This is a genomic window from Pseudomonas sp. SJZ103 (assembly GCF_007828335.1).
Lineage (GTDB): Bacteria > Pseudomonadota > Gammaproteobacteria > Pseudomonadales > Pseudomonadaceae > Aquipseudomonas.
In genome coordinates, this window is sequence record NZ_VIUN01000002.1 from 173,014 (window position 1) to 229,823 (window position 56,810).

Genomic DNA, 56,810 nt, shown 5'->3' on the forward strand with positions numbered 1-56,810 from the left:
AGAAATATCCGACAATCATAAGCGATTAATCACGCGCTTAACGCCACGAGAGCACATAAAAATTATTGACAAGCAAAAAGTACCTCCTTACGGTTCAATGGCATCGCAATTGTGCGGAGCGACACTAAAAGGAACTATATATGAAACGCGTATTTATAGAGCCGACCCTCAAAAATCAATCGAATGACGCCTACACCAACCCTCATTTCACCATCAAGATGGTTACTGTTCCTACCTACACGGGAAGGCCACTTCGGCGCATTTTATCGAATTGATAAAGATGTAAATATCACACACTTAGGTCGAGTAATTGACGACCCCGGGGATAGATTTGCATTTTTATATGGGCTGGCTGACCCAACGTTTAATTTAGGAGCGGGCCAAATTCGCTTGAGCGATGCGGGGAAGCTCATGGCGCTGGCTGCCTATGGAAAAAATGGCCAACTCGATGAAGAAGGCAAAGCCATTATCGCTACGTTGCTCAATAAAAACTCAAACTTCAGAAAAATAAATAAACACCAGGTTCAAAGTAGCGCTTATTTCAACGTGGGACTTGACGCGCCCCGTTTCGCATCACTTGCCTACCACTTTTCAAACGCGATATTTAAAATTTTTCACGATTTTGCAAAAACCATAGTTGTTGATGATGCCCCCTTATTAATTGTCGGAGGGTGTGGATTAAATTGCGACTGGAATTCAAAGTGGATAGAAACACGGCTTTTCTCTGATGTGTTTATTCCCCCGTGCACAAACGACAGCGGTTCCTCTATAGGCACAGCCATTGATGCGATGTTATACACCAGAGGGCTTGCCAAGGTCACGTGGTCGCCCTATGCGGGGGAGCTCTCACATGACGACCTCGAAGGCACTGATTACTTTGTTAAAGAGCCCTATTATCCACGGCGCGTAGCAGAATTGCTTAATGCTGGTTACATATTGGGCTGGGTACAAGGCCGGTATGAGGTGGGCCCGAGAGCACTCGGCAACCGTTCGATATTAGCGGCACCGTATCCTAGAGAAAATCTTGCGAAATTAAACGCTATTAAAAATAGAGAAGGGTTTCGACCTATCGCACCGGTATGCTTGGAAGAATGCCTTGCCGATTATTTTTACCCCGTTCACCCGTCGCCCTATATGCTGGAATTCCGCACTGTGGTATCAAACGCCATACCGGCTGTGACGCATATTGATAACTCCGCTCGTCCTCAGTCAGTTAATAACTTTCAGAACCCTAGAATGCATGAGTTACTAAACGCGTGTCGGGACGTGTCAGGAGTAGGTGTACTCTGCAACACCTCACTGAATTTTAATGGCCGTGGGTTTATAAATAAACTAAGTGACCTCCACCGTTTTGCGAATGAGCACGGACTTGACGGATTCGTATTTGAGAATAGTCTTTTTTTAAAGAGTGTAGACCACAATAATGAAAAACCCACATAAACTCATTTGCGTGCAAGCACTATCCAGTCTGTCATTATGGCTGGATATCTTTCTAGTATTTACTGTACCCGTCTATAGGTGGCAGGCCTCGCCCTCATCAATAGCGATGCTGGCCTTTTGTTTAGGCGCGCCTATGCTATTTCTTGGACCCGTAGTAGGAACGCTCATAGATCGACAGGACGTTAGAAAAACATTGCTTGTGGGGGCGATGCTCCGTATAGCTTCCACTATTGGCCTCGCATTTTCGCCAAACTTTAATGTGTTTTTAGGGCTGCTTGTTTTAAAGAGCATTTCAAACCTTATTTACTTTCCCTCAATCACCGTTGCGGTACAGCAGTTGATCAGCACCGACGAACGCAAGTCTTTCTTTAGTTCTGTGAGCTTGTTAGATCAATCTTCGAAAATTCTTGCTCCTTTACTGGCAGGTTTGCTAACCGTGATATTGTTACCTAATAATATTTTCTTCCTATCGGCGGCCTCGGTATTTTTTAGCCTTCCAATTCTGGTGTCTCTCTGCGCAGCAATCCAACCGAAACTTGAATGCGCACCTTCGAAGGTTATTTCGTTATATCGGGATATATTAAGGGGTTTTCCTATATTTAAACTACTTCCCTTCCAACTCCGCGTTGGCTTTTTATATTCTTTACTGACCTCATTAGCCCTGGGAGTTTACGACCCGCATCTCGCTTCCTTTTTAGCGCATGAAGGTTTGCCGCCCGTTGTTTTTTCAATGATCATTTCTGCAACCGCTGCGGGCGCCGTAGGGGCGGCACTGTTGGTAAAATTTAAACTTAAGACTGTCGATGAGGTGGTAATCCGAACATACGCCTTAATTATTTTTTCGATTGCATTATTGGTAACTGCAACACTCACACGTTTACAAATACCCGGCAGGCAATTTCTTTATCCCGTAGTTTGGTTTATCAACGGATTTGGCTATGAGCTATTAATAATTTCTTCAAGCATAATTCTTCAACAATTGTGCCCTTCTGAAAATATTGGAAGGGTATCTACATCCTTTAGAAGTGTCCAAATCCTCTGCATTATCATCGGACCGATTTTAGGAACGGCGTTAATAACTGCTGGTGATCGAGCAACACCTTTTGTTATGGCAGCCTGCGCTGCTTTTTTCACCGCTTCAATGTCAACTGCGGTTTATTTCCTTTACTATCGAAAACCTGTCTACGCCCCTTGAGCCTCACACGCAGACCCACAGCTGGTTGGGTATGACATTTAAATTAACTCAATAAAAATCCTGCCCACAAAAAAGCCCGCATCGCTGCGGGCTTCTTAATTAACGCGTTAGGCTTAGTTGACCTTAGCGTTCAACTCACCCTTCAAATACCGCTGGTACATCGCTTCCAACGAAACCGGCTTGATCTTCGAAGCATTGCCCGCAGTACCGAAGGCTTCATAACGTGCGATACATACGTCACGCATCGCAGTCACGGTAGCGCCGAAGAATTTACGTGGGTCGAATTCGCTCGGGTTGGTGGCCATCAGGCGACGCATCGCGCCGGTGGACGCCAGGCGCAGGTCGGTGTCGATGTTGACCTTGCGCACGCCGTACTTGATGCCTTCGACGATTTCTTCAACCGGTACGCCGTAGGTTTCTTTGATGTCGCCGCCGTACTGGTTGATGATCGCCAGCCATTCTTGCGGTACCGAGGAAGAGCCGTGCATCACCAGGTGGGTGTTAGGGATGCGCTTGTGGATTTCCTTGATGCGGTCGATGGCCAGTACGTCGCCGGTCGGTGGCTTGGTGAACTTGTAGGCGCCGTGGCTGGTGCCGATGGCGATTGCCAGGGCGTCCACTTGGGTCTTCTTGACGAAGTCGGCAGCTTCTTCCGGGTCGGTCAGCATCTGACTGTGATCCAGCACGCCTTCGGCGCCGATGCCGTCTTCTTCACCGGCCATGCCGGTTTCCAGGGAACCCAGGCAACCCAGTTCGCCTTCAACCGAAACGCCGCAGGCATGGGCCATGGCCACGGTTTGTTGGGTTACGCGCACGTTGTACTCGTAGTCGGTCGGGGTCTTGCCGTCTTCACCGAGGGAGCCGTCCATCATTACCGAGCTGAAACCCAGTTGAATGGAGCGCTGGCACACGTCAGGGCTGGTGCCGTGGTCCTGGTGCATGCACACCGGGATATGTGGGAATTCTTCGATCGCAGCGAGGATCAGGTGACGCAGGAAAGGAGCACCGGCGTATTTGCGCGCACCGGCCGAAGCCTGGACGATCACTGGGGAGTCGGTCTTGTCAGCGGCTTCCATGATGGCGCGCATCTGCTCAAGGTTGTTGACGTTAAAGGCTGGGACGCCGTAGCCGAACTCGGCTGCGTGGTCCAGCATTTGACGCATGCTGATAAGTGCCATTGTGTTGTCTCTCCCGGTCGAGGGTCGTTAATCGTGCAAGCCTGCCGTAGCGGCGGCTGCTATTCAAGTTATTGCAGGTCAGGCTTTGCATGCCTGGCGTGCTGAATCGTTATTGCTGATGTGGGAGGGGGGCTTGCCCCCGATGACAGCCTGTCAGTGATGACTCTGTTGGCTGATCCACCGCTATCGGGGGCAAGCCCCCTCCCACACATTTTGGTCTCATCGATGGTGAGGCCGCGTTCTATTTACTGGGCCTTGCAGCCGCGCCCGATCAAATCGTCGGTGGCAACCCAGTAAACCAGGCCTTCCTCACCTTTTGTGTGAAACGCCAACTGGTCGTTGCTGTACAGCACGCCCGAAGCCGCCACATCCTGTTTGAGGCGATAAACCTGGTCGGAACCGCCGAGGCGTACATCCACCTCACTGCGGGCCTGGTTGGCGAAGCGCCAGTTGACCTCGGCCTTGCTGTCGCAGGTCCAGGTGGTCCACTTACCTTCCGGCTCTGCCTTGTTGAACATGTTCATGCTGCTGCAACCGGCCAATAGGGCCAGGGCTGCCAGGGCGAAAACGCCTTTCATAGCCAATCCTCGCAGCGGGGCCAAAGGCCGCCGATGCCGTCGGTTAGTTGATCAGACCCGTCAAGGGCAACCCTGTTCCTGACCGTTGGGCGCAGAGTCATATCTCTCCAGCCGTTCGTTGCCGATACGCTTGTTGATCACCGGCATGGTCTCGGCTTGCCAGTCAGCCTGGTAGCAGGTTTTTTTCTGCTCCGAGGCAGGTTTCCCTGCCGGCGGGGCTGCGCTTGGCGTGCTGCCGCAGCCGGCCAACAGGCCCGCTGCGATCACCATTGCCAACGACTTGATCATGGGAATGCTCCTTTTCCGGATCACGAGCCTTAGCCTTTGGCTCGGGTTTCCAGCACTTCAACGGCTGGCAGGACTTTGCCTTCGACGAATTCGAGGAATGCGCCGCCACCGGTGGAAATGTAGGAGATCTGGTCAGCAACGCCATATTTATCGATAGCTGCCAGGGTATCGCCGCCGCCAGCGATGGAGAATGCCGAGCTTTCTGCGATGGCCTTGGCCAACACTTTGGTGCCATTGCCGAACTGGTCGAACTCGAACACGCCGACCGGGCCATTCCACAGGATGGTCTGGGAGGCTTTCAACAATTCAGCGAAGTTGGCTGCGGTTTGCGGGCCGATGTCGAGGATCATGTCGTCGGCGGCCACGTCGGCGATGAGCTTGACGGTGGCCTCGGCTGTTTCAGCGAATTCCTTGGCCACCACCACGTCCACCGGCAGCGGCACGCTGACCTTGGCGGCAATGGCGCGGGCGGTATCGAGCAGGTCCGGCTCGTACAGGGACTTGCCCACCGGGTGGCCTGCTGCAGCCAGGAAGGTGTTTGCAATGCCGCCGCCGACGATCAACTGGTTGCAGATCTGGCTCAGGCTGTTGAGCACGTCCAACTTGGTGGACACCTTGGAGCCGGCAACGATGGCAGCCATCGGTTGGGCCGGAGCGCCCAGGGCTTTGCCCAGTGCATCCAGTTCAGCCGCCAGCAATGGGCCGGCAGCCGCCACCTTGGCGAACTTGGCCACGCCGTGGGTCGAACCCTCGGCACGGTGGGCAGTGCCGAAAGCGTCCATCACAAACACGTCGCACAGGGCGGCGTATTGCTGGGCCAGTTCGTCGCTGTTCTTTTTCTCGCCTTTGTTGAAGCGCACGTTTTCAAACAGCACGATGTCGCCAGACTTAACGTCAACGCCGTCCAGGTAGTCAGCCACCAACGGCACGTCACGGCCCAGGGCCTTGCTCAGGTAGTCGGCTACCGGCTTGAGGCTGTTTTCGGCGGAGAACTCACCTTCGGTCGGGCGACCCAGGTGGGAGCAGACCATCACGGCCGCGCCTTTTTCCAGGGCCAGCTTGATGGTCGGCAGCGAGGCCAGGATTCGCGCATCGCTGGTGACAACACCGTCCTTGACGGGGACGTTGAGGTCTTCGCGGATCAGTACGCGCTTACCTTGCAGATCGAGGTCGGTCATCTTCAACACGGTCATGGGTGGCAGTTCCTGAATTACTGTTGAGGTTGTTTAGAGGCGATATGCAGATAATGTTCCGCAACGTCGAGCATTCGGTTGGCAAAGCCCCATTCGTTGTCGAACCAGGCCAGGATGTTCACCAGCCTCGGGCCGGAAACGCGGGTCTGGCTGGCATCGACAATTGCCGAATGCGGGTCATGGTTGAAATCACAACTGGCGTGGGGCAACTCGGTGTAGGCCAGCAAGCCTTTGAGCGGGCCGCTGGTGGCGGCGTCGCGCAGGATCCGGTTGACCTCCACGGCATCGGTGTCACTGACGGTTTGCATGGTGATGTCCAGGCAGGACACGTTCACCGTCGGCACCCGTACGGCTTTGGCCTGGATTCGCCCGGCAAGTTCCGGCAGCAGGCGTTCAATGCCGCGGGCAAGGCCTGTGGACACCGGAATCACCGACTGGAACGCCGAGCGTGTGCGGCGCAGGTCTTCATGGTGATAGGCGTCGATCACCGGTTGGTCATTCATTGCCGAGTGGATGGTGGTGATCGACACGTAGTCCAGGCCGATCGCCTGATCCAGCAGGCGCAACAGCGGCACGCTGCAATTGGTGGTGCAGGAGGCGTTGGACACCAGCAGCTCATTGCCGGTCAGGCAATCCTGGTTGATGCCGAAGACGATGGTGGCGTCGACATCCGCCTCGCTGGCCATCGGCTGGGAAAACAGCACACGCGGAGCGCCGGCGTCGAGGAAACGCTGGCCATCGGCACGGGTGTTGTAGGCACCGGAGCATTCCAACACCAGGTCGACGCCGAGCGCCGCCCAGTCGATGCCCTCGGGGGTGGCACTGCGCAATACTTTCACGCAGTCGCCGTTGATATGCAGACAATCGCCTTCGACCCGCACTTCGCCGGGGAAACGGCCGTGGGTGGAGTCAAAGCGTGTCAGGTATTCGATGCTGGCCATGTCGGCCAGATCGTTGATCGCGACAATTTCAAACCCGGCTGCCGCCCCTCGCTCGAACAGAGCACGCAAGACGCAACGACCAATGCGGCCGTAGCCGTTGAGTGCAACTTTGTAGGGACGCGGTTGGGGCATGGGGTTCTCGATCAAGGTTAGTTCGGTGTTGAATGCAGTATCGCCATCGCGGGCAAGCCCGCTCCCACAGTAGACCGAGATCCAAATGTGGGAGCGGGCTTGCCCGCGATAGCGCCAGTACAGACAACGCAGACTGACTTAGTCTTCCAGCAGCTCTTCAGCCTGACCCAGGATGTTTTCCAGGGTGAAACCGAACTCTTCGAACAACGCTGGCGCCGGCGCCGACTCACCGTAGGTGGTCATGCCGATCACGCGGCCTTCCAGGCCCACGTACTTGTACCAGTAGTCGGCGTGAGCCGCTTCGATGGCGATACGCGCGCTGACCTGCAACGGCAGCACCGATTGCTTGTAGCCGGCGTCCTGGGCTTCGAACACGCTGGTGCACGGCATGGACACAACGCGCACGTTACGGCCTTGGGCAGTCAGCTTGTCGTACGCCTGAACGGTCAGGCCCACTTCGGAACCGGTGGAGATCAGGATCAGCTCCGGCTCGCCGATGCAGTCCTTGAGCACGTAGCCGCCACGGCTGATGTCGGCGATCTGCGCGTCGGTACGCACCTGGTGTTGCAGGTTCTGACGGGAGAAGATCAGCGCCGAAGGACCGTCCTTGCGCTCGATCGCATGCTTCCAGGCCACCGCCGATTCCACCGCGTCGGCTGGGCGCCAGCAATCCAGGTTCGGCGTGGTACGCAGGCTGGTCAGTTGCTCGACCGGCTGGTGCGTCGGGCCGTCTTCGCCGAGGCCGATGGAGTCGTGGGTGTACACATGGATCACACGCTTCTTCATCAGCGCGGCCATACGCACGGCATTACGTGCGTACTCCATGAACATCAGGAACGTCGCGCCGTAAGGCACCAGGCCGCCGTGCAGGGACACGCCGTTCATGATGGCGCTCATGCCGAATTCGCGCACGCCGTAGTACATGTAGTTGCCGCTGGCGTCTTCGGCCGAGACACCTTTGCAGCCCTTCCACAGGGTCAGGTTGGAACCGGCCAGGTCAGCCGAACCGCCGAGGAACTCAGGCAGCAGCGGGCCAAAGGCGTTCAGGGTGTTCTGGCTGGCTTTACGGCTGGCGATGGTCTCGCCCTTGGCCGCGACTTCGGCGATGTAGGCCGAGGCTTTTTCCGAGAAGTCGGCAGGCAGATCACCGGCCAGGCGGCGCACCAGCTCATTGGCCAATTCAGGGAACTCAGCGGAGTAGGCAGCGAAGCGCTGGTCCCACTCGGCTTCGGTGGCCAGGCCTTTTTCCTTGGCATCCCATTCGGCGTAGATGTCGGCCGGGATTTCGAACGGGCCGTGGTTCCACTTCAGCGCTTCGCGGGTCAGGGCGATTTCCGCGTCACCCAGTGGGGCGCCGTGGCAGTCTTCTTTACCTTGCTTGTTCGGCGAGCCGAAGCCGATGGTGGTCTTGCAGCAGATCAGGGTCGGCTGCGCGCTCTTGCGGGCGGTGTCGATGGCGGTCTTGATTTCTTCCGGATCGTGGCCGTCGACATTGCGGATTACCTGCCAGTTGTAGGCTTCGAAACGCTTAGGGGTGTCGTCGGTGAACCAGCCTTCGACTTCGCCGTCGATGGAGATACCGTTGTCATCGTAGAAGGCGATCAGCTTGCCCAGGCCCAGGGTGCCGGCCAGGGAAGCAACTTCGTGGGAAATGCCTTCCATCATGCAGCCATCACCCAGGAACACGTAGGTGTGGTGATCGACGATGTCGTGGCCAGGGCGGTTGAATTGCGCGCCCAGGACTTTTTCTGCCAGCGCGAAACCTACGGCGTTGGCCAGGCCTTGGCCCAGGGGGCCGGTGGTGGTCTCCACGCCTGGGGTGTAGCCGAATTCAGGGTGACCCGGAGTGCGGCTGTGCAGCTGGCGGAAGCTCTTGAGGTCATCAATGGTGACGTCGTAGCCGGTCAGGTGCAGCAGCGAGTAGATCAGCATCGAGCCGTGGCCGTTGGACAGCACGAAGCGGTCACGGTCGGCGAACGACGGGTTGCTCGGGTTGTGCTTCAGGTAATCACGCCAAAGTACCTCGGCGATATCCGCCATGCCCATCGGGGCACCGGGATGGCCGCTGTTGGCTTTTTGCACGGCATCCATGCTGAGGGCACGAATGGCGTTGGCACGCTCACGACGGCTGGGCATCGCTGTTCTCCTGAGGATTTTGAAGAGTGAATGATTAAAAGAAACGGAAAAAAGGACCGGCATTTTCCCTCAGCCACCGCCTGCGGGCAATGACAGATAGTCACTTGCAGGTGTTTTTCCTGTGCTTTGGGCGGCAATCGCTTGCAGAAACCTTTAACCGCTTCGTCTAAAGGTTATAGCGGCTGCTTATAACCGCCACTTATCGACCAATATCAAAACTTTTTGATATTGACCTTGCGAGGATACCCACCCGTCACTAGACTGCTGGTCTTATGAACCTACCCGTGCCCACCCTGCGTCCTGACGACGGCGAAGACCTGGCAGCCTTGTGCAAGGCCGCTGGCGACCCATTGCGTCTGAACGTACTGCGCGCACTGACCAACGATTCATTCGGCGTGCTGGAACTGGCACAGATCTTCGCCATCGGCCAGTCCGGCATGAGCCACCATCTGAAGGTGCTGTCCCAGGCCGACCTGGTCGCCACCCGCCGCGAAGGCAATGCGATTTTCTACCGCCGCGCCCTGCCCCACACCGACCTGCTCGGCGGCAAGCTGCACGCCGCCTTACTTGAGGAAGTGGACAGCCTGAGCCTGCCAAATGACGTGCAGTCACGCATCGGCCAGGTCCACGGGCAACGGGCCGCCGCGAGCCAGGACTTTTTCGCACGGGTTGCCGACAAATTTCGCGCCCAACAGGACCTGATCGCAGGCCTGACCCAATACCGCGACAGCGTACTGGCGCTGCTGGACAAGCTGAGCTTCAGTGAAGGGGCCACGGCACTGGAAGTGGGGCCTGGGGATGGCGGTTTCCTGCCGGAACTGGCGCGCCGCTTTCAGCAAGTCACCGCACTGGACAACAGCCCGGCGATGCTCGAACTGGCGCGCCAGCTCTGTGAGCGCGAGGCGTTGGGCAATGTCAGCCTGCAGTTGGCAGACGCTCTGAGCAGCACAACGATCAAGGCCGATTGCGTGGTGCTGAACATGGTCTTGCACCATTTCGCAGCCCCCGCCGACGCTTTAAAGCAAATGGCCGGGTTGCTGCAACCCGGCGGTAGCCTGTTGGTTACGGATTTATGCAGCCACAACCAGAATTGGGCCAGGGAGGCCTGCGGTGATCTCTGGTTGGGTTTTGAACAGGACGATCTGGCCCGTTGGGCCACCGCTGCGGGACTCGTTCCCGGGGAAAGCCTCTATGTAGGTTTACGTAATGGTTTCCAGATCCAGGTCCGCCACTTTCAGCGACCGACTGGCGACACTCACCATCGGTAAATATCAGGAAAACATCGAGATGAGCGAATACTCCCTTTTCACCTCCGAGTCCGTGTCTGAAGGGCATCCGGACAAAATCGCCGACCAGATTTCTGATGCGGTGCTGGACGCCATCATTGCTGAAGACAAGTTCGCCCGTGTGGCGTGCGAGACTCTGGTGAAAACCGGTGTAGCGATCATCGCTGGCGAAGTGACCACTACCGCCTGGGTTGACCTGGAGCAGATCGTCCGTGATGTGATCACCGACATTGGCTACAACAGCTCCGACGTCGGCTTCGACGGCGCGACCTGCGGCGTGATGAACATCATCGGCAAGCAGTCGCCCGACATCAACCAGGGCGTCGACCGTGCCAAGCCGGAAGACCAGGGCGCCGGCGACCAAGGCCTGATGTTCGGCTACGCCAGCAACGAAACCGAGGTGCTGATGCCGGCACCGATCACCTTCTCGCACCAGCTGGTGCAGCGTCAGGCCGAAGCGCGTAAATCCGGCCTGCTGCCTTGGCTGCGCCCGGATGCCAAGTCCCAGGTGACCTGCCGCTACGAAGGCGGAAAAGTGGTCGGTATCGACGCCGTTGTACTGTCGACCCAGCACAACCCGGACGTTTCCTACGCCGACCTGCGCGAAGGCGTAATGGAGCTGATCGTCAAGCACGTGCTGCCGGCCGAACTGCTGAGCAAGGACACCCAGTTCCACATCAATCCCACCGGCCAGTTCATCATTGGCGGCCCGGTAGGTGACTGCGGCCTGACCGGTCGCAAGATCATCGTCGACAGCTACGGCGGCATGGCCCGTCACGGCGGTGGCGCGTTCTCCGGTAAAGACCCATCCAAGGTTGACCGTTCGGCCGCTTATGCCGGTCGCTACGTGGCCAAGAACATCGTAGCTGCCGGCCTCGCCGAGCGTTGCGAGATTCAGGTGTCCTACGCCATCGGCGTGGCCCAGCCTACGTCGATCTCGCTGAATACCTTCGGCACCGGCAAGATCAGCGATGACAAGATCGTCAAGCTGGTGCGCGAGATCTTCGACCTGCGCCCTTACGCGATCACCACCATGCTCGACCTGCTGCACCCGATGTACCAGGAAACCGCAGCCTACGGCCACTTCGGTCGTACCCCTGCGCAGAAGACCGTCGGTGACGACACCTTCACCACCTTCACCTGGGAAAAAACCGACCGCGCCAACGACCTGCGCACTGCCGCCGGCCTGTAAACGCTCACGGTACATAAAGCCTCGCCGGGTTTGCCCGGCGGGGCTTTTTATTGCGGGACTCTCTTCACATTTTTTGGATCCAATGCTTGCAGGCGAAATAATGGCCCTCTAGAATCCGCGCCCTCTCGGGCCTCTACCTTATTTGGATATTGCCCTGCGCCAGCCCGGGATTCATAAGTGCGCAGGCAATCGAACATTGAGGTTTTTCATGCGCATCTCCCCGCTCGCCCCTGCCGCCCTTCTGATCAGCCTGTTCGCCCTGTCGGCCCACGCCGCCGACCTGAGCGCACTGAGTGGCGCCCTGGGCTCCCAGTTGGGTGTCAGCAACGCTGGCGACTGCCAAAAGCAATCCGCAGACCTGCAAACCAAGATCGATGCGGCCGAAGCCAGCAACGACAGCTTGAAAGTGAAGGCCTTCAAAGCGGCGCAAGACCAGATCAACAAAGGTTGTGACAAACTCTCTGAAGCCCAGGCCAAAGCCGACGCCAAGCAGCAAACCCAGGAAGCCAAGGCTGATAAGCCTGATGCCGTGAAAGCACTGGGCGGTCTGTTCAAGTAAGCCGAAACACCCGGTAAAAAGCCCCGCATCGTCGGGGCTTTTTTGTGGGTGAAGGGATCATTTAGGCTGGGCGCCCCTTTCGAGCAAGGATGCTCATGATGCGTTTATTGATTGCTCTTCTACTCAGCGCCCTACCCTTTTCGGCCTGGGCTGAAAACTGCCCCGATGAGGCCCGGACCCAGGTCGACACCCTGGCCGAACAAATCCGCCTGTGGGACGACAATTACCACCGCCTCGGCCAATCCGCCGTCAGCGATGAACTCTACGACCAGGCCCGCCAGCGTCTGGCCCACTGGCGCCAGTGTTTCTCACAAGCCACCACCCAACCTGACAACCCACTGGCCAGCGCCCGGGGCACCTTGCCGCATCCGGTCGCCCATACAGGCCTGAAAAAACTGCTGGATGAACAAGCCGTCGGCGCCTGGCTGAACACACGACAAGACGTGTGGATTCAACCCAAGGTCGACGGCGTGGCGGTGACCCTGGTGTATCGCCAGGGCCAATTGAAGCAGTTGATCAGCCGAGGCGATGGCGCACTCGGCCAGGACTGGTCAGCCTCCGCGCGCAAGATCCCCGCCATTGTCCAGCAACTGCCGGAACCCATCGATCTGGTGCTGCAAGGCGAGCTCTACTGGCGCCTTGACGAGCATGTGCAATCGGCTCGTGGCGGGCTCAACACGCGCAGCAAGGTGGCTGGAATGATGAACCGCCGGCAGTTGAGCGACACCGACGCCGCCGGCATCGGCCTGTTTGTCTGGGCCTGGCCGAACGGCCCCGCTGCCTTTGCCGAACGCCTGGCCACCCTGGCACGCTGGGGGTTCACCGACAGCCAGCGCTATAGCCAGCCAGTCCAGAACATCGCCGAAGCCGGGCACTGGCGCACTTATTGGTACAACCACCCACTGCCCTTCGCCAGCGACGGGGTGGTGCTGCACCAGGCATTACGCGCACCTGCCGAGCGCTGGCAGGTCAGCGCGCCTTATTGGGCGGTCGCCTGGAAGTACCCCGCCTCCAAAGCCCTGGCTCTGGTGCGCCAGGTGCAGTTCAAGATCGGCCGCACCGGACGCATCACCCCCATTCTGGAACTGGAGCCTGTGCGCCTGGACGACCGCCGGATCAGCCGGGTCAACGCTGGCTCCTTGAAGCGCTGGCAGGCCTTGGATATTCGCCCGGGCGACCAAGTGTCCGTGAGCCTGGCGGGCCAAGTGATCCCTCGGCTGGACCAAGTGATCCTGCGCAATACCACCAGGGTCGAGCTGCCAGTGCCCGATCCTCGGGACTTTCACGCGTTGAGTTGCTGGCAGCTGGACCCCGGCTGCGAAGAACAGCTGCTCGCACGCCTTACCTGGCTGAGCGGCAACCAGGGCCTGGCATTGCCGCACATAGGCCGCGAGACGTGGAACATATTGATCCAGGCCGGTCTAATCGCAGGCTTTCTCGATTGGTTAACCCTGGATGCGGCAGAGCTTGCTAACATTGATGGCTTCGGTGAGCGCAGCCGCACGCGGCTGCTCCACAGCCTTCACAGCGCTCGGCAACGCCCCTTTGCACAATGGCTCAAGGCCTTGGGTGTACCGCCTGCGGCACGTAACAACCTGGAAGGCGACTGGCAGACGCTGGTCGCCAGAGACACCCAGGCCTGGCTGGCCATCGATGGCATCGGCCCGGGCCGCGCGGCGCAACTGAGCGCTTTTTTTCGCGACCCACACGTACAGACCCTGGCTGAAACATTACGCGTGGCCGGAATAGACGGTTTTTGAACCCAACCCAGCCACCTTTGAATCACAGCAGAATTCACCCTGCTATTTGCGCACCTGGAGCTCCACATGAAATTCCTCGCCCCTTTCGCCCTGTTGACCGTCGCAAGCTTCATGGCCACGCCACTGCTGGCCGCCGAAGAAGCCACCCCACTCACCGGCTGTGCCGCCAAACGCCAGGCCATCAGCACCCAGATCGAACAGGCCAAGGCCCACGGCAACAGCGACCAGCAAGCCGGCCTGGAAAAAGCCCTGAGCGAAGTCACCGCCAACTGCACGGATGCCTCCTTGAGGAAGGAGCGCGAAAACAAGGTACTCGACGCCAAGCACGAGGTCAGCCGCCGTCAGGCCGACCTCGACAAGGCGATGAAAAAAGGCGACGCGGACAAGATCAACAAGCGTAAGGACAAACTCGCCGAGTCACGCAAGGAACTGCAAGACGCCGTGGAAGAACTCGACCAGTAAAACCGGTCAGTGATCCCGAAATTGTTTATGGCAGGCACTGCAGGCATCTTCGACTTTCTGTACGGCAGGCGAAAGGTTGCTGGCCTTGTAGGGCTGCACCTGGCTGGCGATCACCAACTCACCGGTGGCCGCTTCCAGGTCGCGAGCCAGTTGCTGAAACTGCGCCTGCTTTTGCCACACGTCGTCCTTGGCACTGGTGTGATCCTCTTCGCGTACGCTCGGAAAGTGTTTCCACGGTTCATGGGACAGCGCATCGAGCTTGACCGCGCCTTCGGCGAATTTCGCGCCATCGAAGGGGATGCGCCCACGCAGCATGCCGCCCAGGTCTTCGCCGGTCTTGAGCATCTGCTTGAAGATCGCCTTGCGCTGGCCCAGGGGCGAATTCGGGTCGACACCGCCGCAGGCGGACAGCGTCAGGCAGGCCAACAGCACAAATGTAATTTTTTTAAAAGTCATGGTGGCTCAGGGTCACGGGAAACGGCGGCCAGTATCCTCGCCCCGCCCGTAAAGACCAATAGCCCTATTAATAATAAGGATTGCCCACAGGCGCTGCGGCGCAGGCAATCGCTTCAGGAACTGTTTGCATGAATTTCACATTGAAACACTGGAGCCGCCGCCTGGCGTGGGCTCTGCCGATAATTGCACTGCTGGCAGGCTGTGACGCGGGCAAAGACGCCGGCAAAGATGAAACTGTTAAACCCCACGCCGTGGCCACCTACGTGAATGCCCCTTGGGAGGCTTTGCCGAGCGTGTCCGACTCCGACTTGCTGGCCGGTTTTGAATCCTGGCGCAGCGCCTGCCAACGCCTCAAGGCAGACCCGGTATGGGGCGCGACCTGTGCCGCAGCAGCCAGCGTGCCCGGCGATGCCGTAGCGGTGCGCGGGTTTCTCAAAGAGCGCCTGGATGTGTTCGGCCTGCGTTCGGCTGATAACACCCCCAACGGCTTGATCACCGGCTACTACGAACCGGTATACCCCGGTAGCCTGACCAAGACCGCCGCCGCTCATGTGCCCGTGTATGGCGTGCCGGATGACCTGATCATCGTCAATCTGGAAAGCATCTACCCGGAACTCAAGGGCAAGCGCCTACGCGGCCGCCTCGAAGGCCGCGTGCTCAAGCCCTATGACGATGCCAGCGCGATCAACGGCCAAGGCTCCACCGCCAAGCCGATTGCCTGGCTGACCAACCCGATGGACCTGCAATTTCTGCAGATCCAGGGCTCGGGCCGCATTCAACTCAAGGACGGGCGCCAGCTGCGCGTCGGTTATGGCGACCAAAACGGCTACCCCTACCGCCCTATCGGCCGTTGGCTGGTGGAGCAAGGCGAGTTGAAGAAAGAAGACGTGACCATGGGCGCCATCAGCGCTTGGGCCAAGGCGCACCCGGAACGCATCCCGGAACTGCTGGCGAGCAACCCCAGCTACGTGTTTTTCAGCGCACGCCCCGACAGTAATGAAGGTCCACGCGGTTCGCTGAATGTGCCGTTGACGGCCGGTTACAGCGTGGCGGTGGATCGCAAGGTGATTCCGCTGGGCAGCCTGTTGTGGCTGTCGACTACCAAGCCCGACGGCTCGCCATTGGCACGCCCCGTCGCCGCGCAGGACACCGGCGGTGCAATCACCGGTGAAGTGCGCGCGGATTTGTTCTGGGGCACGGGTGATGCTGCCGGAGAGTTGGCGGGAAACATGAAGCAGCAAGGGCAGATCTGGATGCTGTGGCCCAAGGGCGCGGCATTGCCGCAGGTGCCGGATGCACCTACCGGAACCTGACATTCGCCGAAAACACCCCGTAGGAGCGAGCTTGCTCGCGAAAAACGTCAACGATAACGCAGCGCTTTCTGGCAGCCCGCGTCGTCTGTTCATTCTTCGCGAGCAAGCTCGCTCCTACATAAATCGGGTCAGATCGAGACGAAGAAGAAACTCGCAATCAACGCCATGCCCACCGCCCACACCAGCGAACGCAACATCGCCCAGTCGGCCAGGTAGCAAATGATGTACAGCAGGCGGCTGGTGATAAACAGCACGGCCAGCACATTGATGGTCACCAGTTCGGCCGTGCCGGCCAAATGGGCGATAATCACCGCCGCCGCAAACGCTGGCGTCACTTCAAAGCTGTTGAGCTGCGCACTGTGGGCCCGCTTGGCAAACCCGTCGAGTGTATCCAGGAAAGCACGCGGGTCGTGGTTCTGTCGTAGCCCGAACTTGCCGCCACTGAACTTGGCCACCCCCGTACACAGGTAAGGCAGAAAAATCGCGATCAACACACACCAGAAAGCAGCCGTCATCACTCATTCCTTTTGTAGTTTTATAAAGCGATTAGAGTTCTAGCACTAAAAACCTAATATCGCACCTAACCGCTATGAGCCGCGCGACACCGAAAGGTTCTACCGCACTTTCGCCCAAGACCTTGCAACCTCAAGCCGCCACTGCGGTCCATCCCCCCACTAACACTCCACCACCCACCGTCCAAGGACCCCGGATGCTTGAACTTGTCGCCGCCTTCATTTGCCTCACCACCCTGCTCACCTACGTGAACTTCCGTTTTATCGGCTTGCCGCCCACCATCGGTGTCATGGTCACGGCCCTGCTGTTTTCCCTGATCCTGCAAGGCCTGAGCCTGCTCGGCTACCCAGGCCTGGAGGAGCGCATCCAGCAACTGATCGGCCAGATCGACTTCGGCGACCTGCTGATGAACTGGATGCTGTCATTCCTGCTGTTCGCGGGCGCCTTGCATGTCAACTTGAACGACCTGCGCAGCTACCGCTGGCCCATCGGCCTGCTGGCAACCTTCGGCGTGTTGATCGCCACCGTGGTGATCGGCAGCCTGGCCTATTACATCTTCGCCCTGTTTGGCTGGCACGTGAGCTTCCTTTACTGCCTGCTGTTCGGCGCACTGATCTCGCCCACCGACCCCATTGCGGTGCTGGGCGTGCTGCGAACCGCCAATGCGTCGAAACCGCTGAAGACCACGATTGTGGGCGAGAGCCTGTTCAACGACGGCACGGCGGTGGTGGTGTTTACCGTATTGCTGGGTATCGCGCAGTTGGGCGAGACGCCGACCGTGGGCGCCACGGCCATGCTGTTCGCCCATGAGGCAATTGGCGGCGTGGTCTTCGGCGGGCTGATCGGCTACTTGGTGTACCTGATGATCAAGAGCATCGAACAGCACCAGATCGAAGTGATGCTGACCCTCGCCCTGGTGATCGGCGGCTCGGCGATGGCCACCGAACTGCACGTCTCCGCACCGATCGCGATGGTGGTGGCGGGGCTGATCATCGGCAACCTGGGGCGCAAGCTGGCGATGAACGACATGACCCGGCGCTACCTGGACGGCTTCTGGGAACTGCTCGATGACATGCTCAACGCGCTGCTCTTTGCGCTGATCGGCATGGAGCTGCTGCTGTTGCCGTTCAACTGGCTGCACGTGTTCGCGGCCAGTTTGCTGGCGGTGGCGATCCTGCTGTCTCGCCTACTGACCGTGGCCCCGGCGATCCTGTTGCTGCGCCGCTGGCGCACGGTGCCGCGCGGCACCATCCGTATCCTGACCTGGGGCGGTTTGCGCGGCGGGGTTTCAGTGGCACTGGCGCTGGCCCTGCCACTGGGTCCGGAGCGCGATCTGCTGCTGAGCATCACCTACATCGTGGTGCTGTCGTCGATCCTGGTGCAGGGCTTGACCATTGGCCGAGTCGTAAAGCGCATAGCCGAGCCTCAGTGAAGCTGTGAGCAATTACGTCGCTACATCACACGTTTGCCTAAGGGCGCACTGCGATTGCCCAGGTGTTCAAGCAAGTGCCGCATCGCCAGTGGGCGCCGCGGCGTCGAGCTATGCATGACGACCAGATCCCGCGCATAGCGCGGCGCGTCGTCGACCGGCAAGACACACAGGCCATTGCGAGACATCCCTGCCCACTGCGGCACCAGTGATACACCCATGCCTTGGGCGACCAGTATGACGATGGTTTCCAAGGCATCCAGCTCACACAACACCTGCGGATCAAAGGACTGTTCATCGAGAAAACGCTGGGCAATCTGCCCACCCCACGAACGAGCGTCATAGCGGATGAATGGCCGCTCGCGCAGCAATGCTTCTAACGTTTGCGTGCCAAACCCAGCGGGGGCAATCAGTATCAGAGGTTCAGCCCGCAACAAGGTCGTCGCCAAAGCCTTGGGTGGCTGAAAGGGTGGCCTGACAAGAATCGCCGCGTCCAGTTCCTGGGCCAGCAATCTCTCATAGAGGCTTCTGGAGTCACCCGGTGTGATCTTCAGTCTCAGCCCTGGTGCCGAAAGCGCCAGTCGCTCAATCGCCCCCGGCAAGACCCCGGTCAATGCCGTCGAAATGGCACCGATCTTGATCTCTCCCGATAAGCCATCTTGGCTCAGGTCCTCCTGCAACTCGCGCGCCTGTTCAATGACCGCATGAATTTTTGGCAGCAACAGCAGGCACTGGTCTGAGGGCCATGCGGCATGCGCAGTGCGCATAAGCAGCGTGCACCCCAGTGTTCGCTCAAGCGTCTTGACCCGTTGGCTGATCGCCGCTGCGGTACGGTTTTCACGTCGCGCGGCCGCAGCAATGGAGCCGGTTTCAATGACGGCGACCAGACTTCTCAGGAATCGAACATCCATAAGTTTTCCTTTCGCTCAGACCAAGGCGAACCCGTTTTACCCGGGTACACGACCTGTTTAATTTGAGGGTTCTCCCACACAGAGATGCCCCCCATGAACAGACCTTTCCACGCTGCATATCATGTTTATGACCTAAATCAGGCGCGCATTTTTTATCGAGATGTTTTGGGCTGCACGGAAGGCCGTAGCAGCGAGAGCTGGATCGACTTCGATTTTTTCGGGAACCAGCTTTCACTGCACTTGGGCACGCCGTTTCCCACCACACGTACCGGGCTGGTCGGTGAGCATCATGTCCTGATGCCGCATCTCGGCGTGGTGTTACCGCTTGAGGAATGGCTGACGCTTGCCGAACGCCTTACCCACCTGGGTACATGTTTCGAGATTCCGCCAGTGATCCGATTCGCTGGCGAGCCAGGCGAGCAACGCACGATGTTTTTTCTTGACCCCAGCGGCAACCCCATCGAGGTGAAAGGGTTCAAGGACTTCGCCGCGCTGTTCGCTCAATAAATCCCTGAAATCTACAACAATAAGGGGCACCTACATGACCACCAAAAAACCAACCAGCCTTGTGACTCGCATCATGATCGGTCTGGCCGCCGGGATAATCGTCGGCATCCTTCTCAACCAGTTTCCCGAACACAAGACGTGGTTCATTGACAATCTGCTGCAACCGGCAGGCGACTTGTTTATCAAGCTGATGAAGATGATCGTCGTACCTTTGGTCTTTGCTTGCATGACCGTCGGCATTGCCGGGATGGGAAATCCTGCCGCCTTGGGACGCGTTGGCGTGAAGACCTTCGTTTACTTCTTCACGATCACCAGTATTGCAATCGTCTTTGGTCTGATCGTTGGAAACGTCGTCGAGCCCGGCTCAGGTGCCGAATTTGGCAGCACGTTGCAGACGCCAGTAACAGAACTGGCCGCCAACGGCAAAACGCAGAATCTGGGGCAAACGCTATTGGCGATCGTGCCGGATAACATCGTCTTGGCCATGTCGCAGGGCAAGCTGCTCTCCGTGCTGTTTTTCGCCATCCTGTTCGGCTGCGCCTTGTCTATGCTGCCCGAGCAGCGCAAGGCCCCCCTGATCAGTGTGATGCAGGGCATCTCCGACACCATGTTCAAAGTCACCCATCTGGTCATGCATTACTCGCCGATCGGCATTTTCGGGCTGATCGCAGTTACCGTCGCCAGCTTTGGCCTCAGTGCCTTGCTGCCGCTGGCCAAACTGATCGGCACAACTTATGTCGCAGTGCTGTTATTTGCATTGTGCGTATTGGGCGCAGTTGCACGATTGGCGGGGGTCGGCTTCTTCCACTTGGTGCGGGAGATACGCAGTGAATTGTTGCTGGCCTACAGCAGCGCCGCGTCAGCAACAGTAATGCCTCAATTGATCGAAAAAATGGAGCGCTACGGCGCTCCGCGCCCTATTACCAGCATGGTTATCCCGCTGGGCTACTCGTTCAACCTGGATGGCGCATCGCTTTTTGCTGCGTTGGGCACGTTGTTCATCGCCCAGGCATATGGCATCGACCTGAGTCTGGCGGATCAGGGGATGCTGGTATTGATCATGGTGTTGACGTCAAAGGGCGCGGCGGGCGTGCCGGGTTTCATGTTTATCATCCTTACCGCGACCTTGACTGCGGCGGGTCTGCCCGTGGAAGGAGTGGCGATCATTGCAGGCGTGTATCGCCTGATGGATATGCCGGTCACAGCGTTGAATGTGCTGGGCAACGCGCTGGCGCCATTGGTGATTGCCCGGTGGGAGGGTCAACTCAAGGCACCTGACCGCACAATTGCCGCCGATTCTGCCAGCACGTCGCTCAAAGCCTGAAAGTCCTGATCCAGGTGCCCCGCAAAGAACGCGTTTGAGTCTTTGCGGGGCAATATCAAGCCTTTTTCTTACTCTGAGAAAGCTGCCCCCGTGCGCCGGAGTGAGTTGCAGAAGGTGCCTTGGTTTCGCTACGAATCTGCGCATGGCTGATCAGCGCAAAGATGAAGCTGCCACCGATGATGTTGCCGGCCAGTGTGGGGCCGGCAAACACGAGCCAGAAGTCTTTCCACGGCAGCTCACCGGCAAACACCAGGTATGACACTTCCGCCGAACCCACCACGATATGGGTGAAATCCCCCAGGGCCATCAGGTAGGTGATCAGAATGATGATCCACATCTTGGCGCTTTCCATCGAAGGGATCATCCACACCATGGTGGCGATCATCCAGCCGGAGACGATGCCCTTGGCGAACATCTGGCCGGCGTCGTTTTCCATGATCTTGCGCCCGATGTCCAGGAAGGCCATGTCGGTCTTGGTGTCGAAGATCGGCAGGTGCAGCATCACATACGCCACCAACAGCGTGCCGCACAGGTTGCCCACCAGTACCACACTCCAGAGCCTTATCAGCCGCCCGGCATTCGCCAGTGTAGGCTTGCTCATCACCGGCAACACGGCGGTCAGGGTGTTTTCGGTGAACAGTTGCTGACGCGCCAGGATCACCGCGAGGAAGCCTGCGCAGTAGCCGAAGCTGGCGATCACCTTGAACGCTTCGCCGTCCGGCAGGCGTGAATTGAGCAGCCCCATGGCCATCAACGACAGGCCCATGGTCAAGCCTGCGGCCAGGGCCGACCACCACAAGGCGGCGACGCTGCGCTCCAACTCCTGGTCGCCCTGGGTACGGATGATTTCGTGGAGCACCGCGGCGCGGGGTGGCTGGTTCTTGTCCACGTCCTGTTGCTCTTCCTGCGACAGGTTGGGGGTCTTGCCGTCTTCGTGGGTAGCCATGATGTTCCAGAGTCCGAGGGGTGCCTGTAGCTACGACATGCTGGCGCGGTAGCTGTTCAGTGACCAGACAACTAAACCGGCATGCGCCAAGCCTTGGCCATCTCCACAGTGGTGGAACTGGAAGGCGTGCTCCAGGGTTTGTTGCGCGCCTGGTATTTTTCGCTGAGGTCATCGAGCACACGGTTGAACGCGAGTGGCGAAGTGGCCTCGGCCAAGTCTCGGGCTGCGCGCTGTAACAGTTCAACATTCGACGCCGGCTGGCCTGGTCGGAACAACGATGGGTAGATGACCTCCCGCGTAAAGCTCTCGGCACTCACCGCGATATCGCGCCGCTTCATTTCAGCGACAGCGCAGGTCATGACCCTGGAAGAGGGTGAAGCATCGCCGGCCCCCCGTTTGGCAGCCACTTGCAGCAACGCCTGGAAATTATGCTGGTCAGGGTCATTCAAGCGCCGTCCCAACCATTCGATCTTCTCGGGACTGCGGGCAAGTGCATCCAGATTACGAACTGCCGACGACAGCTTCGGTGTGAACAGCAAGCCATCATGGGACTTCTCGACCGCAGCAATCGCACGGTCCAGGGCGTGCAACACCTGCTTCGCTTCTTCTCGAAACATCAGCACACTGGTAGCGGCCGTGTCTTTCTGCAATGCCGGCTGCACACTGGCCAGTGTTTTATCATCCATCGCCAGCACCGCTTCATCCAGCGTACCGAACGAGTGAGACTCACGCGTCGTGGCACGACGCTGCAGATGCCCCTCCACCGCTTCACGCGCCCTCTCCTGCAGGTGCTGCTTGTACTCATCCTTCATGGTGAAGTTGACCGTACCGTTGAGCAGGCCGCGAAAATCGCCTTTTTCGGTATTAAGTGGCAACGCCAGCGTCTGGTCGGCAAATGCTTCGAGCCTTTTATCCTGGTAAGCCTCGGCGGCCGAGTGGGGTGTTCCCGTGATGCAGTCGACCAGGCTGCTGAAAAAACCGCCACGTTGGGCTGGCGCCCCGACGGGGTCTGACTCGAACTTGATGATCAGCGACTCAGACTTGCTCAGGGGGCTTTCGGAAAACAAACGGTCCACCACGCCTGACGCTGGTGTATTGAGCAGCAGGCCACCATCCTGAAAGGCCGTGGTTTCAGATGCCCTCTGGAAGCCATGCCCTTGTTCCACAGGGCTTTTGAACAGTACGGGCAACGAACCCGAAATACGCGCGGCGCGGGCGATATCCATGTCCGGAGTCAAACTGCTGTTGAACACTACCAACTGTGGGCGCCCACCAAACATGCCAGTACCCGTGATATTGAGTTGCTTGACCGCTGGAATATTGCGACTTAACACCTCAAGGTCGGCAAACGTGGGCGCGCCACCTGCACTGAGCTTGTCAGCAATGCACATGACTTCGGCGGGACGGGTTTCTCTGGGAGTGTCGGCAATACGACCAAGAAGCGCCTTGCGCGACTCGTCGCGGATCATTTCCTCCAGCGGAACGGCAGCGGTTTTCAGACGTGGCAGCAGGGTCATCAGCAACTGGGAAATGTTGCCGGCCAGGCCCGGCAAGCGCCCCACATGCTTGCCAAGCGTCGAACTGGCTTCCTGCAACCAGGCCGTCACAGGGTCTTTGCTGTTCAGCAGACTGGGCAGATTGATGTTGTCCGACAGCCCATCGAATGCTGCCGCCCCCATGCCACTGGCAACCAAAGCTGCGGAAATCGCGCCGGCGGAGGAACCGGAGATCACCCGAATGCCTTCCAGTGTCCCTGCGTCTTCAAGTGCCTGCACGCCTCCCGAGAAAGCGACGCCCTTGGCCCCACCACCACTGAGCACCAAATGCGTGACGGGCGGCGGCGATAACACCACCTCCACCCGCCCTTGAGGATCGCGAAGGAGGGTCAGATTGCGCTCGCCGCCACTATCCACCAACAACGTCTTCGCCGTGTGATCGGCGCTGACTCCGGCATTTCCATGCAAATGAGACTGAACAGGAGTGACCGGATTGAGCACTTTCATGCACTGACTCTCTCTGCGGGGGTGTAATCCTGAGTGACGAGAGAGCCTGGAAAAGATCCACCCGGAACAACCTGGCAACAGAAATCAAACCGGTGGCATGTAATTATTCGCGCATGTCATCTTCCTGGAACTGGTCCTTTACATACTTGATCTCGGTACGGCCGTGGGGCGCGGGCAAGCCGTCTTCGCCGAGGTTGACGAAGACCATCTTCTCTACAGTCAGGATGCTTTTACGGGTGATCTTGTTGCGCACTTCACAGGTGAGGGTGATGGAGGTGCGGCCAAATTCGGTGGCAGTGATCCCGAGTTCGATGATGTCGCCCTGGCGCGAGGCGCTGACAAAGTTGATTTCGGAAATGTATTTGGTCACCACGCGCTGGTTGCCCAGTTGGACGATGGCGTAGATGGCCGCTTCTTCGTCGATCCAGCGCAGTAGGCTGCCGCCGAACAGGGTGCCGTTGGGGTTGAGGTCTTCAGGTTTTACCCATTTGCGGGTGTGGAAGTTCATGGTCACTCCAAAGCGTCTTGCCAAATGATGGGCAACATCATGGCAGAGCCTGCCCCCAAGCTCTATGCGCCGTTGCCTATCAACCCCATGCGCGATCTGCATGCCGCCGACAGAAAGGCTTGGGAAGTATCGCGTACACGGCTATAATCGCCACCGCTTCAAAACGGTCATCTTCAGTTGATACCGTTTCTCCCGCCACCTGTCCGAGGGGCGCTGCAGCAGGTTCAACCTGTCAGGCTCGGATGGGGCGTTGTCCGGCCTGGTTGCCCTGGCCTGATACTAAACGCACAACGGCGCCCATTCGCACACTACGAATGGAGGCTCTTCATGAGCGCTGTAATTACGCCTGCAGATTTCAACGACTACAAAGTCGCCGACATGTCCCTCGCCGCCTGGGGCCGTCGCGAAACCTTTATCGCCGAATCCGAAATGCCAGCCTTGATGGGCCTGCGTCGCAAGTACGCCGCCGAGCAACCGCTCAAGGGCGCTAAGATCCTCGGCTGCATCCACATGACCATCCAGACTGCCGTACTGATCGAAACCCTGGTGGCCCTGGGCGCCGAAGTGCGTTGGTCGTCCTGCAACATCTTCTCGACCCAAGACCAGGCCGCTGCCGCCATCGCCGCCGCTGGTATCCCGGTATTCGCCTGGAAAGGCGAGACCGAAGAAGAGTACGAGTGGTGCCTGGAGCAAACCATCCTGAAAGATGGCGCGCCTTGGGATGCCAACATGATCCTCGACGACGGCGGCGACCTGACCGAGCTGCTGCACAAGAAGTACCCGCAGATCCTCGACCGCGTCCACGGCGTGACCGAAGAGACCACCACCGGCGTGCACCGCCTGCTGGACATGCTGGCCAAGGGCGAGCTGAAAATCCCGGCCATCAACGTCAACGACTCCGTGACCAAGAGCAAGAACGACAACAAGTACGGCTGCCGTCACAGCCTGAACGATGCCATCAAGCGCGGCACCGACCACCTGCTGTCGGGCAAGCAAGCCCTGGTGATCGGCTACGGCGACGTGGGCAAGGGTTCGTCCCAGTCCCTGCGCCAGGAAGGCATGATCGTTAAAGTCTCCGAAGTCGACCCGATCTGCGCCATGCAAGCCTGCATGGACGGTTTCGAAGTGGTTTCGCCGTTCATCGATGGCGTCAATGACGGCACCGAAGCAAGCATCGACAAGGCCCTGCTGGGCAAGATCGACCTGATCGTGACCACCACCGGTAACGTCAACGTCTGCGATGCCAATATGCTCAAGGCCCTGAAAAAGCGTGCCGTGGTGTGCAACATCGGTCACTTCGACAACGAGATCGACACCGCTTTCATGCGCAAGAACTGGGCATGGGAAGAAGTGAAGCCGCAGGTACACAAGGTTCACCGTACCGGCGCTGGCGCTTTCGACCCGCAGAACGACGACTACCTGATCCTGCTGGCTGAAGGCCGCCTGGTTAACCTGGGCAACGCTACAGGCCACCCAAGCCGCATCATGGACGGCTCGTTCGCCAATCAGGTACTGGCCCAGATCTTCCTGTTCGGCCAGAAATACGCCGACCTGTCGCCAGCCCAGAAAGCCGAGCGCCTGACCGTGGAAGTACTACCGAAGAAACTCGACGAAGAAGTGGCCCTGGAAATGGTCCGCGGCTTCGGCGGCGTGGTGACTCAGCTGACCAAGACCCAGGCCGACTACATCGGCGTGACCGTCGAAGGTCCGTTCAAGCCGCACGCTTATCGCTACTAAGTAATCAGCCCAACCTGCTCTACCTGTAGGAGCGAGCCTGCTCGCGAAAAACTCAAGGACACCGCGTACATCCTGTTTCTACGCGTTATCGTTGACGTTCTTCGCGAGCAAGCTCGCGCCTACAGTGCAGATGGGTTGCACAGTCGGCTTCTGAGTTTCAAAGGGTATGACCATGTCCCAAGACCGTCGCTACAGCTTCGAGTTCTTCCCCACCAAGACCGATGCTGGGCATGAAAAACTGATGGCGACTGCCAAGCAGTTGGCCACTTACAACCCCGACTTCTTCTCCTGCACCTACGGCGCGGGCGGTTCGACGCGCGATCGTACGATCAACACCGTGTTGCAACTTGAAAGCGAAGTCAAAATTCCCGCCGCTCCGCATTTGTCCTGCGTGGGCGACAGCAAGGCCGATCTGCGCGGCCTGCTCACCCAATACAAGGCCGCCGGCATCAAGCGCATCGTTGCCCTGCGTGGCGACTTGCCGTCCGGCATGGGCATGGCCAGCGGTGAGCTGCGCCACGCCAATGACCTGGTGAGCTTCATTCGCGAAGAAAGCGGCGATCACTTCCATATCGAAGTGGCCGCTTACCCGGAGATGCACCCCCAGGCGCGCAATTTCGAAGACGATCTGCAGAATTTCGTACGCAAGGCCAACGCCGGCGCCGACAGCGCGATCACCCAGTACTTCTTCAACGCCGACAGCTATTTCTACTTCGTCGAGCGTGTACAGGCCATGGGTGTGAACATCCCGATCGTGCCGGGCATCATGCCGATCACCAACTACAGCAAGCTGGCGCGCTTCTCTGACGCCTGCGGTGCAGAGATCCCACGCTGGGTGCGCAAGCAACTGGAAGCCTATGGCGATGACGTTAAGAGCATCCAGGCGTTCGGCGAGCAGGTGATCAGCAATATGTGTGAAAAATTGTTGCAAGGTGGCGCGCCAGGCCTGCACTTCTATACCCTGAACCAGGCTGAACCAAGCCTCGCGATCTGGAACAACCTTAAACTGCCACGCTAGGCTGGTTTAATCGCTGTACCCGGCCCTCGTTATTACGGGGGTTTTTTTCGTCTATATATCTCCGGAAAGGAAGCCTGCAGTACATGAATACAGCGTCCCCGACTCTCCGCCCGCAACTGGTGTACTTGGTATTCGGCGCCGAGACCTATCATCAGGAAGCCGTATTCAGCATCGCCAGTGCCCTGGCCCAACTGGGCGGCCCCCAGGACATGCCATTGGACATCCAGGTGTTCAGCGACAACCCGGCCCCCTATCGCGGCTTGCCGGTACAGGTTCACACGCTGGACGACGCCACGCGCAGACGCTGGAGCGAGCCCCACGGCTACCACTTCCGCACCAAACATGTGCTGTTGCGCCAGGTGCTGGAAACAGCGGAGCGCGCGCTGTTGATCGACACCGACACTTTTTTCCACGACTCGCCCATGGCGCTGTTCGAACGCGTCGCGCCCGGTACCGTGCTGTGCAATGCCTTCCAGGCCAAGTACGGCGACAACCGCGAAAGCGTGCTGTATGAAACCATGGCCAAGCACCTCGCAGACAAAGGCCTGGCCGACGACGACATGTGGCTGCTCAACTCCGGCGTCATGGGCCTGGCCCGGCAAGACGCGCACATCCTTGATCGCTCGATCGAGTTGATGGACGAACTGTTCCCGATGGCCCGGGGCGCCTACACCCTGGAAGAATTCTGCCTGTCAGTGGCCGTGTACCGCACGCTCAACGTGCGCCAGTGTCCCGACCTGATCCACCATTACTGGAGCCGCAAGCAGCTGTTCCGCGCCAAGGTAAAGGCTTGGATCACCAAGCACGCCGCAGACCCCATCTGCGCCAAGGCCCTGGCCGACACCCGCAATGTGTCTGCCCACCTGCCTCGTCCGCCGCGCCTGCAGCGCTTGATGTACAAGCTGATCACCTTGGCCTTGCCCAAACGCAAGCAGCAGTTCATCCGCGAAATCCTCTACGGCTGCTACGAGCACGAAAATGAATTCGACCAGGCCTGTGGCCCGGTCTGGTGGGACAAGGCCCTGCAGAATCAGGAAGAGCGGCAAAAATGCCCGGTCGACGCGCACCAGCTCGAACATTGGTTCGCCAACCCTGTGGTGCGCCTGATTCTGGGCGAGCGACGTGCAGCCATCTACGCACACCTGATGACTTCACCGACAAAATAGCGCTGCCCGCAGATGCGTGTGCCAGAGCTTCTCTTTAGCGCGCGGGCGTCGTAACCTCGGGGCATGCCCGTCATTCTGAAGCTGTTGACCGCTGCGCTTTTTACTTGCTTGAGCCTGGCCGCTTATGGCGAGAAATTGCGCATTGTCACCGAGCCCTGGGCGCCTTACGTGTATGAAGAACACGGCGCCATGCGCGGGCTGGACTACGAAACCACGGTGATCGTGTTCCAGCGCCTGGGGGTCGATGTGCAATGGCAGTTCCTGCCCTGGAAGCGCTGTCTGGCCATGCTTGACCAGGGCAATGCCGATGGCGCACTGGATATTTTCCACAGTCACGACCGCGACGCGCTGCTGCTGTACCCCAGCGAACCGTTGTCGGAAGTGGAGTTCGTGATGTTCTACGCCAACGAGCGCCCTTACCCGGTCCAAAGCCTTGACGACCTTGGCGGCCTGACTGTCGGCACGTCCCCAGGCTACCTGTACAGCGCCCCCTTCAGCGACTCTGCCGCGTTCAACCGCGAGCCGGCCCCCAGCCATGAGGCCAACTTCGGCAAATTGCTGCTGGGGCGCATCGACCTGGCGATCACCGACCGCAGGGTCGGCCAGCATGTGATCAAGACGCTGGGCCTGGAGGACAAGGTCAGCCAGGCTCCCGTTGTGGTCAGCCGCCAGCAGCAATACCTTGCCGTTCGCCGTGGCGCGGGGATGGACCTGCTGGTGCAACGCTTTGCCGCCGAACTCAAGCGTTTCAAACAGGAGCCGGCCTATGCCGCCTTGAGCGCCAAATATGGTGGAATCCAAGCCAAAACAGCGCCCGGAGGCACCGTTGAGCAGCAGGAAAGCAGCGCGCCGTGATTGCTCTGTTATACTCCGGCCTTTCCGCCAGGCTCACGCCCGGCCGCTGAGGTCCTGAAAAAGGCACCCAACCCCGCTACTGCGCAGCTTTCAGCCCGCGCGAGCCGGTGGAGTGCCCGCCAGACGCAGCAGGACCGGACGGGATTGCGCTCCCCTAAGCGCCATTCACGCCCGGCAAGATTATCCCTTTGGGCCAAGCCCTAACTAAAACAGGATTACTCATGTCCTTTGCTTCCCTCGGTCTCTCCGAGGCTTTAGTCCGCGCCATCGAGGCAGCGGGCTATACCGAGCCTACTCCGGTGCAACAGCGGGCTATTCCCGCCGTGTTGCAAGGTCGCGACCTGATGGTTGCGGCTCAGACAGGTACTGGTAAAACCGGCGGCTTCGCCCTCCCGATTCTGGAGCGGTTGTTCCCCAACGGTCACCCGGACAAATCCCAGCGTCACGGCCCGCGCCAACCGCGCGTACTGGTCCTGACCCCTACCCGCGAGCTCGCCGCCCAGGTGCACGACAGCTTCAAGCTGTACGCCCGCGACCTGAAGTTCGTCAGCGCCTGCATCTTCGGCGGCGTCGGCATGAACCCACAGGTTCAGGCCATGTCCCGCGGTGTTGACGTGCTGGTGGCGTGCCCCGGTCGTTTGCTCGACCTGTGCGGCCAAGGCAGCGTCGATTTGTCCCACGTGGAAATCCTCGTGCTGGACGAAGCCGATCGCATGCTCGACATGGGCTTTGTCCATGACGTGAAGAAGGTCCTCGCCCGCCTGCCGGCCAAACGTCAGAACCTGCTGTTCTCGGCAACGTTCTCCCAAGACATCACTGCCCTGGCCGGCAAGCTGCTGCACAACCCGGAACGTATCGAAGTCACGCCGCCGAACACCACGGTCGAGCGTATCGAGCAACGCGTATTCCGCCTGGCTGCCAGCCACAAGCGTTCATTGCTGGCGCACCTGATCACTGCCGGCGCCTGGGAACAGGTGCTGGTGTTCACCCGCACCAAGCACGGCGCCAACCGCCTGGCCGAGTACCTGGACAAGCACGGCCTCACCGCCGTCGCCATCCACGGCAACAAGAGCCAGAACGCCCGCACCAAAGCCCTGGCCGACTTCAAGGCCGGTGAAGTGCGCATCCTGGTCGCCACCGATATCGCCGCACGCGGCCTGGACATCGACCAGTTGCCACACGTGGTCAACTTCGAGCTGCCAAACGTCGACGAAGACTACGTGCACCGTATCGGCCGTACCGGCCGTGCCGGTCGTTCGGGTGAAGCCATTTCCCTGGTTGCCCCGGATGAAGAGAAACTGCTGAAAAGCATCGAACGCATGACCAAGCAGAAAATCGCCGATGGTGACCTGATGGGCTTCGATGCCAGCGCCGTTGAGGCCGAGAAGCCTGAAGTGCGTGAGCGTCCGGACGTGCGCAACCCACGTAACCCACGCGGTCCAAAGGGCGATGGCCCGAATGGCGGCGGTGGTGGCGGTGGTCGTCGCGACAAGGGCAAAGACAAAGGCGGCAAGGAAAAAGCGCCCACCAACGGCCGTGGCGAACGCCCAGCCCGCGAGCAGAAGCCCCGTGAAGGCACCCCGGCCCGCGAACAGCGCCAGCCGAGCCAGCCGCCACGTGCCACAGCCGACCGCGCCCCCGACGAGTTCCTCGACGACGACGTGGATAACTTTGGTAACCGCGTTGACTACGTACCCCAGGCCAAGCCAGCCCAGGGCCGTGGCCGTCGTCCAGGTGCTCCGGCGCCGGGCGCAGCTGCCGGGACTGGCGCTCCACGTGGCGGCCAGCCTCAGGGCGGTCGTCAGAACGGCCCGCGCAACAGCAGCGGCGGCACGACCGGCACCCCGCCGGCCAAGCGCAGCGGCCCGCGTAACGGTGCACCGCGTGATGGCCAGGCACGTCGCGAAGATTCGCGCAGCAACAACCGCCGCCCGGCCCGTGATGACCAGCCGCGTTTGTCCGAGCCAGCCGTGCAGAACCCGCGCGGTGGTCCGGCGCCAAAGATCATCCACAAGGAGTCGAAGGCTGATCGCTTCCCGACACCTGAGCAGTTGGATCAACTGCCAGGCCGTCCTCGTGGTGAAAAACCGGCATTGCTGACCCGCAACCGCGAGGCATAAAAAAAACCCGTATCGCTAGATACGGGTTTTTTTTGCCTGTAGGAGCGAGCTTGCTCGCTCCTACCTGCGAAGCATTACTTCGCTTTCACGCCTTCCAGCGAGATGTCCAGGTCGACAGTCTGGGAAGTCGGGCCTGGGCCTTTGATGCCGAAGTCGTTCAGGTCCAGCGTGGTCTTGGCGTTGAAGCCAGCACGTTCGCCGCCCCATGGATCCTTGCCTTCACCGTTGAACGTAGCCTTGAAGGTCACAGGCTTGGTCACGCCGTGGAAGGTCAGGTCGCCCGTCACGTCAGCAGTTTTTTCGCCGGTGGATTTAACTGCGGTGGACACGAACTTGGCGTCCGCGAACTTGGCAACGTCCAGGAAATCCTTGCTGGCGATGTGCTTGTCACGTTCAGCGTGGTTGGACCACAGGCTGGCGGTTTTCACGTCGACTGCGATTTTGCTGGCTTCAGGCTTGGCGGCATCCCAGCTGAACGTACCATCCCAGTCCTTGAAGGTACCGTGGATGTAGCTGTAGCCCAGGTGGCTGATTTTCCAGTCGATGAAGGCGTGCTGGCCTTCTTTGTCGATCTTGTAGTCAGCGGCCATCACCTGGCCTGCCGACAGCAGTGCAGTACCGATTGCCAGAGCAGCGAGTGTCTTTTTCAACATGCTTTCTATTCCTTGTGAGTCGAGGTTGAACATCAGGCTTTGCGCCCCAGCATTCGCGTGAGGGTCGCATCACGATCGATAAAGTGGTGTTTCAACGCAGCCACGCCGTGCAAGCCGGCGAAGACTACCAACACCCAGGCGAGGTACAGGTGCACCACGCCAGCGGTGTCTGCCTGGTCCGGTAGACCGGAAACCACGGCAGGAATTTCAAACAGGCCAAACACCGGGATACCGACACCGTCTGCGGTGGAAATCAGGTAACCGGCGATCATCACGGCAAACAGCCCGAGATAAAGGAACGCGTGGCCGAACGCGGCACCGATGCGGGTCAAGCGGCTGTAACTGGCCAGCGGCGGCGGCGGCGGGCTGATCAGGCGCCAGACGATTCGTACCAGCATGATGGCGAACAGCGTGATGCCAATGCTCTTGTGCAGGTCCGGCGCTTCTTTGCGCCAGGCGCTGTAATAGTCGAGACCGACCATCCACAAGCCCAGGGCGAACAGCCCGAACACCACCAGGGCCACGCCCCAGTGCAAAACCATACTGACCCAGCCATAACGGGCCGGAGAGTTACGTAGCTGCATGTACTTAATCCCGTAAGAGCTGCGCCCAAGACTAGCGATTTACCTATCGAATTAAAGCGGAAAATTTTGCTTTGAAATATCGAGAAATACGATCTGGAGCGTATGCACAGTAAGTTAACCAAGGATTAAGGACTATTCCTAAGAAACGTGACAGTCCGTCCTACGTTTACTCCGAATTCCCCACAATGGCTTGTGACCCGGGCCACCATTGCATAGGCTTGCGCGATTGTTTCACCTGCGCCGCTCGCAGGACCGCTTCGAGGAGATCACCGATGGGCTTGAACAACCAGTGGATGCAACGCGACCTCGCGGTGCTGTGGCATCCCTGCACCCAGATGAAAGACCACCAGCAACTGCCGCTGATCCCGATCAAGCGCGGGGAAGGCGTCTGGCTGGAAGACTTCGAAGGCAAGCGCTACCTCGACGCCGTCAGCTCCTGGTGGGTCAACGTCTTCGGCCACGCCAACCCGCGCATCAACCAGCGCATCAAGGACCAGGTCGACCAACTGGAACACGTGATCCTCGCCGGTTTCAGCCACCAGCCGGTGATCGAGTTGTCCGAGCGCCTGGTAAAGATGACCCCCGAGGGCCTGACCCGCTGCTTCTACGCCGATAACGGTTCGTCGTGCATCGAAGTCGCGCTGAAGATGAGCTTTCACTATTGGCTCAACCGTGGCCTGCCGGACAAAAAACGTTTCGTCACCCTCACCAACAGCTACCACGGCGAAACCATCGCCGCGATGTCGGTGGGCGACGTGCCGCTGTTTACCGAGACCTACAAGGCGCTGCTGCTGGACACCATCAAAGTGCCGAGCCCCGATTGCTATCTGCGCCCCGAGGGCATGAGCTGGGAAGAACACTCGCGCAACCTGTTCATGGCCATGGAGCAGACCCTGGCCGAGCACCACGACACCGTCGCCGCCGTGATCGTCGAGCCGCTGATCCAGGGCGCTGGCGGCATGCGCATGTACCACCCGGTGTACCTCAAGCTGCTGCGCGAGGCCTGCGACCGCTATGGCGTGCACCTGATCCACGATGAAATCGCCGTGGGCTTCGGCCGCACCGGAACCATGTTCGCCTGTGAACAGGCCGGCATCCGTCCGGACTTCCTGTGTTTGTCCAAGGCACTGACGGGCGGCTACCTGCCGTTGGCCGCCGTGGTCACCACCGATGACGTCTACGACGCGTTCTACGACGACTACCCGACCCTGCGCGCCTTCCTGCACTCCCACAGCTACACCGGCAACCCGCTGGCGTGCGCGGCGGCCCTGGCAACCCTGGATATTTTCGAAGAAGACAACGTCATCGAAAACAACAAGGCCCTGGCCCAGCGCATGGCCACCGCAACGGCGCACCTGGTCGACCATCCGCATGTCTCGGAAGTACGCCAGACCGGCATGGTGCTGGCCATCGAAATGGTCCAGGACAAGGCCACCAAGACCGCTTACCCGTGGCAGGAACGCCGTGGCCTGAAGGTATTCGAACACGCCCTGGAACGCGGCGCGCTGTTGCGGCCGCTGGGCAGCGTGGTGTATTTCCTGCCGCCCTACGTGATTACGCCGGAGCAAATCGACTTCCTCGCCGAAGTTGCCAGCGAGGGCATCGACATCGCCACCAACAGCAAAGTCAGCGTGGCGGTGCCGAAGGACTTCCACCCCGGCTTCCGCGATCCGGGTTGATTGCCGGCACACCTACACCTTTTTCCAGAGAACAGAAATGAGACTGTCCCGCTTTTTCACCGACACCCCGCTGAGCCTCGGCGATCACGAACTGCCCGAAGCCCAGGCGCACTACATCAGCCGCGTACTGCGCATGGGCGAAGGTGACGCCGTGCAATTGTTCGACGGTTCCGGCCAGGAGTTCCTGGGCAGTCTGCTGGAAGTCGGTAAAAAACGCGTCACCGTGCAACTGACGGAAAGCTTCGCCGGCCAGGCCGAATCGCCGCTGCACATCCACCTCGGCCAGGGCCTGTCCCGGGGCGAGCGCATGGATTGGGCGATCCAGAAAGCCACCGAGCTGGGCGTCAACGCCATCACGCCGATCTTCAGCGACCGCTGCGAAGTGCGCCTCAAGGACGAACGCGCCGACAAACGCCTGCTGCACTGGCGCCAGGTAGCGATCAGCGCGTGTGAGCAATGCGGGCGTTCGACGGTGCCGGTGATTCATCCGCCGTTGCTGCTGGCAGACTGGTTGAAGCAGGTCGAGGCGGATCTGAAGCTGGTGCTGCACCCGGTGGCCGAGCCAATGGTCAGCCATGCCAAGCCTGCGAGCCTGGCGTTTCTGATCGGGCCGGAGGGTGGGCTGACCGACAACGAAGTCGACACCGCCCAAGGCGCCGGCTTCCACGCCGCCCGCCTCGGCCCCCGCGTGTTGCGCACCGAGACTGCGCCCGTCGTCGCGTTGGCCGTCGCCCAACAACTCTGGGGCGACTTCTAACGGTGGGAGGTGATCAGTCCACCGGATCGCTGATCGGCTTGGCAATGATCGCCTTCAACTCACTGGTCATCGGGAATTCCAGGTTCAAGCCCTTGGGCGGAATCGGCTGTTCAAACCAGCGCTGGTAAATCCCGTTGATCTCCCCCGAGCGGTACAGGTCGCCGAGGGTCTCGTTGACCACCGCGAGAAACTGCGGGTCATCCTTGCGCACCATGCAGCTGTAGATCTCCCGCGACTGTTCCTCGCCCACCACCACCCAGTTATGCGGGTCGCGGGCTTTGGCGCGTTCGCCGTAGAGCAATGCATCGTCCATATAGAACGCGGCCGCGCGGCCCGTCTCGAGCATCTTGAATGCCTCGCCGTGGTCCTTGGCGCTGATGACGAACATATTGCTCTTGTGCTCGGCGTTGTAACGCTTGAGAAAACGCTCGTTGGTGGTGCCGGCGGTGGTCACCACGTTCTTGCCCCCCAGGTCGGCGAAGCCCTTGATGCCGCTGTCTTTAGCCGTCAGCAACTGGCCTTTCACGTAAATAAACCCGTAGGAAAACGCCACCTGTTTCTGCCGCTCGGCGGTCACCCCGGTGGAACCGCACTCCAGGTCGACAGTGCCGTTCTGCACCAGCGGAATGCGCGTCTGAGAGGTCACCAGGTTGTACTTCACCTTAAGGTCGGCCACCCCGGTTTTCTGCTGGATACGCTCGACGATCTTGCTGGCCAGGTCCACCGAATAGCCCATCGGCTTGCCGCTGTGATCGCCCACGTAGGAAAACGGCACCGACGCGTCGCGATAACCCAGGGTGATGGACTTGGCGTTGGCGATCTTGCCCAGCGTACCGTCCAGCGGCGCCTGATTGGCATGGGCGTGTGCCCCCAGCAAAAGGCCCAGGGTGCAGCCGGTCAACAGGATTTTTTTCATTGTTATTCTCCGTTGGTCTTTAACGTTATTTACGTACAGCTATCACGCTGATTTCCACCAGCACACTCGGCCGTGCCAGTTCCGCCTGCAAGGTGGTGCGCGTCGGCGCCATCCCCGGCGATAGCCAGGCGGCCCATACGTCATTCATCGGCGCGAAACCGCTGCCGATGTCTTTCAAGTAAATGGTCGCATTGAGCAAATGATCCTTGTCACTGCCGGCCTGGGCCAGCAGCGCATCGACCTTGGCCAGCACTTCGCGGGTTTGCGTCGCCACATCCTGGCCTTCGCCGGGCACCTGGCCCGAAAGGAATACCAGATCCTTGAACGTGACGGCGCCGGACAGTCGCTCGTTGCTGCTGATTCGGTTGATGGTCATGGAAGCATCCTTATGCAGCGCGGGGCGCCAGGCCCTGCATATCAATGGAAGGTAGGTGGTGGTCGATCAGTTCGGCCAGTAATTGGCCACTGCCACACGCCAGGGTAAAGCCGAGGGCGCCGTGGCCCAGGTTCAGCCACAGGTTGCGATAGACACTGGGGCCAATCAGCGGCACACCGGTCGGGGTGGCCGGGCGCATACCGGCCCATTCCACGGCATGGGCATAGTCGCCAGCTGTAGGAAATGTCTCGATCGCCTGACGTTTCATAAGCGCCAGGCGCTTGGGCTCAAGGCTGGCGTCAAAGCCGACGATATCCACCATAGCCGCCACACGCAGCTGTTCGCCAATACGCGCGTAGACAATCTTGCGGTCGTAGTCGGTGATGCTCACATTCGGCGCTTGGTGCTGCGCGCCAATCGGCACGCTGAGGCTGTAGCCCTTGAGCGGATACAGTGGCAATGACAAACCCGGCAACGCCAACTCGGCGCTGCGATGACCGGCCGCGAGCACCAGGTGTTCCACCGGCATCACTTCGCCACCCAACTCGATGGCCTGCACCGCGCCACCCGCATGGCGAATCCCGGTGACCTTGCGCCCCAGCAAAAAGGTGCAGCGCCCCGACGCTTCAAGGCGTGCCGCCAGCTGTTGGCAGAAGGCATGACAGTCCGCCACTTCCTCATTCGGCGTGTAGATCCCCCCGACAAACTCCTCCGCCGCCTGCACCAGCGCCGGCTCCAGGCGCGCACAATCCACCGTCGACAGTACCTGTTGTTGCAGGATATCGGTGACCTTGCTGCGCGCGCGCTCAAAGGTGTCGGCATTACGAAAGGTCACCAGCTTGCCATTACGCCGCCAGTTGAAAGCGTCCAGACGATCGTCGACGCGCCATTGCTGCAAGGTGTTTTGACTCAGGCTTGCCAGGCGTAGCAAGTGGGCGGCGTTGCGCTTGTTCACCGAGCCCCGGCAGGCACCGATGAAGGCGGCCATCCAGCGCCATTGCTGAGGGTCCAGGCGGGGGCGCAGCTTCAGCGGCGAGTCACCGCGCAGCAACCAGCCAATCGCCTGCAACGGCACTCCCGCATCAGCCAGCGGTGCGACATAGCGGTAGGACAATTGCCCGCCATTGGCGAAACTGGTTTCGCTGCCCAAGGTGTCGCGCGCATCGATCACCGTCACTTCATGGCCGGCACGCACCAGCGCATAAGCACTCGCCAGGCCGATAACCCCACCGCCAATGATGCAAACCTGCCTGGCCATCCCGACCTCCAGCCCTTGAATAAGTAGACTCAAGCGTAGGCGCAGGTGACAGGCCAGCGACAATGAATAAAGATGGACCACCTATAAACAAAGGTTATGGACTTGCCATGCGCTTGCGTCATATCGAAATCTTCCAGGCCATCCGCCAGACCGGCTCCGTCAGTGCGGCTGCGCAGTTGCTGCATGTGTCGCAACCGGCGGTGACCAAGGTGTTGCAGCATGCCGAGCTGCAGCTGGGCTTTCCGCTGTTCCTGCGGGTGCGCGGTAAATTGCAGCCCACGCCGGAAGCCCTGGCGCTGGAAAGCGAGGTCGAGAAAGTCACCGAGAGCCTGCAAGGTGTGCGACGCCTGGCCAAGAGCTTGCGCCGCGCCCCAGGGCAAAGCGTGCGGGTTGGCGCAATCCCGGCGTTGGCGCTGTCGCTGCTGCCACCGGCGATTCTGGAATGGAAGCGCGACTACCCGGACATCGCGTGCGAGCTGTCCAGCGACCATAGCCGCGAGCTGGTGCAAAAACTGCTGATGCGTGAAATCGACCTGGCGTTGACCCTCAACTTCTCCGGCCATCCTGGGTTGACCACACAGGTGCTGGCCAATGGCGTGTTGGTGGCCCTGGCGTCGAAAAACTACTGGCCAGACGCAGCACTGCATCAGGCGCTGCCACTGGCTGAGCTGGCGGGTGCGCCGTTGATTGGCCTGTCCAGCGCCGACCCGCTGGCGGCGAAACTCGACAGCTACCTGGAACATGTCGACCCACCGCCTCGAGTGACGATTTCAGTGCAAACCTATTCCCTGGCCCGGGCGATGGTGGAATCCGGCGCCGGCTTGACGGTCATCGATCCGTTCACGGCGTTGGGCGCCTCAACGGCCACCACCTGCATCCGCACCCTCACACCGCCGCTGCCGATCACCCTCTACGCCCTGACCCGCGCCGATGAACCACCGCCGCATATGCTGGCAAACCTGTTGGAGATCCTGAGCAAGCGCGCAGGCGAGTTATTGGGACGCCTCTAAGGACACCGCCCCTCCCGCATTCAAAGAACGTAATGCATGATCGCCACAAAGTGCAGCAGGCTCCCGCCGATCACAAACAAATGCCAGATCCCATGGGAATGCCGCAGGCGATCCTCCAGGGCGAAGAAGATGATGCCGACGGTATACAGCACCCCGCCCGCCGCCAGCCAGGTAAACCCCGCCGTCCCCAGCGCGGCAATCAGCGGCTTGACCGCCACCAGCACGATCCAGCCCATCACCGCGTAGATCACGATGGACAGGATGCGCGCCTCGGAGCGCGGCTTGATCTCTTGCAGGATGCCGATCACCGCCAGCCCCCACACGATGCCGAACAACGTCCACCCCCACGGGCCTCTCAGCGTCACCAGGCAAAACGGTGTGTAGCTGCCGGCGATCAACAGGTAGATCGAAAAGTGATCGACCTTCTGCATGATCTCTTTTCGCCGCCCCTGGACGCTGTGGTACACGGTCGACGCGCTGTACAGCACCATCAGCGTAAAGCCGTAAATCGCCACGCTGACGATCTTCCAGGGGCTGCCGTCCAGGCTCGCCACCACCAACATCCACACGGCACCCATACACGCCGCGACCGCACCGAGCAAATGGCTCCAGGCGTTGAATCGTTCCCCGTGATACATCTGTCACTGACCTCCTGTAGCCGCTGGGACTGGCTGGCAAGCGTCCAGCCTTGCGCATAAGAGTGCAAGCGTCTTGTGACGTTCCGAGGACGCCGCACGGTTTTGCGGGCACAATCGGACGCATTCGAACAAGAGCCCACGGCCATGCTGATCGACGAAGAATTCACCCTCAAAAAGCTGGAAATCTTCCTGGCATTCATGCGCACCGGCAACCTGGCCCGCGCCGCCGCCGAACTGCAAACCAGCAATGTCAGCGTGCACCGCGCCATCCACTCCCTGGAAAATGCCCTGCGCTGCCCGCTGTTCAAACACGAGGGCCGCAACCTCACCCCGCTGGAAAGCGCCTACGTGTTAGAAGAACGCGCGCAGAAACTGATCGCCGATGTGGTCGACAGCGTACGCCTGACCCGCGAAGCCGCCGGTTTCTCTGCCGAACGCTTCAAGCTCGGCTCGCTGTATTCGCTGACGGTCAAGACCGTGCCGCAACTGATCATGGGCCTGAAAATCAGGCGCAGCGAACTCAATATCGACCTGATCCTCGGCTCCAATTTCGACCTGCTGTACAAGCTCAAGAACATGGAAGTCGACGCGATCCTCATCTCCCTCGACGAACACGCCAACGACCCCGACTGCGAACAGATTGCGCTGTTCTCCGATGACATTTTCCTCGCCACCCCGGCCGACTCGCCCTTCGACCGCGACCAGGAAATCGACCTGGCCGACGTGCGCGATGCCACCTTCATCACCCTCACCCAAGGCTTCGCCACCCACCAGGACGGCAACCGCGTGTTCAAGCAGGCGGGGTTCGAGCCGAAGGTGGCGATGCAGGTGAATGACATCTTCACACTGCTGAGCATGGTCAGTTCGGGGGTGGGTTATGCGTTGCTGCCGGGGCGGATTGCGGCGGTGTATGAAAACCGCGTGAAGCTGATACCGCTGCAACCCCGGTATCGGTTGCAGCAGCATATCGGGGTGGTGTTTCTGAAGGCCAAGGAGCGTGATCCGAACTTACTGGCGTTGTTGGCGGAGTGTCGGATGTATGCCAATCGGCAGGGGACAGCCTGACACTCCGCGATTGGGGGGCAGGTCAGCCCACCAATCCGCGCATCATCAAAAACAACAGCGACGGCCCCAGCAAGCATCCCAGCGCCGTATAGAATGCCGCCGTCAGACAGCCATAAGGCACCAGCTTGGGATCAGTCGCCGCCAACCCGCCCGCCACGCCGCTGGAGGTGCCCATCAACCCGCCAAAAATCACCGCGCTGCGCGGGTTGTTCAAGCCGATCAGGGGCGCCACAAACGGTGTCATCACCATCACCAGAATGGCCTTGATCAACCCTGCGGCAATGGATAACGCCATCACCTCGGAACTGGCACCAATCGCCGCGCCGGTGACCGGGCCGACGATGTAGGTCACGGCACCCGCGCCAATGGTGGTAAGGCTCACCGCATCGGTATAGCCGAACGCCATGGCCACCCCGACCCCAGCCACGAATGAAGACCCCACGCCGACAAACAGCGCCAACACGCCGACGTATCCGGCGCGCTTCAACTCATCGACACTCACGCCAAAAGCGGTGGCAACGATGGCGAAGTCGCGCAGCATCGCCCCACCCAACAGGCCGATGCCCGACAACAATGGAATATCCACTACCCCTTTGGAGCCACCGGTGAAGGCACCGCCCACATACGACAGCACCAGCCCCAGCAAAATGGCGATGGCCGAGCCGTGCAGGCGGCCTTTGGTAAACGTGTCGGAAATCCAGTAGGACACCCACATGGTCAGGCCGATCACCGCGAAACCGCTGATCAGTCCGTAACCGGTGATCACTTTCATCATGGATTCGTACATGGCGATCACCCGGCTTCTTTGGTGGGAACAACTGCACTCGGCTCATGGTTGCCGATACGCGTCAGTACGGGCACCAGGGCAAATCCCAATACCACGGCAACCGTCCCGGCCAATATCGCCATGGGCCCGCCACTGATGGCGCCATACACGTTCTGCTGGGCAGCCATGGCCACCACGATCGGGATATAAATCGCCGCCCAAAAGCTCACGCCCGGCTCCGATTTGCTGGTAAACCAGCCACGTTTGCTGAGATAACTGCCCAGGCCGATCAACAGCAGCATGGCGATACCCACCCCGCCTACGTTGGCCGGGATACCCATCCATTTACCCAGCAGCTCACCGACAAACAGGCCGGCCAACGTGCAGAGCGCCAAAAACGCCACACCGTAAATAATCATTGTTGTTGTCCTCGAAGTGCTCGATCGAAATTGTTGTTTTTGTGCTTCGACAGCCTTGGGTATTGCTTTATCGGTGGCGGCGCTCCTCCTCTTCCAGCAGGGCCTGCAAGGTATCCAGGCGTGCGCCTTCGCAGGCGATCACCGTGCCTTGTTCAAACACGCGGCGTGACAGGCCGGTGAGCACCGCGCCCGGGGGCAGTTCGATTTGCAGGCGCACACCGCGCTCGTAGGCGCTTTGCACGGTGCCGCGCCAGTCAACGACGCGGCACATGTTGAAGGCCAGGTCGTCGCGAAGTTGTTCGGGGTTGTGGATCGGACGCGCGCGGGTGCTGCTCAGGTAGGTGATGCGCGGCGCCTTGAGCGGGACAAATGCCTGGGCCAGGGCCTCGGCCGGTTGCGCCAGCAGCGCGCAATGGGACGGCACACTGACGGCCAGGCGTTTGGCAATGCCGTTGCCCTTGATGCGCGCGGCAACACGCTTCATGGCCTCGTCGCTGCCGGCGATCACGCTCTGGTTATCGGCGTTGATATTGGCCAGGTACACCGGGGTTTCGGGGCTGTGGATGTCGGCGAGGATTTTTTCGACGGTGGATAACTCCACGCCGATGATCGCGGTCATGCCGTAGCCGTGTGGATAAGCGTTTTGCATCAGTTGGCCGCGCAGGCTCACCAGTTTTACCGCCTCGGCAAACGCCAGGGCACCGGCGATGACCGCAGCCGGGTAGGCACCGATGGACAGGCCCGCCACGTAATCCGGGGTGCGATCCAACAGACGGGCGTGGGCCACGCCGGCAATCAACAGGCACAGTTGCACGGCGCGGGTACTGGCCAGGGCTTGCGCGGAATCGAGCAGGCGCACGTCTTCGCCCAGGGCATCGCTGGCTTCTTCCAGCACAGGTTCGGGCAGCGACTGGAGCATGCCTGGTCGCTGGGCACCCTGCCCCGGAAACACCAGAAGGCTGCTCATGCCACGGCCTGCCAAGGGTCGAGCACAAGATGCGCGCCGCTGGCGGTTTTCAGCAGCACACGGCGTGAGCCGCTGGCCCATTCGCGCAAGGCGACTGCGCCGAACGGGGTTTGCAGTTGCAGGTCGACGGCGCACTCAGCCCTATCAAGCATCGCCAGGAGATCTTCAGCATCACCTCGGGCCAAAGGCTCGGGGGTGCGCAGCATCAAATCCAGATCACTCTGGGCATGCAGCGCTTCAACCCCACAGGCCAACTCGAAACCCGCGCTGCCTGTGACGCCCCACGTCTCCTGCGCCAGCACCGGCCGCAGTTGGTCGAGCGCGCGCAACGCGGGTAAATCCCTCGGAGAGATCACCCCGCGCAACGCTTCCGGTATCACTCGCCGCTGCACTGCCGCCAGCGGCATCCGCGCGGCAAAACGTTGCTCACGCAAACGCCCGCGCACGCCGACCGCCACATAACCCGTTTCAGCGATGGCGCGGCGCACTACCACCGGGTGGCCGGCGCCAAGCGCCTCCAGCACCCAGGCCGGTGCATCGGCGGGCACATGCGCCGGGGTCATGCCCCAGAGCAAGTCGTGGGCGTTCACCATTGTTCCCGCAGCAGTTGGCGAACGTGGCTGGAGGCTGCGCGATTTGTCGCGCCGAGGCGCCCGCGCAAATCGGTGCTGCCGACATCCTTGATCGCATGCACCAGGCAATCAGTGACCCGCGCTACATCATCCGCGGTGGGCTGTTCAATCTGGCTGACCGACAAGGTCTCCCACAGCAAACCGAGGCTGGCATAGCTGTCGATGTCATAGGCCATGGGCGGCACACTGGCGGCCAGGGCTTCCAGCTCTTCGACGCTGCGCAGAGTCACCCGCGCGGCCGACGCCTTGCCCATGGCGTGCACCATCACACCGGGATCGCGCAGGGCGATCAGGCGGTTGGCCTGGTAACCGTGGGCCAGGAACGCACCGGACATGGCCTTGCCCACCAGCAGCGCAATCACCGGGTGGCCGGCGAGGCGAGCGCGGGCATAGCTGTCGGCGGCAGCGGCCAGGGCCTGATGGATGCCGAGGGCCTCTTCGCGACGGCCGTAGGCTTGGCTGGGCACATCGACGATGGCGATGATCGGGCGCTTGTCGCCGCGGGCGATGGCCTCATCGACGGCCTTGGCCAGGCCCCAGCCTTCGAGCAGGCCGACTTCGCCATTGCGGGCCCGAGGGAAGCGGTTTTGCGCGTCGGTAACCACGGCGACAAAGCGCACCTTTTGCTCACCCAATACACCGTCGGCAACCCTCAGCGACGCCGGCAAACCTTCTACAGGTGGAGCGCCGGCGCTCAATGCGTTGAACCACTGCAAGCCTCTCATGAGCGTTCTCCTTGATACAGCTCGCGCACCGTCGCCGGGTCGATTTGCGGTACGGCGTCCAACTCGGCCAAGCGTGTGAGGTAATAATCAGCCTGGCGACTGCGTTGTTGGGCGGGCACGCCATGCTGCAACAACGCGCTGACAGTCTGCTGGATCTGCGCCGCATCGTCGGCCACGTAACGGTCGGCCAGGCCGCTGTTGAAGCGCTGTTCGCCGCCCGTGAGGCTCCAGATAAAAGGACGGTCGCGGGAGTCGTATTCTTCCAACCCGGCTTCCTGTTCGATCACCTGCGGACCATTGAGCCCGAGGCGCGCTTCGCGGGTCACGACGAGGTAACTGCACAGCCCGGCCGCGATGGACATGCCGCCGAAACAGCCAACGCTGCCCGCCATTACGCCGATCACCGGCTGGTACTGGCGCAGGTCGACAATCGCCGCGTGTATATCGGCAATCGCGGCCAGGCCGAGGTTGGCTTCCTGCAAGCGCACGCCGCCGGTTTCCAGCAGCAGCACCGCGCGGGTCGGGATGCCCTTGCGGTTGTCTTCGGCGGCCAGTTCCAGGGCGCCGGCGATTTTCGCGCCGCCCACTTCACCGAGGCTGCCGCCCTGGAAGTTGCCTTCAATGGCTGCAATCACCACAGGCAAGTCGCCGATGCTGCCCTTGGCGATCACCACCCCGTCATCGGCCTGGGGCACCACACCTTGGCGGCTGAGCCAGGGCGACATGACGCGCTGGAACGGGTCGATCAGTTCGCGAAAGGTGCCGGCATCCAACAAGGCCTTGGCCCGCTGCCGCGCACCCAGTTCCACGAAGCTGTGTTTAGCGAGCAAGTCAGTCATGGCCGATCTCCTCGAAACCCTGCTCCAGGCGCAGGCGCACCACGCCGGGGGTGGCGCCGAAATCGTGAATATCAATGTTCAGGGCCGGCGGTGTCTGCTCTTGGAAGATGCGTTCGAACAGGTGTTGCCAGCGTTGTTCGGCGCCATTCACCGAGGTCTGTACCTGGATGGTCAACGTGCCGGCCGTGCCTGGTTCCAGCAGCACTTCCAGGTCGCCCGAGCCGACGCAACCCACCAGCGCACGGCCTTTTGGCGGCTGCCCGGCGGGAAATTCAAAGGATAAGGTTTCCATCACAACGCTCCGTCGAGGCGGTCGATAAACAGGCAGGCGGCCAACAGGTCGGCGGCGCCGCCGGGGGAGGCATTCAGGGCCAGCAGTTGGTGGTCCAGCTCATGCAATTGGCGGCGCCCGGCGAGGCTTGCACTGCCGCCGGCGTCGAGCACGGCCTGGGCACCGCGCTGCATGGCATGCAGGCCTTCCAGGCCGGCGCGATAGAGCACGCAGGTGTCGGCCAGGTCGGTCATGATCGCGAGCAAAGCGTCCAGGCGCGCGTTCTGTTCACCAGCGTTTTGCTGGCGGCTTTTGTGCAGTTGCGGCAGGCCGCGCTGCAGCACCGACGGGAAGCCCAGTTGCGCTTCTTCACGGGCACCGCGTGCGCCGTAGCGCAGGGCAACCTGGGCGCCGTGGCTCGCGGTTTGCGGCGCGTAGCGGTCGTTAAGCAGCGCGAGTCTGGCGGCATTCAGCGGTATGGCGCGGGGTTCCAGCGCCGCCGCTGCGGTCAGCAGGCCGAGGGCCCAGATCGCGCCACGATGGGTGTTCACGCCATGGGTGGTGGCGAGCATCGCTTGTTCACCTTCGCGCCCGATACGGCCGAGGGCTTCGCGCAAGGGCAAGCCGACTTCACCGAACTCAAGCGCGGCCTCCGCCATTTCCTTGAACATCGGCCACAGCGACAGCGCCGACGCGTGCATCAGCCCCAGGTGCAAATCACTGTGGGCGCCGTTGCCGCGACGGTCCACCAGGGCGGGCTTGGGCGACAGGTCGGCTTCATCGATCAGCGCATCGACGGCCATATCCGCCAGGCGATCCGCGAGGCTGAGTTCGTGCAGTTTAAGGGCGCGCATTTACCAGCTCCTGAATTTGGCGGGCGGGTTGTACAGGCCACCGGACCACTCCACCAGGTCGGCCACGCTCTTGGCGGCCAACAACTCGCGGGTGGCGTCGGTGCGGCGGATACCCAAGTCTTCGGGCAAGGCGATCAGGCCTTCGCGGCGCATGCGCGCGGTGTCCTTGGGGTTATGGCGCATGCCGATGGCGGTCACCCCGGCGACGGCGGCGATCATCGCCTGGCGCTCTTCCAGGGACCGCGCCTTGTACAGGTAGGCGATGCCTTCTTCGGTGAGCAGGTGGGTGACGTCGTCGCCATAGATCATGATCGGCGCCAGGGGCATGCCGCTTTTACGCGCCACTTCCACGGCGTCGAGGGTGTCGACGAAGGTGGGCTTGCCGCCTTCCTGGAAGGTCTCGACCATCTGCACCACGAGCTTTTTGCCGCGCTCCAGCAGCGCAACCGGCGCATCGTCGTGACGCATATCCAGCCACGCCGGCGTGCCATGGCGGCGACCGCGCGGGTCGTGGCCCATGTTCGGCGCCCCACCGAAACCGGCGAGGCGGCCACGGGTCACGGTGCTGGAATGGCCGTCGCCGTCGACTTGCAGGGTGGCGCCGATAAACAGGTCCACCGCGTACTGGCCGGCCAATTGGCAGAACATCCGGTTGGAGCGCATCGAACCGTCGCGGCCGGTGAAGAACACATCCGGGCGGGCGGCGATGTAGTTCTCCATGCCCAGTTCGGTGCCGAAGCAATGCACGCTTTCCACCCAACCGCTTTCGATGGCGGGGATTAGCGTGGGGTGCGGGTTGAGGGTCCAGTTGCGGCAGATCTTGCCCTTCAGGCCCAGGGATTCGCCGTAGGTGGGCAGGATCAATTCGATGGCCGCGGTGTTGAAACCGATGCCGTGGTTGAGCGATTGCACATTGTGTTTTTCGTAGATGCCGCGGATCGCCATCATCGCCATCAACACATGCACGGGTTTGATATGGCGCGGGTCGCGGGTGAACAGCGGCTCGATGTAGAACGGCTTGTCGGCCACCACCACAAAATCCACCCAACTGGCGGGGATGTCGACGCGCGGCAAGTCGGTGACGTCATCCACCAACTGATTGACCTGCACGATCACGATGCCATCGCTGAAGGCGGCGGGTTCGATCAGCGCGGGAGTGTCTTCGGTGCTGGCGCCGGTGTAGATATTGCCGGCACGGTCGGCCATGAAACCGGCGGAAAGTACGACGTTGGGAATCAGGTCCACCACCAGCCGTGCATAGAGTTCGATGTAGGTATGGATCGCACCGATTTCCAGCAGGCCGTCTTCGAGCAACTGGCTGATGCGCAGGGATTGCGTGCCGGCGAAGGAAAAGTCGAGTTTGCGTGCGATGCCCTTTTCAAACAGGTCCAAGTGCTCGGACCGCCCGACGCTGGGCATGATCATGTGCAAATCGTGGAGCTTGGCCGGGTCGGCCTTGGCCAGGGAGCGCGAGAGGAAGTCGGCTTGCTTCTGGTTGTTGCCCTCCAGCACCACACGGTCGCCGGGAAGGATCAGCGCCTCAAGTGCCTCGACGATCCTGTCGCTGGGTAACACGGCCCCGTCGGCGTACTGCTTGACCCGCCCGAGCCGCCGCTGCTTCTCGTCGCGCCGCCGCGTCCAGCGCGAGTCGGGGTTTATTGTTGTTGTCATGGTCGCTCCACGAGGTTTGCTGTCGTGGGCTGTACCTTAGGAGTGATTCAGGGGGCCATCAATCAAGCTGGGCGACGGATCATTACGGCTGGAGTAATGGAGCATCAGCAAACGCTAAGCCGAGCCCAGTGAAGGGCTGATCTGCTCCAGCGCCCGATCCACCAACAACTGCCCCAACTCGACACCCAGCAGGTCCGAAGACCTCCTGCGCGCAGCCGCCATAAAGCAGCGAGCACAAAAAACGCCCGTTGGTTGGCTGGGCGTTTGTACGCCTAAACAGTTCCGTCGGACTTGCAATTCCGTGTCATCGTTTTTTGCGATGACGGGTACGAAGAGCCGGCGCGCTGACAGCACGCGACAAGTTCATGCACAGCGCAAAATCCTGCTGGGAAAATCCGAGAGCCCACCAATCGGGCTCTCCCTGCGCAGATCGTCAGGCGCGCTTGCGCTGGGCCCAACCCCAACTCAATCCCAGCACGGCCGCCAGGCCGGAAGCGCACAGCACGCTCAGTTTGGCGGCGGAGAGCAGGCTGGCATCGTTGAACGCCAATGAGGCGATAAAGATCGACATGGTAAAGCCGATACCCGCGAGCAAACCCACCAGCACCACGCCGGACCACGTCACACCCTGCGGCAACTGGCACAACCGCGATTTGACCAGCAGCCCGCAGGCCAGGATGACACCGACCGGCTTGCCCACCACCAATGCCAGGATCACCGCGATGAAGACGTGCTGGGACATCACCTCGTCGAGGTTTGCGCCGGCCAGGTTCACCCCGGCGTTGGCCAGGGCAAACAACGGCATGATGCCGAACGCGACCCAGGGATGCAGCGCGGTCTGGATACGCTGCACGGGCGAGAGCATTTCGCGCTGCGCCTGGCGTATCTGCTTGAGGGGTTGATGCACCGCCTGCGGGTCCTGGCCCTTTGCAGAAAACTTGTCGACCAATTCGTGGAAGTTGCGCTGCAGGCTTTCCAGTGGTCGCTCGCGCATCGGCATCGAGCGCACCGGGCTCATCAGGCCGAGCAGCACGCCGGCCAGCGTGGGATGTACGCCGGTCTTGAGCAGACCGTACCAGACGATCGCACCTGGTAGGATGTACAGCACCATCTTGCTGATCCCCATGCGCTGGAACAACAGGACCATCAGCACCCCGCCCAAGGCAATCACGACGCCGCTCAAATCGAGGCTGGCGGTGTAGAACAGCGCGATGATCAGGATGGCGACGATGTCATCGATAATCGCCAAGGCCAGCAACAGAATGCGCACGCCGCCGGGAATTGACTTGCCCAACAACGCCAGCACGCCCACCGCAAAGGCGATGTCCGTCGCGGTCGGCACGGCCCAGCCATGGCTGGCCTCAGTGCCGTGGTTGATCGCCAGGTAAATGAGGGCCGGTACCACCACGCCCCCCAAGGCTGCACCCAGCGGCAAGACGGCCATCTTGAAACTGGCCAAGGCACCTTCGTGGATTTCCTGGCGTATCTCAGCCCCAACCACCAGGAAGAAAATCGTCATCAGACCGTCGTTCACTAGAAAGTGCAGCGACCTGGAAACACTCCACTCGCCAAAACCCAGGGTTATCTGGGTATGCCAAAGGTGTTCATAGCTGGCGGCATAAGGACTGTTGGCCCAGGTCAGGGCCACAAGGGCCGCCACCAGTAGCGCGATACCGCTGACCGCTTCGATATGGGAAAACCGCTCCAGAGCAGACAGGGCACGCTCGGCCAAGACTTGCGGACGGGGAATGGTGGGCGATAGCGGTTTTTTTTCAGGCACGGGTGCACTCCGATGGCGGCCCGACCAACGCTTGAATTTAACCTGCAATGCGCAACACGCGACACCGCACCCGCAGCGATGATATGAAGCCGAGGCAGCGGGTGCAAACCCTATGAGGCGTCTCGAATGCAACGTTGGCGGATGCGCCACTTAATCGGCAACGGATCACAAATGGTAAGGTTGGGAACGTCGGCCATTTGAGACGGCTTTTTTCCCTTACTTTCATCTCCGAGGTTCCATGCAGATCGAGTTACAGGAGATTCGCGACCACCTTCACCGTTTCCCGCCTTTCGATGCGCTGCCGCTTGAATCGCTCGAGGCTATCGCCCGGCGCATCGAGGTCAGTTACTTCAAGGCAGGCGCCGACATTCTTGAAGCGGGCGCGGTTGTCCAGCATCTGCATTACGTGCGCAGCGGCGCCGTGGAAATCTACCGACGCAACGGCGAGCTCTATAACCGCCTGGTCGAGGGCGATCTCTTCGGCCAGGCTGGCTTGTTGCGCAGCAATAAAGTGCGTTTTCCGGCCAAGGCGCTGGAAGACAGCCTGATCTACTTTATCCCCGCCGAGTTGTTCGCCGAATTGTGCGCACAACACGATACCTTTGCGGACTTCGTCGAAGCCGAAGGGCACTCCCGGCTTAAGAGCGCAGTGGAGTCCCAGGGACGGGCGAGCGAGCTGATCCAGCTGAAAAGTCGCGCGCTGATCTCGCGCTCCCTGGTGTGGGTGAGCGCCGACACATCCGTGCACGAAGCCGCCAAGGTGATGACCGAGCAAAGCGTTTCATGCGTCGTCGTGATGGCGCCTGGCGACGGGCCGCACGCCAATATGGTGGGCCTTGTGACCGACCGCGACCTGCGCACCCGCGTAGTCGCAGCGGCGCGCAGCGACACCGCCACCGCGATCAGCGAGGTCATGACCTCCGATCCCGCAGCGATACAAGCTGACGATTCGGTGTTCGAAGCCATGCTGGTGATGCTGCGCCGCAATATTCATCACCTGCCGGTGATGCACAAGGGCCGCACCCTGGGGCTGATCAACTTGTCGGACATCATCCGCTACGAATCCCAGAGCAGCCTGTACCTGGTCAATCGCATCTCCAACCAAACCTCGGTCGAAGGCCTGCGCGAACTGCTGCGCGATCTACGCGGCACTTATATCCGCATGGTGCGTGATGGCGCTACCGCGCACATGATCGGCAGCGCCATTTCCGGTATCGGCCGAGCGTTCACCCAGCGCCTGCTGGAGCTGGCCGAAAAGCGGCTGGGACCGCCGCCGGTACCGTACTGCTTCATGGTGCTGGGCTCGATGGCACGCGATGAGCAATTGCTGGTCACCGATCAGGACAACGCCCTGGTGCTCGACGACAGCTTCGACCCGGCACTGCACGACGAGTATTTTCGCAGCCTCGCCGCCTTTGTCAGCGACGGCCTCGCGGCGTGCGGTTACAGCTATTGCAAAGGTGGCATCATGGCGACTAACGATCAGTGGCGTCAGCCGCTACGCGTGTGGCGTGCCTACTTTGAGCAATGGATAGAAAAGCCCAACCCCGCCACGCTGCTCAATAGCTGCATCTTTTTCGACCTGGACGGCGTGTATGGTCAGCTTGAACTGGTGCAGACACTCAAAACGCTGTGCGCGCAAAAATCCAGTCGACATCCAGCGTTTCTGCATGCCATGGCGCGCATTGCCCTGAACCGCACGCCACCCTTGGGGTTTTTCCGCACGTTCGTGGTCGAAACGGATGGGCGGCAAAAACGCATCATCAATCTCAAGGGGCGCGGCACCGCGCCGCTCACCGACCTGATTCGCATCCATGCCCTGGCCTGTGCCAGCACCGCGCAGAACTCGCTTGACCGGCTTGAGGCGATCAGCAGCACCCAACTGATACAACCGGAGGCCGTCGAGCATCTACGTTATGCCCTGGAGTTTCTTTCCATGGTGCGCATCCGCCACCAGGCTGAAGCCATGGAACAAGGCGAAACGCCAGACAACTACATCGAGCCGGAGCGTTTTTCCTCCAGCGAGCGGCATAACCTCAAGGAAGCTTTCCAAGTGTTGAGCAATGCGCAGAGCTTCCTGCGGTTTCGCTATCCGGCAAAAGGACGGCCAAACCCGTGAAGCATTCTTCAACGCCTGGGCCTTGCACGCATCTGGATTGGGCGAGCCGGTTCCGGACCCTGGCGCAGGAAGCACGCCATCCGAGCCTGCAAAAATTCTATCGCGCCGGGACGGTCGCACCGCAGACGCCGATAGAACAGGTGCAACTGTTGGCCATGGATGTGGAAACCACCGGCCTCAACCCCAACGCGCACAACATTGTGAGCATCGGCCTGATCCCATTTACGCTCAAGCGCATACGCTGTGGGCAAGCGCTCTACTGGGTCATCAAACCGCCGTCAGAGTTGAACGAACACTCGGTGACGTTCCATCACATTACTCATTCGGACGTATTGCATGCGCCCCCGTTGTCCGAGGTGCTGGACGCATTGCTCGAAGCCATGGCCGGCAATGTAATGGTGGTGCATTACCGGAATATCGAACGCGGTTTTCTGGACCAGGCACTGCGCCGCCAGTTGGGCGAGGGCCTGCAATTTCCGGTCATCGATACTATGCAACTGGAAGCGCGCATGCACCGTGGCAACCGAAGCTGGCTTGACCGGCTGCTGCGCCGTGCGCAGCCATCGATCAGGCTCGCCGATAGCCGCGAGCGCTATCATCTGCCCAGCTATCACGCCCACCACGCGCTCACCGATGCGCTGGCCGCGGCGGAATTGCTCCAGGCGCAGATCGCCCATCACTACTCGTCCGACACGCCGATCCAGACGCTATGGGATTGAAGCACCGCGCCCAAAAAAAGGTGCGCCCTGAGCGCACCTTTTATTCACAGCGTTAAATTCAGGACCTTGGTTCCGACATCAGCCCCTTGACCAGGGAAATACAGCCCAGCATCAGCACGATGGCGAACGGCAGGCCCGTGGAAACCGCCATGGCCTGCAGCGCGACCAGACCGCCGCCAAGCAACAAGGCAATGGCGATCACGCCTTCGATGACCGCCCAGAACACGCGCTGCGGTACCGGCGCGTCAACCTTGCCGCCTGCCGTAATGGTGTCAATCACCAACGAACCGGAGTCTGAAGAGGTGATGAAGAACACGATGACCAGGATAATCCCCAGGAACGAGGTGATTTCCTTGAGCGGTAAATGCCCCAGCATGGCGAACAGCTTGAGCTCCAGCACGGCATCCTTGACGCCCATGAAGCCTTGGAGCGTGGTCTGGTCAATGGCGGTGCCGCCGAAGGTGGTCATCCACAATACCGAGACCAGCGAAGGCACCAACAGCACCGAGATCAGGAACTCACGCACGGTACGGCCACGGCTCACGCGGGCGATGAACATACCGACAAACGGTGACCAACTGATCCACCAGGCCCAGTAGAACGCAGTCCAACCCTGGGTGAACTCAGTGTCGGTGCGGCCGAAGGGGTTGGACAGCGCAGGCAGGTACTCGGCGTAAGTCACCAGGTTGTGGAAGAAACCGCTGAAGATAGCCAGGGTCGGGCCCACGATGATGATAAACAGCAACAGCAGCAAGGCCAGCCCCATGTTGATCTGGGACAGCATCTTGACGCCCTTGTCGAGGCCGGACAGCACCGACCACAGGGCGATCAGCGTGATGCCGATAATCAGCACCACCTTGCTCAGGTTCGTCGACTGGATACCAAACAGGTATTCGATACCTGCAGCCGCCTGTTCCGCGCCGATCCCCAAGGATGTCGCGAGGCCGAACAAGGTAGCGAACACGGCCAGGATATCAATGATATGCCCCGGCCAGCCCCACACACGCTCACCCAGCAACGGGTAGAAAATCGACCGTATCGACAGCGGCAAACCCTTGTTATACGAAAACAGCGCCAACGACAGCGCGACAATCGCATAGATCGCCCAAGGGTGCAGGCCCCAGTGGAATATGGTCGCGGCCATTGCCAGGTCGGCGGATGCCTTCATATCCCCCGCGGCACCGCCCAGCGGCGCCCAATCGGTGCGCACACCGTTGGGATCAAGGGTCACACCGCCCATCGACGCCGCATAATGCGACATGGGTTCAGCGACCCCGTAGAACATCAAGCCAATGCCCATGCCGGCGGCAAACAGCATTGAAAACCAGCCCACGTACGAATGGTCCGGCTTCGCGTCCCGGCCCCCGAGGCGAACCTTGCCCAGCGGTGAAACGATCAGCGCAAAGCACAGCACCACGAAAATATTGGCCACACTCATGAAGAACCAGGCCAGGTGAGCGGTCAACCAATTGCGTATCGCACTGAACAGCGGCTCGACTTCGTTCTGCAAGGCCAGCGTCAGGATGACGAACAGCACGATCGTCGCCGCCGAAATAATGAAGACCTTGCCATGGATATCCAGCGAAAAAGAAAACTCGCCTTTGATGTTGTCTTGCCCGATTACATAATCGGTATCAATCAGGTTGGCGGCCCCGCTCGGAGCAGGGATACCCTCCTCGCCCGAGGAATGAGAGTTGGCTGGTAGATCAGCCATAGGTTTTTCAGCCATACAGGCCTCCTTGAAAGTGGCGTGCGGTCGTGCGCACCCTTATCTGCTCCGCTGTTCCTATGGTTAACGAGAGATGCTAGGCGAACATCCTACAAGCTTCGCCGCACATATGTGCAAACACACTTCAAGACTTATCGATAATCAGGACCGGATCGCCGCGCCTCAAGCCAGTCCAGACTCGACCAGTAACGCCTCCAACCCCATCAAATCCGGCACCTTCGCCACATGCTCCCCCACCTGCACCGCTGCCAGTTCCAATGGGCACAGCGGCACGTCCACATAGCTCAATTCGCTATCGAGCTTGTACGAGCGCGGAATTCCCTGGATCACCACTGCAATAAACTTCAACGTCGGCCGCCCGCCCAGCGCATTCAACACCACGATCCGCGAGCGTTCGCCGGTCACGCTGGCCTCGCCGCACACCGCTTCAAAGCTGATCAACGGGATTTGCCGATCCCGCCACGTCACTTGCCGCAAATACCACGGCGGTGCGTCGCTGGCCGGTTCGCCGCGTTGGAAGTCGATCAACTCGGCGATGGCGACGTTGGGCAGTACCAGGTGGCGGTCGGCCAGGGGCAGGAGCAGGCCGGTGAGTTGGCTGGTGCGGTGGTCAAGCACGGGATTTGCTCCAGTAGGCGATGCTCTCGAGCAGCACCGATTCCTGGTACGGCTTGCCCAGGTAGTCGTTGACGCCGATGGCCATGGCACGGTCGCGGTGTTTCTGGCCGGTGCGGGAGGTGATCATGATGATCGGCAGGCGCATCAGCCGGGGGTCGTTGCGCACATGGATGGCGACTTCGAAGCCGTCCATGCGCGGCATTTCGATGTCGAGCAGCATCAGGTCGGGCGTATGTTCCTCGAGCACGGCCAGGGCGTCGATGCCGTCTTTAGCGGTGAGTACGTTCATGCCGTTGCGCTCCAGCAGGCGGCTGGTGACTTTGCGCACGGTGACCGAGTCGTCCACCACCAGCACCAGCAGCGGGCGCTTTTTCAGCGGGTCGTTGAGAATCAACGGAGCATCCACCGGCTGCGCCGGCATGGCCGGTTGCCGGGCGCGGATATGCGCCAGCAAGTCGATAATCAAGACCACGCGCCCATCACCCAGGATGGTCGCGCCGGATAACCCCTGCACCCCGGAAAATTGCGGGCCCAGGCCCTTGACCACAATCTCCCGGGTGCCGGCCATGGCGTCCACATGCACTGCTACGCGGCGCTCATTGCACTGCACCAGCAACACCGGCACGGGTTGATATTGGCCCAATAGTTTCGGACGGCCGACGGTGTGCAGTAGGTCACCCAGGTAAAACAACTCGTAGCGTTGGCCGGCATATTCATAACACGGCGGATCCTGCTGGTAGTGCCCCGCCAGTTCATGGGGCAGCACACGCACCAGCCCTTCGATGGTATTGAGCGGGATCGCGTATTGGTCGTCTGCGCACTGCACCATCAACGCCCGGTTGACCGACACGGTAAACGGCAGGCGAATGCGAAAGTGCACGCCCTCCCCCGGCGTCGAGTCAATGACCATCGAGCCACCGAGCTGGCGCACTTCTTCGTGCACCACGTCCATGCCCACGCCACGCCCGGAAATCTGCGTGATCTTTTCCGCCGTGGAGAACCCCGGCTGCAGGATGAACTGCAACACATCACGGTCGCTCATCTCTTGATGAGGGGCGAGCAAACCGCGCTTGATCGCCTTGCGCCGCACCGCTTCCAGAGGCACACCGGCACCGTCGTCGCGCATGTCGAAAACGATATCGCCGCCTTCGTGGGTCAGGTCCAGGGTGATGCGGCCCTTCTCCGGTTTGCCGGCCAGCAACCGCGCATCGCGTGATTCCAGGCCATGGTCGACGGCGTTGCGCAGCATGTGTTCCAGCGGCGCCGCCATGCGCTCCAGCACATTGCGGTCCATTTCACCCTCGGCATTGCCGACGATGAACTCCACGTCCTTGCCCAACTCGCCCGCCACCTGGCGCACGATGCGTTTGAGGCGCGGCAGCATGCGCTCGAAGGGCACCATGCGCGTGCGCATCAGGCCTTCCTGCAACTCGGTATTGATGCGCGCCTGTTGCTGCAACAGATCATGGGCATCTTCGTTGCGGCGGTCGAGGGTGTCCTTGAGGTCGAGCAGGTCGGAGGCGGATTCGGACAGCGCCCGGGACAGTTGCTGCAACTGCGAATGACGGTCCATTTCCAGCGGGTCGAATTCTTCGTAGCCCAGGCGCTCGGCCTCGGCCTGTTGACGGCTGAGAATGCGCCCCTGGGTTTCGGTATCGAGGCGACGCAGTTGGTCGCGCATACGCTCGATGGTGGTTTCCACTTCATGCAGGGCAATGCGCGCGTCGTTGACCTGCTGCTCGATACGGCCACGAAAGATCGACGTTTCCCCCGCCAGATTGACCAGGTCGTCGAGCAGGTCGGCGGAGATTTTCACCATGTCGGCGGCGGGATCAACCACCGCATCGGCCTTGCCTGCGGGCAACGCCAATGGCACCACTGGCTCATCGCTGGGGTGAACCAGGCTCTTGATCCGTTCGATAAGCCTGTCCACCGAGCCCACCGGCAGCCCATCCGCCACGGCGTCGATCATCTGTGCCAGGCGGTCGTGGCAACCTTGCAGCAACGCGAACAGTTCGGCGGACGGCGCGAGCAAACCGGCGGACAGCCCTTCGTAGAGAAATTCCAGCTCATGGGCCAGGTCACCAATCGGTCCGATCTCGACCATGCGTGCGCCGCCCTTGAGGGTGTGCAAATCACGCAGCAGGGTTTCCACTTCCTGGCGATTGTTCGGCTCGGCCTGCCAGCGCAGCAAGGCGCTGCCGGAGCTGTCGAGAATGTCGGCGGCTTCTTCGAGGAAGATGTCCAGCAACTCCGGGTCGGTGCCCGGCGTTTCCGCAGGTGGGGCGGCCTGTGCAGCCGGCATGCCGCCCTGGCGTAGCGCGCGCAACCTGGCGACCAGCTCGGCACTGTCGCTCAAGGGTTGATGGTGCTGCAGCTCCTCCAGTTGCAAGGCCAACCGCTCATGGCTGGCCATCAGCACCTGAGACAGCTCGCTGGAGTAGCTGTAGCGCCGATCCACCAAGCCTTCGTACAAGCACTCCAACTCATGCGCCAGGTCGCCCACCGGCCCGATGTCGGCCATGCGCGCGCCGCCCTTGAGGGTGTGCAGGTCGCGCTGCAGTGACGACAACGGCGCCGCACTCTCCGGCTCCAGCAGCCAGCGTTTCAGGGACTGCC

The 56,810-nt window shown here is 60.5% G+C and carries 53 protein-coding genes and 1 riboswitch (1 of these 54 running past the window's edge); of the genes, 22 read left to right on the forward strand and 31 right to left on the reverse strand.

The window, feature by feature from the left end; translation table 11 throughout:
- Positions 1-183: 183 nt before the first annotated feature.
- Together FBY10_RS06020 and FBY10_RS06025 are read left to right on the forward strand one after the other, a co-directional pair.
- On the forward strand, positions 184-1,440 hold the full coding sequence (locus tag FBY10_RS06020) for a carbamoyltransferase C-terminal domain-containing protein (protein WP_145336879.1): 1,257 nt from the start codon (positions 184-186) through the stop codon (positions 1,438-1,440).
- Positions 1,424-2,635 (forward strand): MFS transporter, encoded by a 1,212-nt coding sequence (locus tag FBY10_RS06025; protein WP_145336880.1) that lies wholly within the window; start codon positions 1,424-1,426, stop codon positions 2,633-2,635. Before FBY10_RS06020 ends, FBY10_RS06025 begins: the two co-directional genes overlap by 17 nt.
- Before the next feature lie 113 nt (positions 2,636-2,748).
- Here the strand turns inward: FBY10_RS06025 and fba are convergent, their stop codons facing one another.
- From fba to tkt, 6 genes are all read right to left on the reverse strand, one after another.
- Entirely contained in the window at positions 2,749-3,813 is a 1,065-nt protein-coding gene (gene fba, locus FBY10_RS06030) for a class II fructose-bisphosphate aldolase (RefSeq protein WP_053128086.1), read from the reverse strand.
- 245 nt (positions 3,814-4,058) lie between these two features.
- On the reverse strand, positions 4,059-4,391 hold the full coding sequence (locus tag FBY10_RS06035) for an MliC family protein (RefSeq protein WP_027606036.1): 333 nt from the start codon (positions 4,389-4,391) through the stop codon (positions 4,059-4,061).
- A 60-nt stretch (positions 4,392-4,451) separates the two neighbouring features.
- Positions 4,452-4,679 carry a hypothetical protein gene (locus FBY10_RS06040; protein ID WP_131697453.1) on the reverse strand — a complete coding sequence of 76 codons (228 nt, stop codon included), beginning with the start codon at positions 4,677-4,679 and terminating at the stop codon, positions 4,452-4,454.
- Between the two features lie 29 nt (positions 4,680-4,708).
- On the reverse strand, positions 4,709-5,872 hold the full coding sequence (locus tag FBY10_RS06045) for a phosphoglycerate kinase (protein WP_131697454.1): 1,164 nt from the start codon (positions 5,870-5,872) through the stop codon (positions 4,709-4,711).
- A gap of 17 nt (positions 5,873-5,889) precedes the next feature.
- Positions 5,890-6,945: an erythrose-4-phosphate dehydrogenase gene (gene epd / locus FBY10_RS06050; RefSeq protein WP_131697455.1), complete on the reverse strand. Its 1,056-nt coding sequence runs from the start codon at positions 6,943-6,945 to the stop codon at positions 5,890-5,892.
- Positions 6,946-7,083: 138 nt separating this feature from the next.
- Entirely contained in the window at positions 7,084-9,081 is a 1,998-nt protein-coding gene (tkt, locus tag FBY10_RS06055) for a transketolase (protein WP_034116187.1), read from the reverse strand.
- A 272-nt stretch (positions 9,082-9,353) separates the two neighbouring features.
- Here tkt and FBY10_RS06060 point away from each other — a divergent pair, with 272 nt between their 5' ends.
- The 5 genes from FBY10_RS06060 to FBY10_RS06080 all read left to right on the forward strand — a co-directional run bounded on the left by FBY10_RS06060 (position 9,354) and on the right by FBY10_RS06080 (position 14,340).
- Positions 9,354-10,349 (forward strand): metalloregulator ArsR/SmtB family transcription factor, encoded by a 996-nt coding sequence (locus FBY10_RS06060; protein ID WP_131697456.1) that lies wholly within the window; start codon positions 9,354-9,356, stop codon positions 10,347-10,349.
- A gap of 19 nt (positions 10,350-10,368) precedes the next feature.
- Positions 10,369-11,559: a methionine adenosyltransferase gene (metK, locus tag FBY10_RS06065; protein WP_053128075.1), complete on the forward strand. Its 1,191-nt coding sequence runs from the start codon at positions 10,369-10,371 to the stop codon at positions 11,557-11,559.
- Positions 11,560-11,767: 208 nt separating this feature from the next.
- Complete coding sequence (locus FBY10_RS06070) at positions 11,768-12,118, forward strand: DUF1090 family protein (protein WP_131697458.1); 351 nt, start codon at positions 11,768-11,770, stop codon at positions 12,116-12,118.
- A 95-nt stretch (positions 12,119-12,213) separates the two neighbouring features.
- A complete protein-coding gene (ligB, locus tag FBY10_RS06075) occupies positions 12,214-13,878 on the forward strand; it encodes an NAD-dependent DNA ligase LigB (protein ID WP_145336881.1) in 1,665 nt (554 codons plus the stop codon).
- A 66-nt stretch (positions 13,879-13,944) separates the two neighbouring features.
- Positions 13,945-14,340, forward strand: a complete 396-nt coding sequence (locus tag FBY10_RS06080) for a DUF1090 domain-containing protein (protein WP_131697460.1) — start codon at positions 13,945-13,947, stop codon at positions 14,338-14,340.
- A gap of 6 nt (positions 14,341-14,346) precedes the next feature.
- Here the strand turns inward: FBY10_RS06080 and FBY10_RS06085 are convergent, their stop codons facing one another.
- A complete protein-coding gene (locus FBY10_RS06085) occupies positions 14,347-14,796 on the reverse strand; it encodes a cytochrome c (RefSeq protein WP_145336882.1) in 450 nt (149 codons plus the stop codon).
- Positions 14,797-14,924: 128 nt separating this feature from the next.
- Between FBY10_RS06085 and FBY10_RS06090 the strand changes: the two genes are divergently transcribed.
- The gene (locus FBY10_RS06090; RefSeq protein WP_145336883.1) at positions 14,925-16,109 is read left to right on the forward strand and encodes a murein transglycosylase A; all 1,185 of its coding nucleotides are present in this window, start codon (positions 14,925-14,927) and stop codon (positions 16,107-16,109) included.
- A gap of 128 nt (positions 16,110-16,237) precedes the next feature.
- On the opposite strand, the gene FBY10_RS06095 is transcribed toward FBY10_RS06090, so the two are convergent.
- Positions 16,238-16,624 carry an MAPEG family protein gene (locus FBY10_RS06095; RefSeq protein WP_145336884.1) on the reverse strand — a complete coding sequence of 129 codons (387 nt, stop codon included), beginning with the start codon at positions 16,622-16,624 and terminating at the stop codon, positions 16,238-16,240.
- Positions 16,625-16,818: 194 nt separating this feature from the next.
- Here FBY10_RS06095 and FBY10_RS06100 point away from each other — a divergent pair, with 194 nt between their 5' ends.
- Complete coding sequence (locus tag FBY10_RS06100) at positions 16,819-18,054, forward strand: sodium:proton antiporter (protein WP_131697464.1); 1,236 nt, start codon at positions 16,819-16,821, stop codon at positions 18,052-18,054.
- A 20-nt stretch (positions 18,055-18,074) separates the two neighbouring features.
- Here FBY10_RS06100 and FBY10_RS06105 read toward each other — a convergent pair whose 3' ends face one another.
- Positions 18,075-18,962 (reverse strand): LysR family transcriptional regulator, encoded by an 888-nt coding sequence (locus tag FBY10_RS06105; protein WP_131697465.1) that lies wholly within the window; start codon positions 18,960-18,962, stop codon positions 18,075-18,077.
- 93 nt (positions 18,963-19,055) lie between these two features.
- On the opposite strand from FBY10_RS06105, the gene FBY10_RS06110 reads away from it, so the two are divergent.
- Positions 19,056-19,469, forward strand: a complete 414-nt coding sequence (locus FBY10_RS06110) for a VOC family protein (protein WP_145336885.1) — start codon at positions 19,056-19,058, stop codon at positions 19,467-19,469.
- A gap of 34 nt (positions 19,470-19,503) precedes the next feature.
- Positions 19,504-20,793: a cation:dicarboxylate symporter family transporter gene (locus FBY10_RS06115; RefSeq protein WP_237683191.1), complete on the forward strand. Its 1,290-nt coding sequence runs from the start codon at positions 19,504-19,506 to the stop codon at positions 20,791-20,793.
- Positions 20,794-20,848: 55 nt separating this feature from the next.
- Here FBY10_RS06115 and FBY10_RS06120 read toward each other — a convergent pair whose 3' ends face one another.
- The 3 genes from FBY10_RS06120 to FBY10_RS06130 all read right to left on the reverse strand — a co-directional run bounded on the left by FBY10_RS06120 (position 20,849) and on the right by FBY10_RS06130 (position 24,250).
- Complete coding sequence (locus FBY10_RS06120) at positions 20,849-21,739, reverse strand: formate/nitrite transporter family protein (RefSeq protein WP_131697467.1); 891 nt, start codon at positions 21,737-21,739, stop codon at positions 20,849-20,851.
- A gap of 71 nt (positions 21,740-21,810) precedes the next feature.
- Positions 21,811-23,742 (reverse strand): patatin-like phospholipase family protein, encoded by a 1,932-nt coding sequence (locus FBY10_RS06125; protein ID WP_145336886.1) that lies wholly within the window; start codon positions 23,740-23,742, stop codon positions 21,811-21,813.
- A gap of 103 nt (positions 23,743-23,845) precedes the next feature.
- Positions 23,846-24,250: an acyl-CoA thioesterase gene (locus tag FBY10_RS06130; protein ID WP_131697469.1), complete on the reverse strand. Its 405-nt coding sequence runs from the start codon at positions 24,248-24,250 to the stop codon at positions 23,846-23,848.
- 199 nt (positions 24,251-24,449) lie between these two features.
- Positions 24,450-24,556: riboswitch (S-adenosyl-L-homocysteine riboswitch) on the forward strand.
- A 21-nt stretch (positions 24,557-24,577) separates the two neighbouring features.
- On the opposite strand from FBY10_RS06130, the gene ahcY reads away from it, so the two are divergent.
- From ahcY to FBY10_RS06155, 5 genes are all read left to right on the forward strand, one after another.
- A complete protein-coding gene (gene ahcY / locus FBY10_RS06135) occupies positions 24,578-25,987 on the forward strand; it encodes an adenosylhomocysteinase (protein WP_053128057.1) in 1,410 nt (469 codons plus the stop codon).
- A gap of 172 nt (positions 25,988-26,159) precedes the next feature.
- Positions 26,160-27,005, forward strand: a complete 846-nt coding sequence (gene metF, locus FBY10_RS06140) for a methylenetetrahydrofolate reductase [NAD(P)H] (RefSeq protein WP_131697470.1) — start codon at positions 26,160-26,162, stop codon at positions 27,003-27,005.
- 83 nt (positions 27,006-27,088) lie between these two features.
- Positions 27,089-28,171: a hypothetical protein gene (locus FBY10_RS06145; RefSeq protein WP_145336887.1), complete on the forward strand. Its 1,083-nt coding sequence runs from the start codon at positions 27,089-27,091 to the stop codon at positions 28,169-28,171.
- A 63-nt stretch (positions 28,172-28,234) separates the two neighbouring features.
- On the forward strand, positions 28,235-29,026 hold the full coding sequence (locus FBY10_RS06150) for an ABC transporter substrate-binding protein (protein WP_145336888.1): 792 nt from the start codon (positions 28,235-28,237) through the stop codon (positions 29,024-29,026).
- A gap of 221 nt (positions 29,027-29,247) precedes the next feature.
- Positions 29,248-31,146, forward strand: coding sequence for a DEAD/DEAH box helicase (locus tag FBY10_RS06155; RefSeq protein WP_131697472.1), 1,899 nt, complete (start codon positions 29,248-29,250; stop codon positions 31,144-31,146).
- 74 nt (positions 31,147-31,220) lie between these two features.
- Here the strand turns inward: FBY10_RS06155 and FBY10_RS06160 are convergent, their stop codons facing one another.
- Complete coding sequence (locus tag FBY10_RS06160) at positions 31,221-31,799, reverse strand: YceI family protein (RefSeq protein ID WP_131697473.1); 579 nt, start codon at positions 31,797-31,799, stop codon at positions 31,221-31,223.
- A 32-nt stretch (positions 31,800-31,831) separates the two neighbouring features.
- Positions 31,832-32,383: a cytochrome b gene (locus tag FBY10_RS06165; RefSeq protein WP_141607511.1), complete on the reverse strand. Its 552-nt coding sequence runs from the start codon at positions 32,381-32,383 to the stop codon at positions 31,832-31,834.
- A 272-nt stretch (positions 32,384-32,655) separates the two neighbouring features.
- Between FBY10_RS06165 and FBY10_RS06170 the strand changes: the two genes are divergently transcribed.
- Positions 32,656-34,062 carry an adenosylmethionine--8-amino-7-oxononanoate transaminase gene (locus FBY10_RS06170; protein ID WP_145336889.1) on the forward strand — a complete coding sequence of 469 codons (1,407 nt, stop codon included), beginning with the start codon at positions 32,656-32,658 and terminating at the stop codon, positions 34,060-34,062.
- Between the two features lie 37 nt (positions 34,063-34,099).
- Entirely contained in the window at positions 34,100-34,819 is a 720-nt protein-coding gene (locus FBY10_RS06175; RefSeq protein WP_131697476.1) for a 16S rRNA (uracil(1498)-N(3))-methyltransferase, read from the forward strand.
- 13 nt (positions 34,820-34,832) lie between these two features.
- On the opposite strand, the gene FBY10_RS06180 is transcribed toward FBY10_RS06175, so the two are convergent.
- Genes FBY10_RS06180 through FBY10_RS06190 form a run of 3 tightly spaced genes read right to left on the reverse strand, consistent with a single transcriptional unit; the run spans position 34,833 to position 37,369 of the window.
- Positions 34,833-35,735 carry a transporter substrate-binding domain-containing protein gene (locus FBY10_RS06180; protein ID WP_131697477.1) on the reverse strand — a complete coding sequence of 301 codons (903 nt, stop codon included), beginning with the start codon at positions 35,733-35,735 and terminating at the stop codon, positions 34,833-34,835.
- A gap of 25 nt (positions 35,736-35,760) precedes the next feature.
- Positions 35,761-36,111 carry a RidA family protein gene (locus tag FBY10_RS06185; protein WP_131697478.1) on the reverse strand — a complete coding sequence of 117 codons (351 nt, stop codon included), beginning with the start codon at positions 36,109-36,111 and terminating at the stop codon, positions 35,761-35,763.
- A gap of 10 nt (positions 36,112-36,121) precedes the next feature.
- Positions 36,122-37,369 (reverse strand): D-amino acid dehydrogenase, encoded by a 1,248-nt coding sequence (locus tag FBY10_RS06190; protein WP_145336890.1) that lies wholly within the window; start codon positions 37,367-37,369, stop codon positions 36,122-36,124.
- A gap of 107 nt (positions 37,370-37,476) precedes the next feature.
- Between FBY10_RS06190 and FBY10_RS06195 the strand changes: the two genes are divergently transcribed.
- Positions 37,477-38,379: a LysR family transcriptional regulator gene (locus FBY10_RS06195; protein WP_131697480.1), complete on the forward strand. Its 903-nt coding sequence runs from the start codon at positions 37,477-37,479 to the stop codon at positions 38,377-38,379.
- Between the two features lie 20 nt (positions 38,380-38,399).
- On the opposite strand, the gene FBY10_RS06200 is transcribed toward FBY10_RS06195, so the two are convergent.
- On the reverse strand, positions 38,400-39,017 hold the full coding sequence (locus FBY10_RS06200) for a hemolysin III family protein (RefSeq protein ID WP_131697481.1): 618 nt from the start codon (positions 39,015-39,017) through the stop codon (positions 38,400-38,402).
- Positions 39,018-39,161: 144 nt separating this feature from the next.
- Between FBY10_RS06200 and FBY10_RS06205 the strand changes: the two genes are divergently transcribed.
- Positions 39,162-40,082: a LysR substrate-binding domain-containing protein gene (locus FBY10_RS06205; protein WP_131697482.1), complete on the forward strand. Its 921-nt coding sequence runs from the start codon at positions 39,162-39,164 to the stop codon at positions 40,080-40,082.
- 22 nt (positions 40,083-40,104) lie between these two features.
- Here FBY10_RS06205 and madM read toward each other — a convergent pair whose 3' ends face one another.
- The 10 genes from madM to nhaA all read right to left on the reverse strand — a co-directional run bounded on the left by madM (position 40,105) and on the right by nhaA (position 49,006).
- A complete protein-coding gene (madM, locus tag FBY10_RS06210) occupies positions 40,105-40,869 on the reverse strand; it encodes a malonate transporter subunit MadM (RefSeq protein ID WP_131697483.1) in 765 nt (254 codons plus the stop codon).
- 5 nt (positions 40,870-40,874) lie between these two features.
- A complete protein-coding gene (gene madL, locus FBY10_RS06215) occupies positions 40,875-41,267 on the reverse strand; it encodes a malonate transporter subunit MadL (protein WP_145336891.1) in 393 nt (130 codons plus the stop codon).
- 67 nt (positions 41,268-41,334) lie between these two features.
- Entirely contained in the window at positions 41,335-42,234 is a 900-nt protein-coding gene (mdcH, locus tag FBY10_RS06220) for a malonate decarboxylase subunit epsilon (protein WP_131697485.1), read from the reverse strand.
- Positions 42,231-42,827, reverse strand: a complete 597-nt coding sequence (locus FBY10_RS06225; RefSeq protein ID WP_145336892.1) for a malonate decarboxylase holo-ACP synthase — start codon at positions 42,825-42,827, stop codon at positions 42,231-42,233. Before FBY10_RS06225 ends, mdcH begins: the two co-directional genes overlap by 4 nt.
- Positions 42,821-43,591, reverse strand: a complete 771-nt coding sequence (gene mdcE / locus FBY10_RS06230; RefSeq protein ID WP_145336893.1) for a biotin-independent malonate decarboxylase subunit gamma — start codon at positions 43,589-43,591, stop codon at positions 42,821-42,823. Before mdcE ends, FBY10_RS06225 begins: the two co-directional genes overlap by 7 nt.
- On the reverse strand, positions 43,588-44,430 hold the full coding sequence (locus FBY10_RS06235) for a biotin-independent malonate decarboxylase subunit beta (RefSeq protein ID WP_145336894.1): 843 nt from the start codon (positions 44,428-44,430) through the stop codon (positions 43,588-43,590). Before FBY10_RS06235 ends, mdcE begins: the two co-directional genes overlap by 4 nt.
- On the reverse strand, positions 44,423-44,722 hold the full coding sequence (locus FBY10_RS06240; RefSeq protein ID WP_032884109.1) for a malonate decarboxylase subunit delta: 300 nt from the start codon (positions 44,720-44,722) through the stop codon (positions 44,423-44,425). The genes FBY10_RS06235 and FBY10_RS06240 overlap by 8 nt, the downstream gene beginning before the upstream one ends.
- Positions 44,722-45,555 (reverse strand): triphosphoribosyl-dephospho-CoA synthase, encoded by an 834-nt coding sequence (locus FBY10_RS06245; protein WP_145336895.1) that lies wholly within the window; start codon positions 45,553-45,555, stop codon positions 44,722-44,724. The genes FBY10_RS06240 and FBY10_RS06245 overlap by 1 nt, the downstream gene beginning before the upstream one ends.
- A complete protein-coding gene (mdcA, locus tag FBY10_RS06250; RefSeq protein ID WP_131697490.1) occupies positions 45,556-47,226 on the reverse strand; it encodes a malonate decarboxylase subunit alpha in 1,671 nt (556 codons plus the stop codon).
- Between the two features lie 433 nt (positions 47,227-47,659).
- Positions 47,660-49,006 (reverse strand): Na+/H+ antiporter NhaA, encoded by a 1,347-nt coding sequence (gene nhaA, locus FBY10_RS06255; protein WP_145336896.1) that lies wholly within the window; start codon positions 49,004-49,006, stop codon positions 47,660-47,662.
- Positions 49,007-49,244: 238 nt separating this feature from the next.
- On the opposite strand from nhaA, the gene FBY10_RS06260 reads away from it, so the two are divergent.
- Both FBY10_RS06260 and FBY10_RS06265 read left to right on the forward strand, forming a co-directional pair.
- Positions 49,245-51,125: a DUF294 nucleotidyltransferase-like domain-containing protein gene (locus tag FBY10_RS06260; RefSeq protein ID WP_145336897.1), complete on the forward strand. Its 1,881-nt coding sequence runs from the start codon at positions 49,245-49,247 to the stop codon at positions 51,123-51,125.
- Complete coding sequence (locus FBY10_RS06265) at positions 51,122-51,844, forward strand: 3'-5' exonuclease (RefSeq protein WP_256663478.1); 723 nt, start codon at positions 51,122-51,124, stop codon at positions 51,842-51,844. Before FBY10_RS06260 ends, FBY10_RS06265 begins: the two co-directional genes overlap by 4 nt.
- A 58-nt stretch (positions 51,845-51,902) precedes the next feature.
- On the opposite strand, the gene FBY10_RS06270 is transcribed toward FBY10_RS06265, so the two are convergent.
- The 3 genes from FBY10_RS06270 to FBY10_RS06280 all read right to left on the reverse strand — a co-directional run.
- Positions 51,903-53,573: a BCCT family transporter gene (locus FBY10_RS06270; RefSeq protein WP_145336898.1), complete on the reverse strand. Its 1,671-nt coding sequence runs from the start codon at positions 53,571-53,573 to the stop codon at positions 51,903-51,905.
- 162 nt (positions 53,574-53,735) lie between these two features.
- Entirely contained in the window at positions 53,736-54,191 is a 456-nt protein-coding gene (locus tag FBY10_RS06275) for a chemotaxis protein CheW (protein ID WP_131697493.1), read from the reverse strand.
- Positions 54,184-56,810, reverse strand: the 3' portion of a protein-coding gene (locus FBY10_RS06280) for an Hpt domain-containing protein (protein ID WP_145336899.1). The gene runs 3,196 nt beyond the window's last position; the window shows 2,627 of its 5,823 coding nt (coding positions 3,197-5,823); its start codon lies beyond the right edge, outside the window — the gene reads right to left on this strand; it ends in the stop codon at positions 54,184-54,186. The genes FBY10_RS06275 and FBY10_RS06280 overlap by 8 nt, the downstream gene beginning before the upstream one ends.

Coding starts and splice junctions, on each gene's coding strand:
- FBY10_RS06195 (WP_131697480.1), top strand. CDS start 37,477: ATGCGCTTGCGTCATATCGAAATCTTCCAGGCCATCCGCCAGACCGGC.
- FBY10_RS06110 (WP_145336885.1), top strand. CDS start 19,056: ATGAACAGACCTTTCCACGCTGCATATCATGTTTATGACCTAAATCAG.
- FBY10_RS06130 (WP_131697469.1), bottom strand. CDS start 24,250: ATGAACTTCCACACCCGCAAATGGGTAAAACCTGAAGACCTCAACCCC.
- FBY10_RS06205 (WP_131697482.1), top strand. CDS start 39,162: ATGCTGATCGACGAAGAATTCACCCTCAAAAAGCTGGAAATCTTCCTG.
- FBY10_RS06095 (WP_145336884.1), bottom strand. CDS start 16,624: ATGACGGCTGCTTTCTGGTGTGTGTTGATCGCGATTTTTCTGCCTTAC.
- FBY10_RS06085 (WP_145336882.1), bottom strand. CDS start 14,796: ATGACTTTTAAAAAAATTACATTTGTGCTGTTGGCCTGCCTGACGCTG.
- FBY10_RS06020 (WP_145336879.1), top strand. CDS start 184: ATGACGCCTACACCAACCCTCATTTCACCATCAAGATGGTTACTGTTC.
- FBY10_RS06090 (WP_145336883.1), top strand. CDS start 14,925: ATGAATTTCACATTGAAACACTGGAGCCGCCGCCTGGCGTGGGCTCTG.
- FBY10_RS06260 (WP_145336897.1), top strand. CDS start 49,245: ATGCAGATCGAGTTACAGGAGATTCGCGACCACCTTCACCGTTTCCCG.
- FBY10_RS06270 (WP_145336898.1), bottom strand. CDS start 53,573: ATGGCTGAAAAACCTATGGCTGATCTACCAGCCAACTCTCATTCCTCG.
- FBY10_RS06160 (WP_131697473.1), bottom strand. CDS start 31,799: ATGTTGAAAAAGACACTCGCTGCTCTGGCAATCGGTACTGCACTGCTG.
- FBY10_RS06225 (WP_145336892.1), bottom strand. CDS start 42,827: ATGGTGAACGCCCACGACTTGCTCTGGGGCATGACCCCGGCGCATGTG.
- fba (WP_053128086.1), bottom strand. CDS start 3,813: ATGGCACTTATCAGCATGCGTCAAATGCTGGACCACGCAGCCGAGTTC.
- metK (WP_053128075.1), top strand. CDS start 10,369: ATGAGCGAATACTCCCTTTTCACCTCCGAGTCCGTGTCTGAAGGGCAT.
- FBY10_RS06105 (WP_131697465.1), bottom strand. CDS start 18,962: ATGGATGTTCGATTCCTGAGAAGTCTGGTCGCCGTCATTGAAACCGGC.
- tkt (WP_034116187.1), bottom strand. CDS start 9,081: ATGCCCAGCCGTCGTGAGCGTGCCAACGCCATTCGTGCCCTCAGCATG.
- FBY10_RS06125 (WP_145336886.1), bottom strand. CDS start 23,742: ATGAAAGTGCTCAATCCGGTCACTCCTGTTCAGTCTCATTTGCATGGA.
- FBY10_RS06235 (WP_145336894.1), bottom strand. CDS start 44,430: ATGACTGACTTGCTCGCTAAACACAGCTTCGTGGAACTGGGTGCGCGG.
- ligB (WP_145336881.1), top strand. CDS start 12,214: ATGATGCGTTTATTGATTGCTCTTCTACTCAGCGCCCTACCCTTTTCG.
- FBY10_RS06155 (WP_131697472.1), top strand. CDS start 29,248: ATGTCCTTTGCTTCCCTCGGTCTCTCCGAGGCTTTAGTCCGCGCCATC.
- FBY10_RS06150 (WP_145336888.1), top strand. CDS start 28,235: ATGCCCGTCATTCTGAAGCTGTTGACCGCTGCGCTTTTTACTTGCTTG.
- FBY10_RS06025 (WP_145336880.1), top strand. CDS start 1,424: ATGAAAAACCCACATAAACTCATTTGCGTGCAAGCACTATCCAGTCTG.
- FBY10_RS06180 (WP_131697477.1), bottom strand. CDS start 35,735: ATGAAAAAAATCCTGTTGACCGGCTGCACCCTGGGCCTTTTGCTGGGG.
- ahcY (WP_053128057.1), top strand. CDS start 24,578: ATGAGCGCTGTAATTACGCCTGCAGATTTCAACGACTACAAAGTCGCC.
- epd (WP_131697455.1), bottom strand. CDS start 6,945: ATGCCCCAACCGCGTCCCTACAAAGTTGCACTCAACGGCTACGGCCGC.
- FBY10_RS06100 (WP_131697464.1), top strand. CDS start 16,819: ATGCTTGAACTTGTCGCCGCCTTCATTTGCCTCACCACCCTGCTCACC.
- FBY10_RS06070 (WP_131697458.1), top strand. CDS start 11,768: ATGCGCATCTCCCCGCTCGCCCCTGCCGCCCTTCTGATCAGCCTGTTC.
- FBY10_RS06080 (WP_131697460.1), top strand. CDS start 13,945: ATGAAATTCCTCGCCCCTTTCGCCCTGTTGACCGTCGCAAGCTTCATG.
- FBY10_RS06190 (WP_145336890.1), bottom strand. CDS start 37,369: ATGGCCAGGCAGGTTTGCATCATTGGCGGTGGGGTTATCGGCCTGGCG.
- FBY10_RS06175 (WP_131697476.1), top strand. CDS start 34,100: ATGAGACTGTCCCGCTTTTTCACCGACACCCCGCTGAGCCTCGGCGAT.
- FBY10_RS06035 (WP_027606036.1), bottom strand. CDS start 4,391: ATGAAAGGCGTTTTCGCCCTGGCAGCCCTGGCCCTATTGGCCGGTTGC.
- FBY10_RS06115 (WP_237683191.1), top strand. CDS start 19,504: ATGACCACCAAAAAACCAACCAGCCTTGTGACTCGCATCATGATCGGT.
- FBY10_RS06120 (WP_131697467.1), bottom strand. CDS start 21,739: ATGGCTACCCACGAAGACGGCAAGACCCCCAACCTGTCGCAGGAAGAG.
- mdcE (WP_145336893.1), bottom strand. CDS start 43,591: ATGAGAGGCTTGCAGTGGTTCAACGCATTGAGCGCCGGCGCTCCACCT.
- FBY10_RS06170 (WP_145336889.1), top strand. CDS start 32,656: ATGGGCTTGAACAACCAGTGGATGCAACGCGACCTCGCGGTGCTGTGG.
- FBY10_RS06145 (WP_145336887.1), top strand. CDS start 27,089: ATGAATACAGCGTCCCCGACTCTCCGCCCGCAACTGGTGTACTTGGTA.
- FBY10_RS06040 (WP_131697453.1), bottom strand. CDS start 4,679: ATGATCAAGTCGTTGGCAATGGTGATCGCAGCGGGCCTGTTGGCCGGC.
- FBY10_RS06200 (WP_131697481.1), bottom strand. CDS start 39,017: ATGTATCACGGGGAACGATTCAACGCCTGGAGCCATTTGCTCGGTGCG.
- FBY10_RS06245 (WP_145336895.1), bottom strand. CDS start 45,555: ATGCGCGCCCTTAAACTGCACGAACTCAGCCTCGCGGATCGCCTGGCG.
- mdcA (WP_131697490.1), bottom strand. CDS start 47,226: ATGACAACAACAATAAACCCCGACTCGCGCTGGACGCGGCGGCGCGAC.
- FBY10_RS06240 (WP_032884109.1), bottom strand. CDS start 44,722: ATGGAAACCTTATCCTTTGAATTTCCCGCCGGGCAGCCGCCAAAAGGC.
- FBY10_RS06165 (WP_141607511.1), bottom strand. CDS start 32,383: ATGCAGCTACGTAACTCTCCGGCCCGTTATGGCTGGGTCAGTATGGTT.
- FBY10_RS06045 (WP_131697454.1), bottom strand. CDS start 5,872: ATGACCGTGTTGAAGATGACCGACCTCGATCTGCAAGGTAAGCGCGTA.
- madL (WP_145336891.1), bottom strand. CDS start 41,267: ATGATTATTTACGGTGTGGCGTTTTTGGCGCTCTGCACGTTGGCCGGC.
- metF (WP_131697470.1), top strand. CDS start 26,160: ATGTCCCAAGACCGTCGCTACAGCTTCGAGTTCTTCCCCACCAAGACC.
- FBY10_RS06060 (WP_131697456.1), top strand. CDS start 9,354: ATGAACCTACCCGTGCCCACCCTGCGTCCTGACGACGGCGAAGACCTG.
- mdcH (WP_131697485.1), bottom strand. CDS start 42,234: ATGAGCAGCCTTCTGGTGTTTCCGGGGCAGGGTGCCCAGCGACCAGGC.
- madM (WP_131697483.1), bottom strand. CDS start 40,869: ATGTACGAATCCATGATGAAAGTGATCACCGGTTACGGACTGATCAGC.
- FBY10_RS06185 (WP_131697478.1), bottom strand. CDS start 36,111: ATGACCATCAACCGAATCAGCAGCAACGAGCGACTGTCCGGCGCCGTC.